The sequence below is a fragment of the Agrobacterium sp. 22117 genome (assembly GCF_052045735.1).
Classification (GTDB): Bacteria; Pseudomonadota; Alphaproteobacteria; order Rhizobiales; family Rhizobiaceae; genus Agrobacterium; species Agrobacterium cavarae.
This window is the reverse complement of record NZ_JBQEPP010000005.1, coordinates 461374-516879: the sequence shown is the minus strand read 5'-3', so window position 1 is coordinate 516879 and position 55506 is coordinate 461374. Positions and strand designations below refer to the sequence as shown.

At 57.2% G+C, this 55506-nt stretch carries 56 protein-coding genes (2 of these 56 cut by a window edge); 27 read left to right on the top strand and 29 right to left on the bottom strand.

Annotated elements, in window-relative coordinates; translation table 11 throughout:
* From ACTJKV_RS17145 to ACTJKV_RS17135, 3 genes are all read right to left on the bottom strand, one after another.
* Nucleotides 1–2079: the 5' portion of a TonB-dependent receptor domain-containing protein gene (locus ACTJKV_RS17145; protein ID WP_440599124.1), read on the bottom strand. The gene continues 417 nt to the left of window position 1, outside the view; 2079 of the gene's 2496 nt are visible here — the first part of the coding sequence; it begins with the start codon at nt 2077–2079; the stop codon falls past the left edge of the window.
* Nucleotides 2080–2169: 90 nt separating this feature from the next.
* The gene (locus tag ACTJKV_RS17140) at nt 2170–3120 is read right to left on the bottom strand and encodes a FecR family protein (protein WP_113260852.1); all 951 of its coding nucleotides are present in this window, start codon (nt 3118–3120) and stop codon (nt 2170–2172) included.
* On the bottom strand, nt 3117–3641 hold the full coding sequence (locus tag ACTJKV_RS17135) for an RNA polymerase sigma factor (RefSeq protein ID WP_312804598.1): 525 nt from the start codon (nt 3639–3641) through the stop codon (nt 3117–3119). The genes ACTJKV_RS17140 and ACTJKV_RS17135 overlap by 4 nt, the downstream gene beginning before the upstream one ends.
* Before the next feature lie 212 nt (nt 3642–3853).
* On the opposite strand from ACTJKV_RS17135, the gene queC reads away from it, so the two are divergent.
* The 5 genes from queC (at nt 3854) to ACTJKV_RS17110 (ending at nt 6443) form a co-directional block, all read left to right on the top strand.
* The gene (queC, locus tag ACTJKV_RS17130) at nt 3854–4564 is read left to right on the top strand and encodes a 7-cyano-7-deazaguanine synthase QueC (protein ID WP_312804597.1); all 711 of its coding nucleotides are present in this window, start codon (nt 3854–3856) and stop codon (nt 4562–4564) included.
* Nucleotides 4564–4932, top strand: a complete 369-nt coding sequence (gene queD / locus ACTJKV_RS17125; protein WP_312804596.1) for a 6-carboxytetrahydropterin synthase QueD — start codon at nt 4564–4566, stop codon at nt 4930–4932. Before queC ends, queD begins: the two co-directional genes overlap by 1 nt.
* The gene (gene queE, locus ACTJKV_RS17120; RefSeq protein ID WP_440599123.1) at nt 4929–5678 is read left to right on the top strand and encodes a 7-carboxy-7-deazaguanine synthase QueE; all 750 of its coding nucleotides are present in this window, start codon (nt 4929–4931) and stop codon (nt 5676–5678) included. The genes queD and queE overlap by 4 nt, the downstream gene beginning before the upstream one ends.
* 254 nt (nt 5679–5932) lie before the next feature.
* The gene (locus ACTJKV_RS17115; RefSeq protein ID WP_062424077.1) at nt 5933–6124 is read left to right on the top strand and encodes a hypothetical protein; all 192 of its coding nucleotides are present in this window, start codon (nt 5933–5935) and stop codon (nt 6122–6124) included.
* Nucleotides 6125–6287: 163 nt separating this feature from the next.
* Nucleotides 6288–6443 carry a hypothetical protein gene (locus ACTJKV_RS17110; RefSeq protein ID WP_165807401.1) on the top strand — a complete coding sequence of 52 codons (156 nt, stop codon included), beginning with the start codon at nt 6288–6290 and terminating at the stop codon, nt 6441–6443.
* On the opposite strand, the gene ACTJKV_RS17105 is transcribed toward ACTJKV_RS17110, so the two are convergent.
* Nucleotides 6440–6994, bottom strand: a complete 555-nt coding sequence (locus ACTJKV_RS17105) for a DNA-3-methyladenine glycosylase (RefSeq protein ID WP_312804594.1) — start codon at nt 6992–6994, stop codon at nt 6440–6442. The two genes, ACTJKV_RS17110 and ACTJKV_RS17105, sit on opposite strands and share 4 nt — an antisense overlap.
* Before the next feature lie 110 nt (nt 6995–7104).
* Here ACTJKV_RS17105 and ACTJKV_RS17100 point away from each other — a divergent pair, with 110 nt between their 5' ends.
* The 3 genes from ACTJKV_RS17100 to ACTJKV_RS17090 all read left to right on the top strand — a co-directional run bounded on the left by ACTJKV_RS17100 (nt 7105) and on the right by ACTJKV_RS17090 (nt 9959).
* Nucleotides 7105–7884, top strand: coding sequence for an SDR family oxidoreductase (locus tag ACTJKV_RS17100; protein WP_312804593.1), 780 nt, complete (start codon nt 7105–7107; stop codon nt 7882–7884).
* 204 nt (nt 7885–8088) lie between these two features.
* A complete protein-coding gene (locus ACTJKV_RS17095; protein ID WP_440599135.1) occupies nt 8089–9093 on the top strand; it encodes a L,D-transpeptidase family protein in 1005 nt (334 codons plus the stop codon).
* Between the two features lie 119 nt (nt 9094–9212).
* Nucleotides 9213–9959 carry a L,D-transpeptidase gene (locus ACTJKV_RS17090; protein WP_440599122.1) on the top strand — a complete coding sequence of 249 codons (747 nt, stop codon included), beginning with the start codon at nt 9213–9215 and terminating at the stop codon, nt 9957–9959.
* Between the two features lie 20 nt (nt 9960–9979).
* On the opposite strand, the gene ACTJKV_RS17085 is transcribed toward ACTJKV_RS17090, so the two are convergent.
* The 3 genes from ACTJKV_RS17085 to ACTJKV_RS17075 are packed head-to-tail and all read right to left on the bottom strand — an operon-like array spanning nt 9980 to nt 12910.
* Complete coding sequence (locus ACTJKV_RS17085) at nt 9980–11008, bottom strand: sensor histidine kinase (protein WP_062424081.1); 1029 nt, start codon at nt 11006–11008, stop codon at nt 9980–9982.
* A gap of 13 nt (nt 11009–11021) precedes the next feature.
* Nucleotides 11022–11459, bottom strand: a complete 438-nt coding sequence (locus tag ACTJKV_RS17080) for a response regulator (protein ID WP_062424082.1) — start codon at nt 11457–11459, stop codon at nt 11022–11024.
* The gene (locus ACTJKV_RS17075) at nt 11456–12910 is read right to left on the bottom strand and encodes a sensor histidine kinase (RefSeq protein ID WP_440599121.1); all 1455 of its coding nucleotides are present in this window, start codon (nt 12908–12910) and stop codon (nt 11456–11458) included. Before ACTJKV_RS17075 ends, ACTJKV_RS17080 begins: the two co-directional genes overlap by 4 nt.
* A 257-nt stretch (nt 12911–13167) precedes the next feature.
* Between ACTJKV_RS17075 and ACTJKV_RS17070 the strand changes: the two genes are divergently transcribed.
* The gene (locus tag ACTJKV_RS17070; RefSeq protein ID WP_440599120.1) at nt 13168–13548 is read left to right on the top strand and encodes a hypothetical protein; all 381 of its coding nucleotides are present in this window, start codon (nt 13168–13170) and stop codon (nt 13546–13548) included.
* Between the two features lie 151 nt (nt 13549–13699).
* On the top strand, nt 13700–14881 hold the full coding sequence (locus ACTJKV_RS17065; protein ID WP_440599119.1) for a low temperature requirement protein A: 1182 nt from the start codon (nt 13700–13702) through the stop codon (nt 14879–14881).
* Nucleotides 14882–15016: 135 nt separating this feature from the next.
* Here the strand turns inward: ACTJKV_RS17065 and ACTJKV_RS17060 are convergent, their stop codons facing one another.
* The 5 genes from ACTJKV_RS17060 to ACTJKV_RS17040 all read right to left on the bottom strand — a co-directional run bounded on the left by ACTJKV_RS17060 (nt 15017) and on the right by ACTJKV_RS17040 (nt 20583).
* The gene (locus tag ACTJKV_RS17060) at nt 15017–16147 is read right to left on the bottom strand and encodes a PLP-dependent cysteine synthase family protein (protein ID WP_440599118.1); all 1131 of its coding nucleotides are present in this window, start codon (nt 16145–16147) and stop codon (nt 15017–15019) included.
* A gap of 254 nt (nt 16148–16401) precedes the next feature.
* Complete coding sequence (locus ACTJKV_RS17055; RefSeq protein ID WP_062424086.1) at nt 16402–17154, bottom strand: ABC transporter ATP-binding protein; 753 nt, start codon at nt 17152–17154, stop codon at nt 16402–16404.
* A complete protein-coding gene (locus ACTJKV_RS17050) occupies nt 17148–18215 on the bottom strand; it encodes a FecCD family ABC transporter permease (RefSeq protein WP_062441798.1) in 1068 nt (355 codons plus the stop codon). Before ACTJKV_RS17050 ends, ACTJKV_RS17055 begins: the two co-directional genes overlap by 7 nt.
* A gap of 1 nt (nt 18216) precedes the next feature.
* Complete coding sequence (locus ACTJKV_RS17045) at nt 18217–19353, bottom strand: ABC transporter substrate-binding protein (protein ID WP_440599117.1); 1137 nt, start codon at nt 19351–19353, stop codon at nt 18217–18219.
* 96 nt (nt 19354–19449) lie between these two features.
* Nucleotides 19450–20583, bottom strand: a complete 1134-nt coding sequence (locus ACTJKV_RS17040; protein ID WP_062600074.1) for an ABC transporter substrate-binding protein — start codon at nt 20581–20583, stop codon at nt 19450–19452.
* A gap of 109 nt (nt 20584–20692) precedes the next feature.
* Between ACTJKV_RS17040 and ACTJKV_RS17035 the strand changes: the two genes are divergently transcribed.
* Nucleotides 20693–21502: a class I SAM-dependent methyltransferase gene (locus ACTJKV_RS17035; RefSeq protein WP_440599116.1), complete on the top strand. Its 810-nt coding sequence runs from the start codon at nt 20693–20695 to the stop codon at nt 21500–21502.
* 39 nt (nt 21503–21541) lie between these two features.
* Here the strand turns inward: ACTJKV_RS17035 and ACTJKV_RS17030 are convergent, their stop codons facing one another.
* The 6 genes from ACTJKV_RS17030 to ACTJKV_RS17005 all read right to left on the bottom strand — a co-directional run bounded on the left by ACTJKV_RS17030 (nt 21542) and on the right by ACTJKV_RS17005 (nt 27936).
* Nucleotides 21542–22387 carry a dipeptide ABC transporter ATP-binding protein gene (locus ACTJKV_RS17030; protein WP_162686348.1) on the bottom strand — a complete coding sequence of 282 codons (846 nt, stop codon included), beginning with the start codon at nt 22385–22387 and terminating at the stop codon, nt 21542–21544.
* Nucleotides 22384–23250 carry an ABC transporter ATP-binding protein gene (locus ACTJKV_RS17025; protein ID WP_082447357.1) on the bottom strand — a complete coding sequence of 289 codons (867 nt, stop codon included), beginning with the start codon at nt 23248–23250 and terminating at the stop codon, nt 22384–22386. The genes ACTJKV_RS17030 and ACTJKV_RS17025 overlap by 4 nt, the downstream gene beginning before the upstream one ends.
* Before the next feature lies 1 nt (nt 23251).
* Nucleotides 23252–24169 carry an ABC transporter permease subunit gene (locus ACTJKV_RS17020; RefSeq protein WP_062424092.1) on the bottom strand — a complete coding sequence of 306 codons (918 nt, stop codon included), beginning with the start codon at nt 24167–24169 and terminating at the stop codon, nt 23252–23254.
* A gap of 15 nt (nt 24170–24184) precedes the next feature.
* A complete protein-coding gene (locus tag ACTJKV_RS17015; RefSeq protein ID WP_062424093.1) occupies nt 24185–25189 on the bottom strand; it encodes an ABC transporter permease subunit in 1005 nt (334 codons plus the stop codon).
* A gap of 146 nt (nt 25190–25335) precedes the next feature.
* Entirely contained in the window at nt 25336–26934 is a 1599-nt protein-coding gene (locus ACTJKV_RS17010) for an ABC transporter substrate-binding protein (RefSeq protein WP_062424094.1), read from the bottom strand.
* A gap of 309 nt (nt 26935–27243) precedes the next feature.
* Nucleotides 27244–27936 carry a superoxide dismutase gene (locus tag ACTJKV_RS17005; RefSeq protein ID WP_440599115.1) on the bottom strand — a complete coding sequence of 231 codons (693 nt, stop codon included), beginning with the start codon at nt 27934–27936 and terminating at the stop codon, nt 27244–27246.
* Nucleotides 27937–28217: 281 nt separating this feature from the next.
* Here ACTJKV_RS17005 and ACTJKV_RS17000 point away from each other — a divergent pair, with 281 nt between their 5' ends.
* A complete protein-coding gene (locus ACTJKV_RS17000; RefSeq protein ID WP_062441781.1) occupies nt 28218–29270 on the top strand; it encodes a sugar phosphate isomerase/epimerase family protein in 1053 nt (350 codons plus the stop codon).
* A 26-nt stretch (nt 29271–29296) separates the two neighbouring features.
* Nucleotides 29297–30484: a Gfo/Idh/MocA family protein gene (locus tag ACTJKV_RS16995; RefSeq protein ID WP_440599114.1), complete on the top strand. Its 1188-nt coding sequence runs from the start codon at nt 29297–29299 to the stop codon at nt 30482–30484.
* Nucleotides 30485–30545: 61 nt separating this feature from the next.
* Here ACTJKV_RS16995 and ACTJKV_RS16990 read toward each other — a convergent pair whose 3' ends face one another.
* Nucleotides 30546–30743, bottom strand: a complete 198-nt coding sequence (locus tag ACTJKV_RS16990) for a hypothetical protein (RefSeq protein ID WP_440599113.1) — start codon at nt 30741–30743, stop codon at nt 30546–30548.
* Nucleotides 30744–31053: 310 nt separating this feature from the next.
* Between ACTJKV_RS16990 and ACTJKV_RS16985 the strand changes: the two genes are divergently transcribed.
* A complete protein-coding gene (locus ACTJKV_RS16985; RefSeq protein ID WP_440599112.1) occupies nt 31054–31683 on the top strand; it encodes an outer membrane protein in 630 nt (209 codons plus the stop codon).
* 63 nt (nt 31684–31746) lie between these two features.
* Here ACTJKV_RS16985 and ACTJKV_RS16980 read toward each other — a convergent pair whose 3' ends face one another.
* Nucleotides 31747–32061, bottom strand: coding sequence for a BA14K family protein (locus tag ACTJKV_RS16980; RefSeq protein WP_440599111.1), 315 nt, complete (start codon nt 32059–32061; stop codon nt 31747–31749).
* Between the two features lie 363 nt (nt 32062–32424).
* On the opposite strand from ACTJKV_RS16980, the gene ACTJKV_RS16975 reads away from it, so the two are divergent.
* The 5 genes from ACTJKV_RS16975 (at nt 32425) to ACTJKV_RS16955 (ending at nt 38449) form a co-directional block, all read left to right on the top strand.
* Complete coding sequence (locus tag ACTJKV_RS16975) at nt 32425–33975, top strand: cryptochrome/photolyase family protein (protein WP_440599110.1); 1551 nt, start codon at nt 32425–32427, stop codon at nt 33973–33975.
* 12 nt (nt 33976–33987) lie between these two features.
* Complete coding sequence (locus ACTJKV_RS16970; RefSeq protein ID WP_440599109.1) at nt 33988–34680, top strand: SDR family NAD(P)-dependent oxidoreductase; 693 nt, start codon at nt 33988–33990, stop codon at nt 34678–34680.
* Between the two features lie 163 nt (nt 34681–34843).
* On the top strand, nt 34844–35125 hold the full coding sequence (locus ACTJKV_RS16965) for a hypothetical protein (protein ID WP_133178013.1): 282 nt from the start codon (nt 34844–34846) through the stop codon (nt 35123–35125).
* Between the two features lie 157 nt (nt 35126–35282).
* Complete coding sequence (locus tag ACTJKV_RS16960; RefSeq protein ID WP_440599108.1) at nt 35283–36284, top strand: glycosyltransferase family 2 protein; 1002 nt, start codon at nt 35283–35285, stop codon at nt 36282–36284.
* Entirely contained in the window at nt 36284–38449 is a 2166-nt protein-coding gene (locus ACTJKV_RS16955; RefSeq protein ID WP_440599107.1) for a glycoside hydrolase, read from the top strand. The genes ACTJKV_RS16960 and ACTJKV_RS16955 overlap by 1 nt, the downstream gene beginning before the upstream one ends.
* 179 nt (nt 38450–38628) lie before the next feature.
* On the opposite strand, the gene ACTJKV_RS16950 is transcribed toward ACTJKV_RS16955, so the two are convergent.
* Entirely contained in the window at nt 38629–39717 is a 1089-nt protein-coding gene (locus ACTJKV_RS16950; RefSeq protein WP_113326312.1) for a hypothetical protein, read from the bottom strand.
* Nucleotides 39714–41003, bottom strand: a complete 1290-nt coding sequence (locus tag ACTJKV_RS16945) for a lipopolysaccharide biosynthesis protein (protein ID WP_335323687.1) — start codon at nt 41001–41003, stop codon at nt 39714–39716. Before ACTJKV_RS16945 ends, ACTJKV_RS16950 begins: the two co-directional genes overlap by 4 nt.
* Before the next feature lie 119 nt (nt 41004–41122).
* Here ACTJKV_RS16945 and ACTJKV_RS16940 point away from each other — a divergent pair, with 119 nt between their 5' ends.
* The 6 genes from ACTJKV_RS16940 to ACTJKV_RS16915 all read left to right on the top strand — a co-directional run bounded on the left by ACTJKV_RS16940 (nt 41123) and on the right by ACTJKV_RS16915 (nt 47738).
* The gene (locus ACTJKV_RS16940) at nt 41123–42592 is read left to right on the top strand and encodes a GumC family protein (protein ID WP_313591032.1); all 1470 of its coding nucleotides are present in this window, start codon (nt 41123–41125) and stop codon (nt 42590–42592) included.
* A 44-nt stretch (nt 42593–42636) separates the two neighbouring features.
* Complete coding sequence (locus tag ACTJKV_RS16935; protein ID WP_162692968.1) at nt 42637–43941, top strand: O-antigen ligase family protein; 1305 nt, start codon at nt 42637–42639, stop codon at nt 43939–43941.
* The gene (locus tag ACTJKV_RS16930; protein ID WP_113180196.1) at nt 43913–44683 is read left to right on the top strand and encodes a polysaccharide deacetylase family protein; all 771 of its coding nucleotides are present in this window, start codon (nt 43913–43915) and stop codon (nt 44681–44683) included. Before ACTJKV_RS16935 ends, ACTJKV_RS16930 begins: the two co-directional genes overlap by 29 nt.
* A gap of 9 nt (nt 44684–44692) precedes the next feature.
* Nucleotides 44693–45934 (top strand): glycosyltransferase family 4 protein, encoded by a 1242-nt coding sequence (locus ACTJKV_RS16925; protein WP_440599106.1) that lies wholly within the window; start codon nt 44693–44695, stop codon nt 45932–45934.
* 167 nt (nt 45935–46101) lie between these two features.
* On the top strand, nt 46102–47310 hold the full coding sequence (locus tag ACTJKV_RS16920; protein WP_274101439.1) for a glycosyltransferase family 4 protein: 1209 nt from the start codon (nt 46102–46104) through the stop codon (nt 47308–47310).
* A 176-nt stretch (nt 47311–47486) separates the two neighbouring features.
* The gene (locus ACTJKV_RS16915) at nt 47487–47738 is read left to right on the top strand and encodes a hypothetical protein (RefSeq protein ID WP_130978721.1); all 252 of its coding nucleotides are present in this window, start codon (nt 47487–47489) and stop codon (nt 47736–47738) included.
* Between the two features lie 190 nt (nt 47739–47928).
* Here ACTJKV_RS16915 and ACTJKV_RS16910 read toward each other — a convergent pair whose 3' ends face one another.
* The 6 genes from ACTJKV_RS16910 to ACTJKV_RS16885 all read right to left on the bottom strand — a co-directional run bounded on the left by ACTJKV_RS16910 (nt 47929) and on the right by ACTJKV_RS16885 (nt 52365).
* Nucleotides 47929–49068, bottom strand: a complete 1140-nt coding sequence (locus ACTJKV_RS16910) for a ceramide glucosyltransferase (RefSeq protein WP_274101438.1) — start codon at nt 49066–49068, stop codon at nt 47929–47931.
* Between the two features lie 271 nt (nt 49069–49339).
* On the bottom strand, nt 49340–49801 hold the full coding sequence (locus ACTJKV_RS16905) for a hypothetical protein (RefSeq protein ID WP_274101436.1): 462 nt from the start codon (nt 49799–49801) through the stop codon (nt 49340–49342).
* 73 nt (nt 49802–49874) lie between these two features.
* A complete protein-coding gene (locus tag ACTJKV_RS16900; protein WP_274101435.1) occupies nt 49875–50087 on the bottom strand; it encodes a hypothetical protein in 213 nt (70 codons plus the stop codon).
* Between the two features lie 91 nt (nt 50088–50178).
* Complete coding sequence (locus ACTJKV_RS16895) at nt 50179–51045, bottom strand: SDR family oxidoreductase (RefSeq protein WP_274101434.1); 867 nt, start codon at nt 51043–51045, stop codon at nt 50179–50181.
* Between the two features lie 136 nt (nt 51046–51181).
* A complete protein-coding gene (locus ACTJKV_RS16890; RefSeq protein ID WP_274101433.1) occupies nt 51182–51685 on the bottom strand; it encodes an RNase H family protein in 504 nt (167 codons plus the stop codon).
* Nucleotides 51686–52077: 392 nt separating this feature from the next.
* On the bottom strand, nt 52078–52365 hold the full coding sequence (locus tag ACTJKV_RS16885) for a hypothetical protein (RefSeq protein ID WP_062424116.1): 288 nt from the start codon (nt 52363–52365) through the stop codon (nt 52078–52080).
* 315 nt (nt 52366–52680) lie between these two features.
* Here ACTJKV_RS16885 and ACTJKV_RS16880 point away from each other — a divergent pair, with 315 nt between their 5' ends.
* Nucleotides 52681–54771, top strand: a complete 2091-nt coding sequence (locus ACTJKV_RS16880) for a carboxy terminal-processing peptidase (RefSeq protein WP_274101432.1) — start codon at nt 52681–52683, stop codon at nt 54769–54771.
* Nucleotides 54772–54870: 99 nt separating this feature from the next.
* Here ACTJKV_RS16880 and ACTJKV_RS16875 read toward each other — a convergent pair whose 3' ends face one another.
* Nucleotides 54871–55068 carry a hypothetical protein gene (locus ACTJKV_RS16875; protein ID WP_062424118.1) on the bottom strand — a complete coding sequence of 66 codons (198 nt, stop codon included), beginning with the start codon at nt 55066–55068 and terminating at the stop codon, nt 54871–54873.
* Here ACTJKV_RS16875 and ACTJKV_RS16870 point away from each other — a divergent pair.
* On the top strand, nt 55067–55506 hold the beginning of the coding sequence (locus tag ACTJKV_RS16870; RefSeq protein ID WP_274101431.1) for a sensor domain-containing diguanylate cyclase. The gene runs 970 nt beyond the window's last position; only the first 440 of its 1410 coding nucleotides appear in the window; its start codon is at nt 55067–55069; its stop codon lies beyond the right edge, outside the window. The two genes, ACTJKV_RS16875 and ACTJKV_RS16870, sit on opposite strands and share 2 nt — an antisense overlap.

Sequence of the window (55506 nt, the reverse complement as noted above, 5' to 3'; positions counted from 1 at the left end):
CACGGTGTCCGATTCATAATTCGCTTTCACTTCAACGCCGTAGATACGATAGGATGGCGTGTTCCAATAGAAGGGCACAGGACCTGTCACATTTGCCAGATTGGCACTACCAAATCGTCTGGTGACGGGATCGGTAACGTGATTGTAAAAACCCGATACCGAGGCGGTGAGAGTATCCCCTGAACTCCACACATCGTAAAACTCCTGCGACACACCCACATTGAAGGAGTTATTGCGTTCCGGAAGAAGATATCTTGATGTTGCAGATGCTTTCGTTGCGATGCTTTGCGACGAATAGAGTTCATCGATAATTGGGGTTCGAATCGCGTAGGCCCAGTCGAGAAAAAGTGTTGTGGAAGGCGTCGCTTCCCAACGGCCGCTCAGGGCTGGGGTGAAGCCATTGTAGGAAACCGCCGAGTAATCATGTCCCGCCAAGGGGTTGTTGTATCTCGGAGCGGCATTCGGTTTGCCTTCCATTCTCACGTGGTCGAAGCGAAGTCCCGGAGTGATGAAGAAGCCATCCGTGACTTCGACTTCATCACGAATGAAGGCTGAGATCGATCTCTGTTTGCCTTCAGGCACGATCCAGGACGCATAGTAGCCGTAGTTGTAACTTGGATTGCTGCTGTTCGCGACGTCGTACATCCATGCGTCACGATCATGCATGCCGATCTGGATGCCATAGTTCAAGACGTGCGGAGCATTCAGTATTTCTAGCCTGGACGTGTTCTCTGCCTCAAACTTGATGTCGGAGTATTGGGCGTCATTCTCTTGGCCGCCAAGCGAGGCGCTGGGTGTAAATCCCGGGATGATGGGCCGCGTGCGATGGAGGCTCGTGGAAGAAAAGCTTGCCATTGCTTTGAAATTCACGAGGTCGCTTTCGCCGTCATAGCGGTATTTGAGCGTGGCCGAAAAATCGTCTAAATCGCGAGCAGCCAACGCACGCAGTCGTGCCTGTTGCCTTCCGTACCGATCGATACTGGACTGACTCACGGCAAGATCGCCACGAACGGCTGCCACTGGCCCCCAATCATCGGAGCGTCCGTAGGTGAGGGAAGCGCGGATTTCGTGACCTTCGTAAGCAGCGCCGCCATTGGCAGTGAATGTTGTGAGCCGGTCATTTGATGCGTCGTAAACCTCTCCGCCGCCCACGCGCATATTGCCGCTCTTGCGCCAGGTTCCAGACATCAGCCCGTCATAGGTTACTGGCATGTCGAAATCTGATTGCCCATAGACCATGACACTCCCTGTTCGCTGAGTATTGGCGGTGTGGTAGCTTCCTTTCGTCCATCCTCCAAAGCTTTGGCCGGGCTTCAGCATGTCCTTTGCTGTCTTCGTTTCCATCAGAATGGTGCCGCCGAAGCCGCCATTTCCGTAGCGAACCGATGTTGCACCCTTCTGAAGTTCGACGCTCTTCAGGATTTCCGGCTCTATGAAAATGGAACCCTGATCGTAAAGTTCGAAATTTTTCGGAGCACCGTCCAGCAACACCCTGGTATCTGATGGTCTCGCAAACCCGCGTATCACCGTTGTCTGCCCTTGCAATCTTACGCCGCCTGCGGTCGCCACCCCAGGTGTCCTTTGCAACAATTGCGGAAGCGTACTAGCTTGGGAACGGTCGATATCGGCTGAGTCAAATGCGGCATTGCCCGGCGCACTTTCGTTGAACTCCCGACCCCTGATCACGATTGTTTTAAGTGTGGTAGCTCCGTCTGATGGTGGAGGCTGGACTGGCTCCGATGCCGGCTCGATCTTGATAGTATCCACAGAGATGTATCGATAGGCCAATCCCTTGCCCGACAATAGCGCTTCAAGCGCATGACGCACGTCCATCTGCCCTTTGATCTCCGGGCTCGTCTTGCGTGTCATAATCGAAGAATCGAAAAGAATTTGCAGCCCCGATTGAGAGCCTAGGCGGTTGATCGCCGAGCTAAGAGAACCTGCTGGAATGTCAAACGCATCCAGCTTCGCTTGCTCTGCAAAGGCATTGCACCCACTCCCAAGCGCAAAACCAATAAGCAACGTCGGCAAGATATAGCTTCGACGTCCCGGTCGAATATTCAGGTGTCCACGGTCCATGGGGAGTCTCCGGATATTGGATGTTTTCATCCCCGGTACGAATGAACATGAGTATTTGGGACATCTTTTTAAGATTTTTCGCTGGCGATATCAGCGCAGGATCGTGAGGTAGGGCGTGAGCTTCAAAAGCTTGATATCAAACGCTTTGGCGAAAGACTGAAGAGCCTTGTCAGGATCGCTCATATCGAGGGTCCCAGAGACTATTTTGCTACGCAGTTCGCGGTTTGCGACCAGGATCTTTCCCGGCAAGTACCTACCGACGGTCTCGATAACGTCCGGAAGAGGCTGCTCGTCGAATACCAACCTGCCGCTTTCCCATTCAGTGACGGACTTTAAGTCGACAGGAAAGGTCTCGCTAATTCCGGAGGCTGAAGCAAAATTAACGCCCTCGTTCTCCTTGACGACTTTCACCTGATGCTCATCGTTAAGGCGCACAGCGACGCTGTGTCTGATGACAGCAACCCTTGTTTCGCTCTCCAGCATGTTGACGTCGAAGGCTGTGCCCAAAGCTGTCACGGTCGCACCGTCGGCCTCGACGACGAAGGGCCTTGTCGGGTCTGGCGTAACGTCGACAAGCATCTCGCCGCGCATCAAAATGACACGCCGTTCGTGCTGCGAAAACTGAAACGCTATCGCTGAGTCAGCGTTCAGCACGAGATTGGAACCGTCAGGGGCTCTGAAGGATGCTCGCTGAGCAATGTCCGTGACGTGATCGGCCCGTAAGGTTATCAGCGCATCCGACATGTAAAGATACAAGCCCGCAGCTATCCCAGTCATGACTATGATGGAAGGGAGAACCGTCTTCGAAGGTGGCTTGGACGGAAGAGGAAATCCAAAGTCGCTTTGCGCCGCCGAGAGCCGCTTCGCATCGCCTACGAGACAACGCACACGCTCATAGGCTTTCGCATTGCTCTGGTCTTTGGCTAACCAGGCGTCGAAATCCTTTTTCAACTCTTCATCGTTGGGACGGTCTCGCAATTTCAGAAGCCAATCAATTGCCTCCTCTTCGGCGTTGCCCGTAAGATCTGCGAGATCCGTCAAAGTGTCGGCTCCAGTCGTTGGAGGCAGTGCAAATAAGCCTTTCGCAAATGGCGATCGACCATATTCTTCGTGAGTCCGCTCTTCCTCGAGATCTCAGTCGATGTCAGTCCTCCGACTGCACTTGCGAGAAACACCCGGCGACGCTGCAAAGACAACTCCATGATTGCCTGTTCCAGAATGACGAGCCTCAGGCCTATGTCCGCGGTGTCTTCAGCGCTCTGGCAAGCGTCCGCTACAGTTGCAGCCTCTTCGGAGTTACCAGCGAACAGCCGCTTTTCGAAGTTTGCTCTTCTGAAGTGGTCTATGCCCAGATTGATGCAGGCGCGAATGAGGAATGCTTTTACCGCCGACTGGTTTTCCGGCAGTCGCGGTTTCCCCATCAGCCGCACATAAATATCGTGAACTATATCCTGCGAACCGAGAGGCGTGTGTCCTCGCTTGCGCATAGCGCGGCAAAGGTCGTCGTAGTAGGCTTCCATTGCTGCGTTGATCTGAGACTGAGAAGCAGGTTTGCTCCACATGGGTGGTATCCGACTATTCGCTGAGTTGGGCTCTCATAGAACGGAAATGACGCATCGGCAATTAAATATGACTAAAAATATCATGTTATTTTGTGGTCCACCCTTGGCGCGAGCCCTAGGCTTTTACGTCTTCACAAGCCTCGCCCTTTGCTCTAGAAGCCCAGCGGTAATCCGGTCGCAGCCCACCCGGTCAAAACAAGGGATCTCAAATTATGAAAACGATCGTCATCTGCTCCGGCGGATTGGACTCCGTTTCGCTTGCGCATAGAATTGCAGCGGAACACGAACTGCTTGCTCTGCTGTCTTTCGATTATGGTCAGCGCCACAGAAAAGAGCTGGACTATGCGGGTGCTTGTGCCGCCCGCCTTGGTGTGCCGCATCACATCATCGACATTCGCACCATCGGCGCTCATCTCACAGGCTCGGCTTTGACCGACGATGTCGAGGTGCCGGATGGGCACTATGCGGAGGAGACCATGCGCTCCACCGTGGTGCCGAACCGCAATGCCATCATGCTCACCATTGCCTTTGGTCTGGCGGCTGCGCAGCAGGCGGATGCGGTGGCGATTGCTGTTCATGGCGGCGATCACTTCATCTATCCGGATTGCCGCCCAGGCTTTATCGATAGTTTCAACACCATGCAGGCCCATGCGCTGGAGGGCTATGCCAAGGTGGAGCTTTACGCACCTTACGTCATGGTCTCCAAGGCGGATATCGTGACCGATGGGGCTAAGCACGACACGCCCTTTGGCGAAACCTGGTCTTGCTACAAGGGTGGCGAGCGCCATTGTGGTCGCTGTGGCACCTGCGTCGAGCGGCGCGAGGCGTTTCATCTGGCTGGCGTGGCTGACCCCACTGATTACGAAGACCCGGATTTTTGGGCGGTGGCCACCAGTGCCTATGCGGCGCGGGAGGTGCGTTGATGTTTCGCATCACCAAGGAATTTCACTTCTCCGCCTCGCATCAACTCAAAGGCCTGCCCGCCGATCATCAATGTGCGCGGCTGCATGGCCACAACTACATCGTCGAGGTGGAGCTTTCCGGCGAGACGTTGAACGAGCACGGCTTCGTTCGCGACTACCACGAGCTGGCGCCGCTGAAGCGCTATATCGACGACTGCTTCGACCACCGGCATCTGAACGACGTTCTCGGCCATGACATGGTGACCGCGGAACGGCTGGCGCAGCATTTCTATGATTGGTGCAAGGATCGGCTTCCCGAGACGAGTGCAGTGCGCGTCAGCGAGACCGCCAAGACATGGGCAGAGTACCGGCCGGCGGCTGCGCGATGAGTGCGGCTGTTGATGCGCCGCGCGACCTGCCGATCCGGGTCAGCGAAATCTTCGGTCCGACCATTCAGGGCGAGGGGCTGCTGATCGGTCTACCGACTGTCTTTGTTCGGACCGGCGGCTGCGATTATCGCTGTTCCTGGTGCGATACGCTGCATGCGGTGGATAGCGATTACCGGGATGACTGGAAGCCGCTCTCCGTCAAGGCGATCTGGGCGGAGGTCGTCAGGCTGTCTGGCGGCAAGCCGATCACCGTTTCGTTGTCCGGCGGCAATCCTGCGATCCAACCACTTGGGCCCTTAATCCGGAAGGGGAAGGGCGAGGGATATCGCTTTGCGCTCGAGACGCAAGGAAGCATCTGCAAGGACTGGTTTGCCGATCTGGATTATCTCGTGCTCAGCCCCAAGCCACCCTCCAGCGGCATGGAGACGGACTGGCAGGCCTTCGAGGACTGTCTGGAGGCCGCCGGAACAGGACCTCAGCTTGCGCTGAAGGTCGTCGTTTTCGATGACACCGATTTTGCCTATGCGCGCGAAGCCGCTTCGCGCTTCCCCGCCCTCCCGGTCTATCTCCAGCCCGGCAATCACACCCCGCCACCACCCGATGACGATGATGCGCGCGTCGATGTCGACGGCATTATGGATCGCATGTTGTGGCTGGTGGAAAAGGTCGCATCGGAGCGCTGGTTCGAGGCGCGCGTGTTGCCTCAGCTTCACGTTTTGCTGTGGGGCAATCGCCGCGGCGTCTAACGCATGAGGCGCAAATCGGGGACTGGATCTTGCGGTCTCGTCATCCCGATAAGCCAGAACCGCGAGCGTGCTGATAGAAGGCATAAGATGGAGCCGGCTTCACGTCGCGATCGCTACAATGTGCGTCTGCGTCATAACGATTCGTCAAATTAAAGTGTAGTAAAGTTGGTATCTAACGGACATGGTTCGCCGCTATGAGGAGGAACGTAGCGTCGGCTGATGCGTTAGGTGGAAACTTCGAATGGGAGGAAGCCATGTTCGATTTTTTGAAGCCAATTCACACGATTGTTGAGAATGACGAGGAGACCGGCACCTATGCCGATGCCTTGCTTCAGGTTCCCGAGTTGCAGTTGACCAATGCAGCGCACGAATATGGCCACGACGCCCATACGCGCGATTATGGCGATCAGCGCGAGATCGCGCGCAGCTCACTTGGATTTGTTTGAGTTTGAAAAAAGCGGGCAACCCTTCTACAGACTAGGACGTTACAACGTCATGTCAGGAGAGCGGGCAGTTTGGTCTTAAGAATGGACCGATCCGGCGAACACAGTGAACCGGAAGGCGATTTCTGGAGACCGGCTGCCCGCACACATTTGGAGATAAGACGCGATGGGTATTGTCCCGACAGAGCCAGATCCCACGACGCCGCCAATCCCGCCGCAGCCTGAAGTCCCTCCAATCCAGGAGCCGGAGCCTGACCGCCTGCCGGACGAGGCGCCCAATCCCAACCCGGATGAGAACGATGAACCACCGATGGTGGTTTAGGCTGGACGACTGAACGGCTTGCTTAGATGGGGCGAGCCTTTGGCGCCGAAACGCCACGGCAAATCTACCGCCTTTGTAATGCCAATGCGCGGTCCTGTGACGATTTCTGGATCGGTCTCACTTGGGCGGAGCAGGACCGGCTGCTCAAACACAGACATTCCATCGGCGTCGCCGGCGATCGCAAGCGCTTGGCAGAGCTTGCCCGGACCGGAGCATAGGTTCCGCAAGACATCAGTTCCGCGTCTCATCTTCATCAGATCCACACCCGTCTGAGGTTCAAGCGCGCGGAGCAAGACCGCCGAGCCAGAGGTGCACACGATGTTGGCGCACCAATGAATTCCATAGGAGCGGTAGACGTAGAGGTGTCCGGGCGCACCAAACATGACGCGATTGCGCAGCGTCGGCCCGTTGAAGCTGTGCGAAGCGGGGTCGTCAGGTCGATAGGCCTCTGTCTCAACGATGATGCCACCCGTGTTGTGAAAGCGAAATTCCATCCCGATCATTGCCCTGGCAACGACCACCGCATCCCTATCGAAGAAATCCTTGTTCATCCCGGCATGGTGACGCGCGAAGGCGCCGGGAACAACCCGTATTTTATTCAGTTTAGTGGATAAGCCACTCGTTCTGGCCAAACGCTACTGGCATCAATAGGAGACCGCCTATGGCGCAGGAAAAAGTTGCACTCGTCACCGGCGCGGGATCCGGCATTGGTCGTGCGTCCGCCATCGCTCTTGCCAAGGACGGCTATGTCATCGGTGCGCTCGGGCACACTGCCGATGAACTGGAAAAGCTCGTTGCCGATATCGAGAAGGATGGCGGCGAGGCTCTGGTGCTGGTTGCCGACGTCGCGGACGAGGCTGCAATGGATGAGGCCGTCACCCGGCTTGCTGAAAAATATGGACGGTTGGATGTTGTGGTGGCGAATGCCGGCATCAACGGCGTCTGGGCGCCGATCGATGATCTGAAACCGGAAGAGTGGGACAAGACCATGACCGTCAATCTTCGGGGCACCTACATGACCCTCCATAAGACGGTGCCGCATCTGAAGGCCGCCGGTGGCGGATCGATCGTTATCATCTCATCCATCAACGGCACACGCACCTTCACGTCGCCGGGTGCCACTGCCTACTCTGCCACCAAGGCCGGGCAGCTTGCGATGGCGCAGCAATTGGCGCTTGAGCTTGGCCAGTACAAAATCCGTGTCAACGCGATCTGTCCAGGCGCAATCGAGACGAAGATCGACGACAACACCGATATCCGTAGCTCTCACGAAACGGAAATCCCGGTCGAATGGCCGGAGGGCGACATCCCCATCACAGGCGGGGAGGCGGGTCTGAGCGAAGACGTCGCCGATCTCGTGGTGTTTCTGGCCAGCGACAAGTCGCGTCACATCACCGGCACGCCGGTCTGGATCGACGGCGGTCAGGGACTTTTGCGATAGCGGGACTGCCAACCGTCGCGCTCACGTCGTTGTGTGTCTATGATTAACGGACTCGTAACGGAAATTCACGACTCTTTGTCCATTCGGGTGATTGCCGTCATGTGGTCACCTTCTTTAGTTAGTCACGCGACAAAGAGACGGGCAAGACGTTCCATGAGCACTTCGGCAAAATCGGGTTTCGTAGCGACGAAGCTTCGAGACATCATGATCGCATCGGTGCGCGCCGCAGCTGTCGTTGGGCTGTGTGCGTCGCTTGCTGCCTGTACGTCCATGGGGTTCGACAGCGCGTCGAAAGAGCCGCCTAAATTATCCTCCAAGGTTGCTGCCGCCATGTCTGCCAAGGGCATGAAGCCGGAAAGCCCCGTTCTTGTGCGGATTTTCAAGCAGGAAAGCGAGCTGGAAGTCTGGAAGGTCGACAAGACTGGTAACTACGCCTTGTTCAAGGCCTATCCGATGTGCCGGTGGTCGGGCAAGCTTGGTCCCAAAACCAAGAGCGGGGATCGACAGGCGCCCGAAGGCTTCTACCATGTCTCTTCCAGCATGCTGAACCCGAACTCGCAATATTATGTCTCTTTCAACCTCGGCTATCCGAACCGGCTTGAATCGGCGCTCGGTTATACGGGTGAAGCGCTGATGGTGCATGGTGCCTGTTCTTCGTCTGGCTGCTACGCTATGACGGATGCGCAGATTGGCGAGATCTATGCGATCGTCGAGCGTGCCTTGAAAGGCGGCCAGGATCGCTTCCAGGTTCAGGCCTATCCGTTCCGCATGACGGCGAAGAACATGGCGGCTTACAAGAATGATCCGAACTTCCCCTTCTGGCGGACGCTGAAGGACGGCTATGACTATTTCGAAGTCACTCGCCGTCAGCCAAAGGTCTCGGTCTGCGGTCGCCGCTATGTGTTCAACGCAGAATTTGCCGGCGGCGAGCCGGCCGATCCGCTGGCAGCCTGCCCACCCGCTGTCAATCAACTGGACCCGCAAGTGGCCTCGCGGCTCGACGTCGAGAAGCAGAAGCTCGATGTTGCCATGGCCGGTGGAACTTCAAGCGTCATGAACGCTTATGTCGATGGCGGGATGCATCCAAGCTTCCGCACTATTTTGAAGAACAGCGGTGCAAAGGACATGGCGGGTCGTGTTTCCGGGACGAAATATCCGATAAGCCGCCCGGAAGCAGCGCTCGCCGACCCATTTTCCGGAGCACGATGACGATGGCAGCGGCCTGAACATCGGAGCGGATCTCGGCAGGCGCGATGCGTGGATTTAGAGATGGAGTGTCCTTTGGGCGTCCGATGGGACCACGGCGCTCCAGTTGATGAGGATTTGGATTGAATAACAATGAAACGACACGCCGAAGCTTTCTGTTCGGCACCGGCGGACTGGCCCTGACGGCCCTGGCAGGATGTACCACCACGCCGCGCGAGACGGTGGAAACACGCCCCGGAGTCGATCCTTATTATGCTGAGGTCTACGGACCAAAGCCAGATGAGCAGTTCCCGCTGCCGGCGATCCCGTACCAGAAAATCGATCCGCAATTTTACCGCCAGATGGTCGAGAACCCGACCGGCGAACGGCCAGGAACCATCGTTGTCGACACGGCGAACCACTTCCTCTACCTCACCTATGAAAACAACCAGGCGATGCGTTATGGTGTGGGCCTGGGGCGTGCCGGCTTCGAATGGGCGGGCAGGGGTGTCATCCAGTATAAGCGCCAATGGCCGCGCTGGACGCCGCCCGATGAGATGATCGCGCGCCAGCCGGAACTTGCGCCTTACAGCTCCGCAAATGGCGGCATGGCTCCGGGTCTGATGAACCCATTGGGAGCACGTGCGCTTTATATCTTCAAGGACGGCCGCGATACGATCTACCGACTGCACGGTTCGCCGGAATGGTGGACGATCGGCAAATCCGTTTCGTCCGGCTGCGTCCGCCTGATGAACCAGGATATTGTCGACCTCTATAATCGTGTGCCTGACGGCACCCCGATTGTCGTAACGTCGCTTGCTCCGCCGTCACAAGTGATGGCTGGTGCGCCTGCGCCTCAGATCGTTGCTGGTTTGCCGGGTACTTACTAAGTGAAAAGAGCGTCGCCGTGTCAGGCAGGCGGCGCTTCCCATTCCACGCAGATGCGTGTTCCGGAATGCGCCTGAACGCTGCTTTGCTCGACCGTCGCCTTCAGGCTCTGGGCCATGGCAGAGATGAGCTTTGTGCCAAGCCCGGTGCCTTGCGGCTTCGGCTTGCTTCCCATCCCCACACCGTCATCTTCGACGGTCAACTGTAGTTTGCCCTCGCGGATCTTGAGCGAGATGCGAATATCGCCATCACTGGTGGGGTAGGCGTATTTCAACGAGTTCGTCGTAAGTTCGGTCACGATCACGCCGAGTGCCACCGCCTGGTCGGGTGCCGCGCTGATCGTCTCCATGTCCGTCTTGATGCGAATGCGCTCATTGTCCGGGCCGGATTTTGCCAGCTCGTTGATGATGGAAGAGAGATAAGCGTCAAGATCCACCACACCCATATTGTCCGCGGTATAAAGACTGCGATGGACGCCGGCGATGGCCGAAATTCGGTTCTGCGTTTCCGATAGAACGGTGCGCGCCTCTTCGCTGGAGGCCGCGATCATCTGCATGCGGATCATTGCCGAGACCAGCGAAAGGCTGTTGGCGATGCGATGGTTCATCTCTTTTGCCATCAGCTCGGCGCGTTCCTTGGCGCGCACGAGAAGACGCTCTGCCTCTTCCTTCTCCTTGCGAAGCTGGAAATTGGCGCAGACCTGCTCGATGGAGGTCAGAAGCAGTGGGAAGAAATCGTCGGCGACCGTCTTGATGACGTAGTCCGCAGCGCCCGCCTTCAATGCGTCGATGGCGATCTGTGCCTCGCTTGCGCCGGTGACATAAAGAACGGGCGTATCGCGGCTGCGGTCGCCGATGGCATTGAGGAATTGCAGGCCGGTGCCGGTGACAAAATAATGGTCCAGCACCACGGCGTCGAATGTCCCGGCATTGAATTTCTCAAGCCCAAGGACGACGGACGGTGCATGGTCGACCTGAACGCCGTGCCGACCCAGCACGCGTGTAGCGAGCCGCGCGACAGTGGGATCATCATCGACATAAAGTATATGCACCGCGTTTACGCCTTTATGGAACCTGTATCACCGAGAAGAAGAGGCCGAGGTTTCTGATCGCGGTGGCAAAGCCTTCGTAATCGACCGGCTTGGTGATATAGACGTTTGCACCGAGATCGTAGCACTTCTGGATTTCAGTCTCGTCGTCCGTCGTCGTCAACACGACCACAGGCAGACGCTTGGTATGCTCGTTGCTCTTGATCTGCTCCAATATCCTGATTCCGGACATGTCGGGAAGATTAAGGTCAAGAAGAACGAGAATGTAGCGGTCCTTGCTGACGAGGCCATCGCGGTTCGGTCCGAGAATGTAGTCCAGCGCCTTGTTGCCAAGCGTGAAGGGCACGATCTCGTTGTTGACGCCGGCGCGCCGAACGTTCTTCTCTATCAGGCGGGCATGCCCTTCATCGTCTTCGATCATGACGATCGTGACTTCCTGGCCGGTTATTTTCATGTGTCGTTACCTCGTGTGATTTTCCGCAGATCAGTCGGCAAGGTCAGATGGAATGTGCTTCCTTTGCCAAGTTCCGAGGCGACGGTAATGTCCCCGCCTAAATTTCTTATTAGCGAACGGACGTGTGCGAGTCCAATGCCCTCGCCCTGCTGGTCCTGATCGCCAGCGCGCCTGAAGAGTTCGAAGATCCGCTCCAGGTCTTCTTCCGCAATACCACGTCCGTTATCGGTAATGTCGAGCCGCACGATACCACGTCCCTGTGGCAGGATGCGCGCTGAAATGTGCAGCGGACGACCTTTCATCTGATACTTGACTGCGTTGTCGAAGAGATTGCCGAGAATCTGATCGAGCGAGATCCTGTCGCTGATGACGGTGAAGGGCTGCACATTGACGTCGATCTCGCCGTCCACTGCAGAGACCTGGTGCTGAACGCTTGCGCCCGCTACCGCCAAAAGCTCTTTCAGATCGACCTTCTCCGCCTGCAGCTTGCGGCGGCCATCGCGGGAAATCTTCAGGATGGCATTGATCAGCTGGTCCATCTTGCGGGTGGACGAGCGAATGAAACCGATTGCTTCCGGCAGGTCTTCCTTAACAGCCAGCCGCGCGTCTCTGATCTCGTTTTCCGAGAGTGTGGCACCATCGGCCAGCACATAGCTTTCGATAGGTTTCAGCGAGGCTTCAAACTCAGACAGAAAGCCCATAATGTTGACGAGCGGCGCACGCAGGTCGTGTGTCACGATATAGGCGAAGCGCTGTATTTCCTGATTGGCGCGTATCAAGTCACGGGTGCGCTCGTTAACGCGTTCTTCGAGGCCACGATTGAGCGAATCGACCTCCTCGCGAGAGCGCATCAGTTCGCCGACGTATTTCGCGATCAGAAAAAGAGCGCCACCCACAACCGCGATGATAGCGATAGCGCCGCCGATCGTCACCCAGCGAAGATTGTCCGCCGCTTGCAACTGATCGTTGACAATGACGCGCAGCCGATCATCCGTCACATCCTGAAACTCATCCAGCGTGTTGCGGATCTCTTGCATGTAGATGAGGCCTGTATCGGCGCGGACGATATCGATCGCCTCATCGATCCGTCCTGCATTCACAAGATCAATCGTGCGACCGATTTCGGCGATCTTGGCATCGATGGCAGTCTGAAGAACAGGGAGCTTTCCAGTATAGATCGGCTTGTTCTGAACGCTGGCCACAAGCCGCTCACGCTTTTCCGCCAGCGTCTGCAAGGCTTCCCTATATGGAGCGAGATAATCTTCCCTGCGGGTCAACAGATAACCGCGCTGACCGGTCTCCGCGTCCTGAACGGTGGTGAGTACGTCCAAAATTGCCGAGCGGATTCGGCGGAGATCTGCGGTCTCACGGGAATAGTTATCGTTCTTTTCAACGAGCCACAGTGATGCCCCGACCATTCCGATCAACAGGGCTATTCCGAGCCCCAGCATGACCAGGGTTCGCCTGACAAAAGGAGAGAGTTTGACCAATGACGTCCCCACATCTCAATCGGCACAGTTGCCCGGCATGTCGCAATGCGCAGTTGAAAACGACCTATGCCTATCCTGTTGTTTATGCAAGTTCATGCAGTCTTACCAGCGGGATAGTACGGTTTCGCACAAAAGACTTTGACTGACGTTAGAGTAGTGGAACCAAAATTCCGGGTCCGATGTTGTTGCTGCAAAGCTATACAGTTCTGGAGACCCCGATGAAACGGTTCGCAGCAGGCGCCGCAGCGCTCTTCCTATCGTCAACGACGACTGCCGTTCTGGCGCAAACCTACGAAGTCAGCAGCATCGCACCGGCCAAGAAAGTCTCATCGAACAGTGGTGTCGCGAAGAAGCCAAAACTGGCAAAGCGAGCGAAAACTGCCGTGGCTGCTAAAACGGACGTTGCTCCAAATGCTGAGGATCCTCAAGCTGAGAGCCCTGCTACTTACATCGTTGATGTGTCAGGAAAGCGCGTGCGCCTTATCGGGCCACGTTTTTATCCTGACAATTCCAACGAGGTGGAGTTGGCGGGGCGCAAAGACGCCTTGATCAGGGAAGCAGCCCTGATGAACACTTCCCTTTCGACGGCGTCGCGATAGGGTGCTCGCTGCCAACCATGTTACACATAAGTACAGCGGTTTTGTGATACTGGCATGCGATAAAACAAGGACCTGAAGCGTATAAGTGGATCTGAAAGATCGCGACACGCTTCATGCGAAGGGATGGCCTTGCATCCACTTGGGGAAATATATGACGGATAGCAGGGGAAGCGGGTGGATCAGGCCTGACGATGACGAGTCGCAAAAGGCCACGTTTCCAGAATTATTCTTCGATCTCGTTTTCGTTTTCGCGCTGATCCAGCTTTCCTATACCTTGACGGAAGACTTTGGCGCGACAGCAATCTACGAGGCCGCCATCCTCATTCTTGCGCTGTGGTGGCTGTGGGTGCACATCACCTGGCTCACCAATCTGCTGAACACCGATAAAGGGCCTGTCAGGATGTTCCTGTTCGGCCTCATGTTTGCCGGGGTCTTGCTCGCCATCGCCTTGCCCAAGGCGTTCGAGAGCCAGGGGATCATCTTTGCCTCGATCTATACGGTGATGCAGCTCTCCCGCTCGCTCTTCGGTCTTTATGTTTTCCACGGTGTCGACCACGGCAACTCCAAGACTTTCGGCAGGATCACCGTCTGGCTGGTGGTATCCAGCTTTTTCTGGATTGCCGGCGGGCTGACCGATAGCTTGACCTATCGCTTGATCCTGTGGACGGTCGCAATCGCCATCGAATATATCGGGCCGCTCGTGCGGTACCATGTTCCTGGCATACGCGCCCATGACGATGAGCAGATTCTTCTTTCGGGCGAGCACCTTGCGGAGAGATGTGCGCTGTTCGTCATCATCTGCCTTGGTGAAACGATCCTCACGACAGGCAAGACGGCGACGGAATATATGAATTCCGGCCTGACTTTCGTGGTGTTCTGTGCGGCCTTCCTCAGCACCGTCATCATGTGGTGGATATATTTTCACCATGGGCAGGAGCAAGCCTCGGAAAAAGCCGAGGAGACGGCCGAGCCGGAGAAAATTGTACAGAACCTCTTCAACTACGGCCATCTGCCCATCGTCGCAGGTATCATCCTAACGGCTGTCGGCGAGGACTTCAGTCTTTCAAACAGCCACGATCCCGCGACGCTCAGAGAGTCGCTTGCGATCATGGGCGGGCCGATCCTGTTTTTACTCGGCAATATCGGCGTTAAGGTTGCTGCATCCCATGTGAGGCCGGTGTCGCACTTCGTCGGCGTTGGGGTGTTGGTGGCACTCCTCCTCGTCCCAGACGTGCCGCTCTATGGCCTGCAGATTGCCAGTGCAACCGTCCTGCTGCTCGTTGCGATCTGGGAGTATGTGGCGCTTCGTAAAAATGCCGAGGCGATGGGGTAGGCCGGAGTACGATGCCAAACAACCGGTCGCGGCTCAAAGACTCTGGCGCCGTCTTCTCTCGACAAATTACGACTTGCCGAGAGCGTCGGCAGCGCCCATCGCGCTGCCATGAAGAACGGTTCTAAATAGCGCCTATCATAGCCTTACCGCATCGAAACTCCTGAAGTCGCCACTATCGATAAAGGCTTCTATCATGGCTCTGTAAGGATTTATATCGATCCTGTTTTGAGCGAGCCACTCCTGATTGTAGTACGTTGCGGCGTATCGGTCACCACTGTCGCATATCAGCGATACGAGCGAACCCTCCCGTCCTTCCTTCATCATCGCTGCCGCAATCCAGCACACACCGAAGAAATTGGTGCCGGTGGAGCCGCCGACGCGCCGAAAAAGGCGCTCTGAGAGGACATGCATGGCGGCGATCGATGCCGCGTCCGGGATTTTGATCATGTGATCGATGACGCCGGGAATGAAGGAGGGCTCGACGCGCGGGCGGCCCACGCCCTCGATGCGTGACGGTGTCGAGCAGGTGACGTTACGGTCTCCCGACATATAGGATTGGTAAAAGGCCGAGTGCTCCACGTCCACCACGCATAGTCGGGTCGGAAGATTGCGATAGCGGATGTAGCGTCCGATCGTGGCGGAGGTGCCCCCGGTGCCGGCATTCATCACCACCCATGAGGGCTCCGGATGCTCTTCGCTCTGCATCTGGTCGAAGATGGATTCGGCGATATTGTTGTTGCCGCGCCAATCCGTTGCACGTTCGGCATAGGTGAACTGGTCGAGATAATGGCCCTGCGCTTCCGCAGCCAGCTTCTCCGCAACGGTGTAGACTTCGGCAGGACTATCGACGAAATGGCAGCGACCGCCGAAGCGCTCGATGGCCTCCACCTTCTGGCGGCTGGTGGAGTGCGGCATGACGGCGATGAAGGGCAGGTCGAGCAGATGCGCGAAATAGGCCTCGCTGACAGCGGTGGAGCCGGACGAGGCTTCTACCAGCGTCGTTCCCTGGCGGATCTTTCCGTTGCAGATGCCATATAGGAACAATGAGCGGGCGAGGCGATGCTTGAGGCTGCCGGTCGGGTGCGTCGACTCGTCTTTCAGATAAATCGATATGCCGCGCAGACCGTTGAAAACGGGTTTGACGAGATGAGTATCTGCCGAACGACGACCGTCGCCTTGCAGAATGCCGATGGCGCGACGCGCCCATTCACGGTCTTCGCATGCCGGCAGCGGGGTGATGGGAGGTGTGGACAGACACTCATGCATGGCAGTTGAGCTCCATCTGGCCCGACCGGCTTGATGTGCGCGATGCCTCGTTCAAATATTTTATCGAAGCGACAGTTTCCATAAAAATTTGCTCCCATGAATAGATATGGAAGAAGAATGTTCCATGGAATCGTCCTATCTTAGAACGATGGTTTTGCAAAGTGGGTGGAGGCCAGCAGCGCGCACCGCAACGCCAAAATTTAGCGCCGCGTGATCGGATTGGCCTTCCAGAGCCGTCTCAGATGGCGATAGCGTTAGGCCGTGCCGTCCACCAGAACAAAGGGCTGTCCCCTCGAGCATGTTTCAATGCGCGCATCCACCCGATAAATATCGCGCAGCATGGCAGGCGTGATGACATCTTCGGTCGCGCCACTCACCACCATCTGGCCGCCGGCAATCACGAGGGTATTTTCGCAGTAGCGCAGCGCATGGTTCAGATCATGAAGCGCAATCAACACGATCATGCCCTCGCGACGGGCGAGGCTTGAGATGAAGTCCAGCACTTCCACTTGCCGATGAAGATCGAGCGCCGAGGTTGGTTCGTCCATCAAAAGCACTTCCGGCTTGCGGACCAGTGCCTGGGCAAGCGACACGAGCTGACGCTGGCCACCGGACAGTTCGCCAAGTCCGCGGAAGGACAGGTTGTCGATGTTGAGCGCCTTCAGGATCGCGTCGATCTCGGCAAGTTCGTCGTCGCGAACTTTCCAGCCGCTTCCCTGCTTGGCAGAAAGCAGGATGGATTCGTAAACCGTGAGCACCGCATTGGCGCCGGTGTCCTGCGGCATATAGCAGATGGTCTTCGGCCCTTGCTCCGTTTGAGATAGCGTCACCACGCCGGGGCCGGAAATCAGGCTGGCAATGCGCTTGAAGAGCGTGGATTTTCCGGCTGCGTTCGGGCCGATGACAGCCGTGACGCTCCCTGCGCGGAGCATATCCATAGTGACATTGGAAAGAACGGTCGTGCGTCCGTATTTCGCGCCGACATCCTGTAGAGCCAAGGCTACCATGCGCGTCTCCTGTTGGAAAAGATCAGGATGAAGAAGAAGGGCACACCAACAAGAGCCGTAATCACCCCGATTGGCAGAACGGCGCCGGGGATCAGCATCTTGCTGACGACGGAGGTGACAGAGAGAAGAAGCGCGCCGCAGATGACCGAGCCGGGCAGGAAGAAACGCTGGTCCTCACCCACCACCATGCGGGCAATATGCGGGCCGACGAGACCAACGAAGCCGATCGTGCCGACAAAGGACACCGGAATGGCGGCCAGCAGGCTGACGGTCAGCATGGTCTGGAGGCGCAGGCGACGGACGTTGACGCCCATGCTCGCAGCCTTGTCATCGCCAAGGCGGAGCGCCGTCAAAGCCCACGCGTTCTTCATGAAGAGCGGTACGGTCAGCACGAGAATGGCGGCGGTGACATAGACCTTCGCCCATGTCGCCTTGGTGAGGCTGCCCATGGTCCAGAAGACGACCGCTGCTAGCGCCTGTTCGGAGGCGAGATATTCCAGAAGCGAAAGGGCCGCATTGAAGGTGAAGACCAGTGCGATGCCGAGAAGCACGATGGTCTCGACGCTGACGCCGCGCATGGTGGACGCAAAGTGAATGAAGAGGGCGGCCAGCATCGCCATCAGGAAGGCGTTGATCGGTACCATATACTCCACCGCGCCTGGGAAGATTGCAATGCCGCCGACGAGCGCCAAAGCAGCGCCAAAACTTGCCGCTGCCGAGATGCCAAGCGTGAAGGGGCTGGCCAAAGGGTTCGAGAGGATGGTCTGCATCTGCGCGCCCGCGACAGAAAGCGAGGCGCCGACGGTGACTGCCATCAGGGCAATCGGCATGCGAATGTCCCAGATCACCACGCGGAGCTGGTTGGCAACCGCCGCCGGATCGAAGATGGCGCTTACCACGTCTGAAAGCGTGTAACGCGCAGGCCCCAGCGCCATGTCGGTCGCAATGCTGAGGCACAAAGCCAGAAGAAGACCGACAAGGATCAGTATGCGGCGGCCGGCAAGGGCGCGGTATTGATGCCCTCCGGTCGTCTCCACGGGCGTTTGGGTGACGGAAGCCATTTTAGTTCACGCCTTTTTCGAGGGAAACGAAGTAGCCGGGCTTGTAGCTGACGGGTAAGAATTGCTTGTGGAAGTCCGCGAAATTCTTCTCCGGATCGAGATCGGCAAAGAGATCGGGATGAAACCACTTGGCAAATTGCTGGATGGGGAAGAACTCGTAAGGGGCGCCGTAGAACTGGTGCCAGACGGCGTGGACATTGCCTTGCTTGACTGCCGTCAGTTCAGGAAACGGCGTGCGGGTCATCAGCTTAGCGAGACGCTCCCGCGCCAGTTTCATATCGGCGCCGCGGCCAACAGGCACGAACTGGTTGATATCGGATTCCGCTGCCCAGTTGGAACCCGTAACGATGATGTGGGCTGGATCGGAGACGACGAGTTGCTCTGGGTTGAGATCGCCGAAGGTGGTCTTGATCACGTCAGACGCAATATTGTGGCCACCGGCCTCCTCAACCATCGCGCCGAAATTGACCGGGCCGAAGGTGCGGCAGCAGGTGTTTTCGCCGGAGATACCCGGGGCGCGCTCTATGAAGACACCAGGACGTTTCAGATCCTTCACGGTCGCCAGCTTATCGGTCACCAGAGCGATCTGCTGGCGGCGATAGGCCATGAATTCGTCTGCGCGCTGCTCGGCACCGAAAATTTGTCCAAGGGCGCGGATCGAACGTTCGGTGTTCTTGTCCGGGTCGAGCCGGAAATCGAGATAGACAACCTTGATGCCGGCAGCGGCGGCCTTCTCTTCGAAGCCGCTTTCCTTTGCGCTTTGCTCGGCCTCCAGGTTCAGCGTGATCACATCCGGGGACAGTGCAATAGCGGCTTCCAGGCTGAACCCGCCTTGCGGCAGATAGCCGAAGCGGGGCAGATCCTTGATCTGCGGAAAGCGCTCGACATAGGCCGTGTAGCTATCCGGGTCCTTCTTGATGAGATCGTCCCGCCAGCCGACAACCGTGTCAAACGTTTTGTCGCCCTTAAGCGCCGCGACGACGTGAACCTGCCGGGCTTCGCCGAGGATCACCCGCTTTGCAGGCAGATCCATCTCGACGGTACGACCGGCCGCGTCGACGATCTGCGCCGACAAGGCCGGTGAGGAGAGCGTCGCAAAGAGTATGGTTGCAATGGTGCCAAGCGTTTTGAAAATCATGGGATGACCCTCTTTTAAAAACAGCATGGCGAGGCGGAGAGAGGCCGCCTCGCTTCGTTCGTTTCTGGCCTGGTTCGGGCCATTGTCTTCTCTGTTTTACGTGTCGTTTTTCAGAGAGACGAAGTAGCCGGGCTTGTATTCGAGCGGCAGGAAACGCTCGTGCAGTTCCTTGAAGGTCGCCTCAGGATCGAGGTCCTTGAAGAGATCGGGATGCAGCCACTTGGCAATCTCCTGGATCGCGACAAACTGATAGGGGTTGTTGTAGAACTGGTGCCAAATGGCGTGAACATTGCCGTTCTCGACCGCCTTGACGCCGGTAAAGCCAGGGCGCTTCGTCAGAGCTTCCAGCTTGCGGCGCGCTTCCTTTAAGTCCGCACCGTAACCGACGCCGACCCAATTGCCGCCGGGCACATAAGCGTCCCACTTGCCACCGGTGATGATGATCTGGTCTGGATTGGAGGCAATGATCTGCTCGGGATTGACCGTGCCGAAGGTGCCGGGAATGATGCCCTTGGCCATGTTGATGCCACCGGCGATCTCGACCATCTTGCCGAAATTCTCATTGCCGAAAGACATGCAGCAATCGTCCGAATATCCGCCGGCGCGCTCGACGAAGACGACGGGCTTCTTCGGGTTTTCCTTCTCGAGAACGTCGGTGACGCGCTTGATGCTGTCGGAGCGGAACTTGATGAAGTCTTCCGCGACCGCTTCCTTGCCCATCAGCTTGCCCATAAGACGCATGCTCGGCTCGGTGTTCTCCATCGGCTTTTCGCGGAAGTCGACATAGACCAGCGGAATGCCGACCTTGCCGAGCTTCTCGATATAGCCGGCTTCCTCCGTTGCCGTCTTGGCATCGATATTCATCAGGATGACGTCGGGCTTCAACGCAACCGCCTGTTCGATATCGAAGGTGCCGTCCTTCATGCCACCGAACTTCGGCAGCTTGGCGATATCCGGATACTTCGCCAGATAGGCCTCATAGGTTTCCGGATCAGCTTTCGGCAGATCATCGCGCCAACCGACGACGTGTTCGAAGGGGTTGTTCTTGTCCAGAGCGGCGAGAAAATAGATTTGGCGGCCTTCGCCGAGAATGACGTGCTTGACCGGCACATTGACCTCGACATCGCGTCCCGTGACGTCTTTGACCGTCACTTTTTCAGCAAAAGCCGGCCATACGGTCGAAACCAGAAGGCCCATTGCAAGAACTGCGGATCTGCCTGTAATGCGCATTGAAATAGCTCTCCAATAAAACTTTTGGCGCTTTAAGATTTTATGATTGCGTTCGTCAAGTTTTATCTTTTAGAGCAATTCTCAACTGCAATTGTGAAGGTCGGCCAGCATGGACAGCGCAAATGATTATGGAAGCAACTTTGGTCTGAAGGACGAGATCAAGGCTTATTGGTCCGCTCGCGCTGCGACCTTCGATCTTTCACCCGGACATGAAATCTTTTCCGAGGATGAACGCGCCGCCTGGCATCGCCTTGTGCTGAAGCATCTGGGGCCGGGTGAGGGGAGGCTGGCGCTCGATCTCGCAAGCGGCACGGGGGTCGTCTCCCACCTGATGGACGATCTCGGCTTCCGCGTGACTGGCCTCGACTGGGCAGAGCCCATGCTGGAGCGGGCAAAGGCCAAGGCGAAAAGCCGAAACCGAAAGATTGCCTTTCGTATGGGCGATGCCGAAAACACCATGGAGCCGGACGCAAGCTATGATGTGGTGATCAACCGCCATCTGGTCTGGACCCTGGTCGATCCAAAGGCCGCCTTCTGTGAATGGATGCGGGTTTTGAAACCCAGCGGGCAGGTGCTGATCGTCGATGGCGATTTCGTCAATGTCAGCCGCATGGAGAAGGTCCTGAAAGACCTGGCGAACTGGCTGCAAAGGCGCGGGCTTCTCAAGGCCGAAGCGGTGCACATGCCGCCGGATATGGCCGGCACGCATAACAGCATTCTATCCCGCGTCTATTTTTCCAAAGGTGCCCGTGCCGAGGCGGTGGCAGCATTGCTGCGCGATGCCGGCTTCGAGGACGTGACGATCGACACCGATCTTCGCGACGTTCACAAGAGCCAGGCAAGGAACTGGAATGTCCTGAAGGCTGCGGCCCGTGGCATTCAGCACCGCTACGCGATCTGTGCGCGCAAGCCGGGATAAAAAAGCCCCGGATTTCTCCGAGGCGTGAGGGTCGTGTAATCAGCCGGCCTTGGCCATAGCCTTGGCAGCCATGCGGGCGCGGATCGATTCCACATCTGCCTTGGGCGTGGCCGCAAACAATGTGCGGGTGTAGCTGTGTTTGGGGTCGGAGAAGACCTCGTCGCGGGTGCCATATTCGACCGCTTCACCGAAATACATCACCATGACTTCGTCGGCGATGTACTTCACCACCGACAGGTCGTGGCTGATGAAGACATAGGTCAGACCGAACTCGTCCTGAAGGTCGGCAAGCAGGTTCAGCACCTGTGCCTGGACCGAGAGATCGAGCGCGGAAACCGGCTCGTCCAGTACGAGAAGCTTCGGATTGAGCATCAGTGCACGCGCAATGGCGATACGCTGGCGCTGTCCGCCGGAGAACATGTGCGGATAGCGGTTGTAGTGCTCGGGGCCGAGGCCAACGCGCACCAGCATGTCGGTCGCCTTTTCGCGGCGCTCGGCGGCGGACATTTTGGTGTTGATCAGCAGCGATTCACCCAGCACGTCGCCAATCTTCTGGCGCGGGTTGAGTGAGCCATAGGGATTCTGGAACACGATCTGCACCTTCTGGCGCATGTCCGCCGTCAGGTGGCCGGGACGTGTGTCCATCTTCTCGCCATCGATGAAAAGTTCACCGGATGTGGGCTCGTCGATGAAGGTCAGCATGCGGGCAAGGGTAGACTTGCCGCAGCCGCTTTCGCCGACGATTGCAAGCGTCTTGCCTGTCTCCAGCTTGAAGGACACGCCCTTGACGGCATGCACCGTCTTGCTCTGCTTCAGAAAGCCGCCAGGGATATGATAATCCCGCTTCATGTCGCGGACTTCGAGCATGATCTTGTTGTCGCTCATGCCGTTTCTCCCCCAATGCTTGCGGCTGGCGTCGGTGTGCCATCGAAGAACTGCGATACGGTCGTCAGACGATCGCCCGTCGCGTTCTCCGGCAGCGCTGCCAGAAGTGCCTTGGTATAGTTGCTCTTCGGGTTTTCAAACAGAGTGAGCACGTCGGCCTCCTCCATCTTGCGACCCTTATACTGAACCACGACGCGGTCGGCCGTTTCCGCCACCACGCCCATGTCATGGGTGATCATGATCAGGCCCATGCCGGTTTCGGCCTGCAGGCGCATGATGAGATCGAGGATCTGCTTCTGGATCGTTACGTCGAGCGCGGTGGTCGGCTCGTCGGCGATCAGGAGCTTCGGATTGCAGGCAATCGCGATCGCGATCATCACACGCTGGCACTGACCGCCAGACATCTGGTGCGGATAATGCTTCAACCGCTCTTCCGGATCCGGCAGACCGACGAGCTTGAAGAGTTCGATCGCGCGTGCGCGACGTGCCTTCTTGTCGAGGCCCATATGGATTCGCAGAACTTCCTCGATCTGGAAACCAACCGTGAAGCACGGATTGAGGCTTGCAACCGGTTCCTGGAAGATCATGGCGACATCCTTGCCGATCAGCTTGCGGCGTTCGGATGCGCTGAGATTCTGGATATCCTTGCCCTGGAAGAGCATGCGGTCGGCGGTAATGCGTGCCGTCCAAGGTAAGAGGCCCATAACGGCCAGCATGGAGACGGACTTGCCGGAGCCGGACTCGCCGACGATGGCAAGCACTTCACCCGGATCGACCGAGATCGACACGCCATCCACGGCGCGGAACCATCCATTGGCGGTTTCGAACTCGACGGTGAGATTATCGATTTGCAGAAGTGCCATATCAGGACCTCTTCAGTTTCGGGTCGAGCGCATCTCGCAGACCGTCGCCCATCAGGTTGATGGCAAGAACGGTGATGAGGATGGCAAGACCTGGGAAAGTGACGACCCACCATGCGCGCAGAATGAATTCACGCGCTTCGGCAAGCATGGTGCCCCATTCGGGTGCGGGCGGCTGCGCGCCCATGCCGAGGAAGCCAAGAGCGGCTGCATCGAGAATGGCGTTCGAGAAGGAGAGCGTTGCCTGGACGATCAGTGGGGCTGTGCAGTTCGGCAGGATGGTGCGGAACATCAGACGCAGAGGACCGGCACCCGCAAGGCGCGAGGCGGTCACATAGTCCTTGCTCTTTTCCGCCATCACCGCAGCACGGGTCAGGCGCACGAAGTGCGGCTGAAGAACGAGCGCAATCGCGATCATGCCGTTGGTCAAGCCCGGTCCCAGAATGGCGACGAGAACGAGCGCCAGAAGCAGCGACGGGAATGCCAGAATGATGTCCATCAAACGCATGATGGCGGTGTCGAGCCAGCCGCGATAATAGCCCGCGAGAACGCCGATGACGACGCCGGTGGTCAAGGACAGCGTGGTGACGAAGACACCGATGAACAGCGAATACTGCGCGCCGTAGATGAGGCGGGACAGAATATCGCGGCCGACCGGGTCGGTGCCGAGCAGATAGGTCAGGCGTCCCCCTTCGACCCAGGCGGGCGGCAGAAGGACAGCGTCACGATACTGTTCAAATGGCGAGTGCGGCGCGATGAAGTGTGCGAAGACGGCAATGATCACGAGCGCGAGGAAAACATAAAGGCCGATGACGGCACCCTTGTTTTCCGAGAAATAGAACCAGAATTCCTTGAGCATCTGCTTGCGCATGGCGGCAGAGGAAACCGGTGCAGCGGTTTTGGTAATGGCGGTATCGGCCATGAAACGGTCCTCCCTTTAGTGCCGGATGCGCGGGTTGATCAGGCCATAGAGGAGGTCAACGATGAGGTTGACGACCATGATGATGCCTGCAATCAACAGCAGACCACCCTGAATGACCGGGTAATCGCGGCGGAAGACGGAATCGACCATCCACTTGCCGATGCCCGGCCAGGAGAAGATCGTTTCGGTGAGGATGGCACCTGCCAGCATGACGCCGACTTGGAGACCGATGGTGGTGATGACTGGGATCATGGCGTTGCGCAGCGCATGGATGCCGATCACCCGGAAGGGAGACAGGCCCTTGGCGCGTGCGGTGCGCACATAGTCTTCCGACAGTACTTCCAGCATGGCCGAGCGCGTCTGGCGCGCAATGACGGCGAGCGGAATGGTGGCAAGCACGATCGACGGCAGCGCCAGATGGCTAAGCGCCGAGGCGAAGGCCCCCTTCTGCCCGGAGAGCAGCGAGTCGATCAGCATGAAGCCGGTGACCGGCGGGAAGTAGAACATCAGTGAGATGCGCCCCGAAACCGGCGTCCATTGCAGAATTCCGGAAAACAGGATGATCAGCAGCAGGCCCCACCAGAAGATCGGCATGGAATAGCCGACGAGCGCGATACCCATCAGGCCCTGATCGAAGACCGAGCCACGCTTGATGGCCGCAATCACACCTGCCGGAATGCCGATGCAGATAGCCAGGATGATGGCGCAGAAGGAGAGTTCGACCGTTGCCGGGAAGAGTGCGAAGAACTGATCGATGATCGGCGACTTGGACACGATGGAAGTGCCGAAATCCCCTGTCAGGATGCCCTTCAGATAGTCGAAATACTGGATTACCAGCGGACGATCGAGACCGAGCGCTGCGCTGATCTGCGCATGACGCTCTGGCGACATGACGCGTTCGCCGGACAGCAGTGCGACCGGATCGCCCGGCAGAAGCCGGATGAACAGGAACGCGATAATAGAAACCCCGATGAATGTCGGGATGAGCACGGCAATACGCCGCACGAGAAAGCCAATCATGAGAAACCTTCGATCTGTTCCTTGAGGAACCTATGCTTTGGCACGAGGCAGTTTCGCCTGCTTATTGGTATGTTATGAGTGCCGCATAAAGGAACTGCCGCGCACCTTCGAAAAGATGCGCGGCATGTCTTGTTTGGGTGCAGCGATTACTCGGTGATGTCGACGTTTTCGAACGTGAAGTCACCCAGCGGGCTCTGGACAAAGCCCGTAACTTCCTTGCGCATCGGAACGATGGACAGGGAGTGGTCGAGCGTGGCCCAAGGTGCTTCCTTCTTGAAGACAACCTGAGCTTCTTCGTAGAGCTTGGTGCGCTCGGCCTGATCGGTCGTAACCTTGGCCTTCTTCACCAGATCGTTGAATTCCTTGTTGCACCACTGCGCACGGTTGTTACCGCCAACAGCTTCGCAGCCGAGCAGCGTGTCAAGGAAGTTGTCCGGATCGCCATTGTCGCCGGTCCAGCCGAGCATGACGGCGCCGTCACGGTCCTTGGCCTTGGAGCGGTCGAGATATTCGGCCCACTCGTAGGAGACGATTTCAACCTTGACGCCGATCTTGGCGAAATCATCCTGGATGATTTCAGCCGCGCGACGGGCGTTCAGCATGTAAGGACGCGAAACAGGCATTGCCCAGACCTTCATGGAAAGGTCCTTCACGCCGGCATCTGCGAGCATCTTCTTGGCAGCGTCGAGATCGTAGGTATCGTCTTCGATCTTGTCGTTATAGGACCACATGGTCGGCGGCAGCGGGTTCTTGGCAGGTGTTGCCATGCCCTGGAAGACAGCGTCGACAATGGCCTTCTTGTTGATGGCCTTGTTCAGCGCCTTGCGCACTTCGACCTTGTCGAACGGAGCCTGGGTGGTGTTGTAGGCGAGGTAGGCAACGTTAAGGCCTTCCTGCTCCATGACCTTGAGGTTCGAGTCCGACTTCATGGACTGAACGTCAGCAGCGTTCGGGTAAGGCATCAGGTGGCATTCACCAGCCTTGAGCTTCTGGTAGCGAACGGCAGCGTCCGTGGTGATGGCGAAAACCAGATCGTCGATCTTCGGCGCGCCGCCCCAATAATCCTTGTTGGCCTTGTAGCGGATGACGGCATCCTGCTGGTAGCCGACGAATGTGAACGGACCAGTGCCGACCGGCTTCTGGTTCAGTTCGGCCTGCTTGCCTTCGGCAGCGAGCTTGTCGGTGTATTCCTTCGAAACGATCGAAGCGAAAGGCATTGCGAGGTTTGCGAGGAAAGGAGCTTCCGGGCGGTTCAGCGTGAACTTGACCGTCATGTCGTCGACTTTTTCGACCGACTTGATCAGTTCGGGGAAACCCATGCCGGCTGCATATTCCCAGGACGTGCCCGGAACATACTGGTGCCATGGATTGTCGGTCTTGATCTGGCGCTCGATGGAGAAAACAACGTCATCGGCATTCAGGTCGCGGGTGGGCGTGAAGAAGTCTGTGGTCTGGAACTTGACTCCAGGACGCAGCTTGAAGGTGTACTCCTTGCCGTCCTTGGAAACTTCCCAGCTCTCGGCGAGACCTGGAATCGGCTTCGTGGTGCCCTTTTCGAATTCCAGCAGGCGGCTGTAAACGGTGTGTGCAGCGGCGTCGAAGGTGGTGCCGGCGGTGTAGAGGCCCGGATCGAAGCCTTCAGGAGAACCTTCGGAGCAGTAGACGAAGGTTTTCGCGCTTGCGACATTCGCGAAGCACGTCGCCGAAAGCAGAGCGGCGGCGATGATGCCAAATTTGTATCTCATATGTGAGCTCCCAATTTTTTGTAACCGGCTCGCTTGTCCCGCGAATGCCGACTGATCGTCGTTATAAGAAAGTCTTTACATACTCAAGCGAACACTGAAACGATTCATATGATTTTTGATCAAATATTCAACTTACCGCGATCTGATACTATTTTAGGCGAAATCATTAGAATGTTATGATCGTCGAATTGCTCAAATGCGATATATCCTTCTATCGCCGTGAGGAGCGGGCATACGAAAGCGCCCCGCGAGATGCAGGGCGCATGGGGTGGATTACGATGGTTCAGTCGTTGATTGCGCCGACGAACCTCAAGCCGCAGAGATCTTATCGCCGACGAAGCGCCAGTTCACGAGGTTTTCCAGCACGGCCTTGATATGGGCGGGCTTACGGTTCTCGTAATCGACGTAATAGGCGTGTTCCCAGATATCGATGCCGAGATAGGCCGGGCGACCGACGGCCACAGGATTGTTGGCATCTTCATATCCGACCAGCGCAAGCTTGTTGGAGTCATCTCTGGTGAGCCAAACCCAGCCGGTGCCGAAGACCTCATCGGAAGCCGCGACGGCCTTTTCGATGAACTTGTCATAACCGCCGAATGCGGCGTTGATTTCATCGGCCGTTTTTCCCTCTGGCCTGTTTGGGCCGCCTGGTACGAACTGGTCCCAGTAGAAAATGTGGTTCCACGCCTGCGCGGCGTTGTTGAAAATCTTCTTGTCTGCCGCCTTGCCGTAGGACGCCGTTACGATCTCTTCCAGCTTCATGTCCGCATAGGGCGTGCCCTTCGAAAGCGTGTTGAGCTTGTCGAAATAGGCCTTGTGGTGCTTGCCGTAATGAAGGCCCACCGTCCTTGCCGAGATATGCGGCGCCAGCGCGTCCTCCTTGAAGGGAAGTGCGGGCTGCTCGAAAGGAGCTGCGGCACGGCCGATGGACGGCGTTGAAAGAACCGTTGCGGCAGCCGAGGCGGCGCCGGCTGCGAGGACTGCGCGTCTGGTCAATATCATGGCGGTTCGAAGCTCCTGGTGATTAAAGGTTGAGAACGGATAACCACAGCAACTGCAAAAGGTTTCCCGCACTGGCTTCGTTTAAGACGTTCTCCCGAAGTTGTTATCGCGATCGAGACTCGCTGCGAAGGATCTCCAGCGGTCGGCGTCGCCCCTGCGCAATTTTTAGCGGCGCAGGCGACATTCAGGGTTGCACGAAATTCTGGAGCGGTTAGCTTGTCCGCGGTTGTGCGGCGGAGGCTTGGTCCGTTCAACTGTATCGATACAGGAGGAAGTCAGAGATGAAGACGATCAAGGGTCCCGGTTTGTTTCTGGGTCAGTTCGCGGGAGATGCCGCACCCTTCAACAGCTGGGACGCGATCACCAAATGGGCCGCTGAAAAAGGGTATGTCGGCGTTCAGGTGCCGACATGGGCGAGCCAGTTGATCGACCTCAAGAAGGCAGCGGAATCCAAGGATTATTGCGACGAATTTGCTGGCGTTGCGCGCCAGAACGGTGTCGAAGTGACCGAGCTTTCAACCCATCTTCAGGGTCAGCTCGTCGCGGTTCACCCCGCCTATGACGAAGCCTTCGACGGTTTTGCAGCACCGGAAGTGCGCGGCAATCCCAAGGCACGGCAGGAATGGGCGGTCGATCAGGTCAAGCTCGCCTTGAAAGCATCGCGCAATCTCGGCATCGATGCACACGCGACATTCTCGGGCGCTCTTGCCTGGCCCTTCATCTACCCGTGGCCGCAACGTCCTGCAGGCCTGGTGGAAACGGCATTCGACGAACTTGCTAAACGCTGGACGCCGATCCTGAACTTTGCCGATGAGCAGGGTGTCGATGTCTGCTACGAAATTCATCCAGGCGAAGACCTGCATGATGGCGTGACCTTCGAAATGTTCCTGGAGCGTGTGAAGAACCACAGCCGCGCCAACATGCTCTACGATCCCTCGCACTACGTGCTTCAGTGCCTGGATTATCTCGACAATATCGACATCTACAAAGACCGCATCAAGATGTTCCACGTCAAGGATGCCGAGTTCAACCCGACGGGACGCCAGGGCGTCTATGGCGGCTATCAGGGTTGGGTCAACCGCGCGGGCCGCTTCCGCTCGCTTGGCGACGGCCAGGTCGATTTTGGCGCCGTCTTCTCCAAGATGGCGGCCAATGATTTCGATGGCTGGGCCGTCGTCGAATGGGAATGCGCCTTGAAGCATCCTGAAGACGGCGCGCGCGAAGGCGCTGAATTCGTCAAGGCACACATCATCCGCGTGACGGAGAAGGCCTTCGACGATTTCGCCTCCAGCGGCACGGATGATGCGGCCAACCGGCGCATGCTCGGCCTGTAATAGAACGATTGCGAGGACTGAAAACTATGGCAATTGAAGGAAAGACGACCGACAAGGCGTCCAAGCGTATTCGCCTCGGTATGGTCGGCGGTGGCAGCGGCGCGTTCATCGGCGGCGTTCACCGCATGGCGGCGCGTCTCGACAACCGGTTCGAATTGGTGGCAGGCGCATTGTCGTCCACGCCGGAGAAGTCGAAGGCGTCCGGTCTAGAACTGGGGCTCGATGAGGACCGCTGCTACGGCTCCTATGAGGAAATGGCGGAAAAGGAATCGGCACGCGAAGATGGCATCGACGCCGTCGCAATCGTCACGCCGAACCATGTTCACTATCCGGCCGCAAAGGCCTTTCTGGAGCGCGGTATCCACGTCATTTGCGACAAGCCGCTGACTTCCAACCTCGAAGATGCCAAGAAGCTGAAAGAGGTTGCCGACAAGGCGGATGCGCTGTTCGTGCTCACCCACAATTATACCGGCTACCCCATGGTCCGCCATGCACGGGAGCTGGTGGAAAGTGGTGTGCTCGGCGATATTCGTCTGGTTCAGATGGAATATCCGCAGGATTGGCTGGCCGAGCCGATCGAACAGACCGGCGCCAAGCAGGCGGTCTGGAGAACGGACCCGGCGCAGTCGGGTGCAGGCGGTTCGACGGGTGACATCGGCACCCATGCCTACAATCTCGGCTGCTTCATTTCGGGTTTGGAGTTGGATGAGCTTGCGGCCGACGTGCACACCTTTGTCGAAGGGCGGCGCTTGGATGACAACGCTCACGTCATGCTGCGCTTCAAGGCGAAAGACGGAACGCAGGCGGCCAAGGGTCTTTTGTGGTGCAGCCAGGTCGCCGTTGGCCATGAGAACGGCTTGAAGGTGCGCGTCTATGGCACCAAGGCTGGGCTGGAATGGACGCAGGCGGACCCGAACTATCTGTGGTTCACCAAGCTTGGGGAGCCAAAGCAACTGATTACCCGCGGTGGCGCCGGTGCCGGTGATGCGGCGTCCCGTGTCACACGCATTCCGTCGGGTCACCCGGAAGGTTACCTAGAAGCCTTCGCGACGATCTATTCGGAAGCGGCCAATGCCATCGATGCGCGCCGCAATGGTTCTGACCTCGACACGGCCGTCATCTATCCAACCGTGGATGATGGTGTGAAAGGCGTTGCCTTTGTCGAGGCGTGTATTCGCTCGTCCAAGGACAACGGCAACTGGGTCAAGCTTTAACACAAACAAACCGCCGTGCGATTGTCTCGCACGGCGGTTTAGTGAATTCCTATCGCAGCTTTCAGGCTGCGCCCGCTGGATCGCCGATCGACAGAAGTGCGGGATTGAGTGTCGGATCGTTCGGGTTTTTCGTATCGCCCGGATCCTTGACGGGTGGCATGGGCGGCTTCTCCTGAACTCGGTCCGGAATGCCTGGTGTCGATGTTGGACCACGCGGGCTGTCGATCGTGGACTCGTCCAATGGATCACGGTTTGGCATGGTGAGCCTCCTTTGTTGTTGTTCGCTAGGTAAACAGCAGGCCGCCCTGTTGGTTCCGATCTTGCTCCCGACGCCTGGCTCTCCGCACCCGGCACTGAAGCATCAGATCGCGAATAGCGATCGCAATTCGTCGTTAACCTCCTGTTATCCATGCCGTTAAAGTTTTAGCTAAATTCTAACCAAGTTTCTTTTTCCGCCATACCTTCGCGCTTATGTTGACCATAACAGCAATCAGACAGGCACTGTCTTTGGTGGCTTTCGGAATGACGTCTCCCGCGGGGAGACTTAAGGACTTGGTATGGAGTTGATGATGTCCAATAAATTCAGATCTTACGCTGTTGCCATTGCGGCAATGGTGGCTGCCAGCCCGGTTGTTGCTGCAGACCTCACCTCGTCCTACGAGGCGCCTCCGACCTATAACGAGCCTGCGAGCTCTTCCTGGACGGGTGCTTATGCCGGTGGCCATATTGGCGCTGCCATGCCAAGCGCAAACCCTTTCCGTGACGGCAAGGGCTTGGCGCTGGGCGTTCAGGGTGGCTACAATTATGACCTTGGCGGTGCTGTCGTCGGTGGCGAACTCGAAGCAACCCATCTCGGCGATACCCGCGTCTCCGTTCCGAACGGAAATCTGCGCGAGCGCTGGCGCGTTGCGGCAAAGGCCAAGGCTGGCGTCAAGATGGACGAAACTCTCATCTACGGCACGGCTGGTCTGACGGTTACGAGCCTTCGCGACGGCGACAATGTTGTCGGCCCTGATGGCATGAAGGAAGGCTATTTGCTTGGTGCTGGTATCGAGCACAAATTCAATCAGCAGATTTCAGGCAAGGTCGAGTACAACTATGTTGCGACCAACGACGTGCGGACATTCTCTGGCGCCACCACATCGCGGACTGATATCAGCGACAACGTCGTCAAGGGTGGTTTGAACTATCACTTTTGACATGTTTGGCAGGATTTGAAACTGCCAACGCGGTTCTTGGAAGGCGGGCAAAACGAGCCCGCCTTACTTGGAGCGGCACTCTGTACGTACACCAGAAGCGGTGGCGAAGGTGTTGTCCGAAGCGTGATAGGATGGATAGCGGGTCGCGCACCAACGAATGTGTTGAACTTCTTCCGCTGAAAGAAGAAGGTCGCCACTGCCCTTCGTTGCGCCGCCATTGCTAAACGCCGAGACGGAAGCGTTCGTGGCCTCTTCGGCAGAAGCTTCGTTTACATAGGCGGGGTTAATGACGCTCAGGGCGAACGATGGGCCGCTTGCAGCGCACAGGAAGGCTGCTGCTAAAAAAATTACGGATTTTGCTTTTCCTGATCTTGACATTTTGGAAGTTCCTTTTCCGTATCTCGAAAAAGCAACGTAGCAAGACGGCCTTTGGTTCCGCTTATTAACGAAGTCTTAGATTTATCGTGCCGATGATGGCCGATTGCCGATGCGCGCAACCCTGATGATTCGCGCTGCGGACGTCCTCTTCCGTCTCGCTAATTCTCTGTCCCTTCCCGAACAACATCGGCTCAGCATCTCCCCTCACGCGTGTGCCTTGTTACACCCACACAGGCTTTGGGATCTTCTGGGGCGGGCAGGATGCAATACTGGCAGAGATCGCTACATCCTCGTCGCCCATAAAAAGACGTCGATCGCGGTTCCCGTCTGGAACGGCAGGCGGCACCTTGGCGTTTTGCGGCGATGAAACAAAGCTGCCGCAATCTCATCTTCATCCTTGGCGATCAATTGTCCCACTCCGTCTCCAGCCTGGAGGGTGCCGATCCGGATCAGGACATGATCCTGATGTGCGAGGTGCAGGAAGAGACCACCTATGTGCGCCATCACTGCAAGAAGATCATCCTGATCCTTTCGGCCATGCGCCACTTCGCCGAAGATTTGCGCGGCAAGGGATTCGATGTTCGCTACACCAAACTCGATGATAAGGCGAACACGGGGAGCTTCACCGAAGAGCTGAAGCGCGCCGTCAAAGAGATCAAGCCAGAGAAGGTCATCGTCACCGAGCCGGGCGAATTTCGGGTGTTGCAGGCGATGTCGAGCTGGGAAAAGTCCCTGAGCATTCCCGTAGACATACGCGCCGACAGCCGTTTTCTCTGTTCGAAGGAGGAGTTCGGGGCGTGGGTTGAGGGGCGGCGCGAGTTGAGGATGGAGTTCTTCTATCGTGACATGCGACGAAAGACCTCTCTTCTCATGGAAGGCGACAAGCCCGTGGGCGGTCGCTGGAACTTCGATGCCGAAAACCGCAAGCCGGCAAAGCCCGATCTCTTTCGCGCTTCTCATCCGCAGTTTACGCCCGACAAGACAACGCGCGACGTGATGAAATTGATCGATGAACGTTTTGCCGAGCATATGGGGGAGTCGAAGGGCTTCGCATTTGCGGTCACGCAGAAGGATGCGGAGCGCGCCGCAGATTCGTTCATCGAGCATTTCCTGCCGAGCTTCGGTGAAACGCAGGACGCCATGCTCTCCAGCGATCCGTTCCTCAATCATTCGCTCCTGTCCTTTTACATCAATCTGGGCCTTCTTGATCCGCTCGACATCTGCCGAAGGGCAGAACGCGCCTATCTGGAAGGCGATGCGCCGATCAACGCGGTCGAGGGCTTCATTCGCCAGATCATTGGCTGGCGGGAATATATGCGTGGCATCTACTGGCACTTCATGCCGGACTATGCGGATCGCAACTTTTTTGACGCGTCGCGACCGCTTCCATCCTTCTTTTGGGACGGCAAGACCGAGATGAACTGCCTTTCGACCGTCATTGGTGAAACCATTGATCACGCCTATGCCCATCACATTCAGCGGCTGATGGTCACCGGCAATTTTGCGCTTCTTGCGGGCCTTGATCCCCATGCGGTGCATGAATGGTATCTCGAAGTCTACGCCGATGCCTTCGAATGGGTAGAGATGCCGAATGTCATCGGTATGAGCCAGTTCGCCGATGGCGGATTGCTTGGATCCAAACCTTATGCGGCAAGTGGTGCTTACATTTCGCGCATGTCCGACTATTGCGAAAACTGCCGCTACGATGTGCGCAAGAAGACCGAAGAGGGGGCCTGCCCCTTCAATTCGCTATATTGGGATTTCCTTAATCGGAACAAAAAGAAGCTCGACGGCAACCGCCGTCTGGCCCAGGCTTACGCGACCTGGGGCCGGATGAAGGACGAACAGCGCAAGGATTATAAAAATGCCGCGCGCCAGTTTCTGAAAAAGCTCGATGATGCAGAGCCTGTTTAGGAGTTTCTCGCAATGATGATATCACTCGCCAAGGGATATCGCGCGCTCGTGATCGGCTCCAGCGGTGGGATCGGCTCGGCAGTTGCGAAATTGCTCCAGGCTGACGAGAGATGCGCAGAGGTCGTCGGTCTTTCGCGCTCCGGCGACGGCCTGGATATTACCGACGAGACGAGCGTTCACGACGCCCTCGGCAGACTTGACGGAGAGTTTCAGCTCATCTTCTGCGCCACCGGCGCGCTAACGATCGACGGCGTTGGCCCGGAAAAGGCACTGAAGCAGCTTTCTGCCGACGCTATGATGAAACAGTTTGCGCTGAATGCGCTCGGTCCCGCGCTGGTGTTGAAACACGTCGCGTCGAAACTGCCGAGACGAGACCGCGGGCTGATGGCGTTTCTGTCGGCAAGGGTCGGTTCGATCGGTGACAATCATCTTGGCGGGTGGGTATCCTATCGCGCCTCGAAGGCAGCGTTGAACCAGATTATCCGAACCGCCTCCGTCGAACTTGGTCGCACTCACCCGCAGTCGGTCTTGGCAGCACTGCATCCTGGCACCGTGGCAACCTCGCTCAGTGATGACTATGCCGGTGGCCGCGATCGATTTCGACCGGAGGAGAGCGCGACCAGGATGCTTTCCGTTCTGGATGGACTTCAGCCGGCGCAAAGCGGAAGCTTCCATGCCTATGACGGTTCGAGCATCGAATGGTAGGCCGTGGGAAGGTTGAGGCCATGCGCGGACGACATCGCTGTCATGACTTGCTTCGCCGGTCCCGCAACCCTACCTCTGTTTCACTAATCCGATCAAACAATGCGTGTTGCTAAAGCATCTGCAAAGGCAGGTGCGGAGCAAAGACGCGCGCGGAGGTAAATCGATGCAATCAGCACCCAAAAGCTTACCGGAGATGAATGTCGGCGAGCGGCACGCCATGATGAATACTGTGAGCGAAGCGCTTTTCGATGCGGCCGAACATGCTTCAGAGGAGGGCGATGTGCGGCTGGCAGAAAATTTCCGCGCCATGGCTGCGATGATCGAAGGTGAAAGCGGGGAAAGGTCATCGGATAACCTCAGGCCGCTTGAGCTTATTCTGACGCAAGCACTGACACTCCTGCAACTCTACATGGACAAGGCAACCGGAAACCGGGTACTTCACTGAACGGATTTCACCGCGCCCGCAAATCCGATAGTTGCCAGACTCTCAACAACCGCATAGACCTCTGCTGTGGCGTTAAGCATATAAGAAATTCTGCATACAGCTTCGTGCCGAAACCTGTATTCTTCCCTCAGTAGACTGACATGTAACGGATGCGGCTGTGAAACTATCGGTCATTCTGAAGACGCTGAACGAAGAAAACCGGATCGGCGCGGCCATCGAAAGCGTGATCGCTGCTTTGAAGGCCGTGCCTCATATCGAAAGCGAAATCATCGTCGCCGATAGCGGTTCGAAGGATCGAACAATCGAGATCGCTTCTCGGTATCCTGTCATCATCGCCCAGATTCAAGCGCCCGCCAAAGCCAGTTGCGGCGTTGGTCCCCAGCTCGGATTTCAATACAGCAAGGGGGAATTCATCGCCTTGATGGACGGCGACATGCTGCTTGATCCGACGTTTCTGCCCGAAGCCTTCGACTATCTCGACAAGCATCCCCGCGTCGCCGGTGTCAGCGGCGATATCAATGAGGTTAATCTCGATAATCTGGAATTTACCCGCCGGGTGCAGCGAATTGCCTCGCAGGTCAAGCATGGCGTTCGCGATCGTCTGAACGGTGGCGGCCTTTATCGTCGCGCCGCAATCGAAGAAGCCGGATATTTCTCCGACCGCAATCTCCATGCGTTTGAGGAATTCGATCTGGCCCAACGTCTTCGGCTGCGCGGCTGGACGCTTTACCGGCTGGACCGGCGCTATGTCGATCACTTCGGCCATAACATCAATTCCTATGTGCTGCTGACACGGCGCTGGTCGTCGAAATATCTGCTCGGTACAGGGGAGCTTTTACGCGCAGGCTGGCAGCAGGGGCGGTTGAAGCAGGTCGTTCAAGAGAACCCGGAGATCAAGCTTTGGCTTGGCGTTTATGCCTGGTGGGCAATTCTGCTTTTCTGTCTGATCGGCAGCCTCTTTCATCCCATCGGACTGATTGCCTTTGTCGCCTTGCTGGTGCTGCCGATCGTGGCGATTTCGATCAAGAAAAAAAGTCTGGAGCTTGGCCTTTACGCCATCGTGGCCTGGTGCTTTCATGCGGCAGCACTTCCGTTCGGTATCCTATCGCGACGGAAAAATCCCGGAAGTTGGATTGAAAGTAAGTTGTTGAAGCCCTGATGAAAAAAGCCCTTCTTTGGATACTGGTCGTTTCGTTCGCATTGATCCGGCCAGTCTATGCCGAAGAGTGGCTCCCCGTCAGGGAAAAGTCGCTTGAAGTTCAGGCGGGAAGCCCGCTCGATTTTTCTGACATTCTTCCAGAGACGAAAATCGACGAGAATACGCGGGTCATCGTCACACCCGCTGGCAAGCTCGCTATAGCCAATGACGCCGCCAAGCCGCAGCGCTTCCTGTGTGCGTCTCTTGCGCTAAGCCCGGCGTCTGGTGGGTTTCCGGATCACGATGCTGCCGACCGCTATGCCCTGCAGCTCAAAAGGCACGGCTACAATATCGCCCGTTTCCATTATGTCGACGCCGCGTTGATGGCTGACCGCGCCAAGGATTTCGATTTCGACCCGCAGGTGCTGGATCGCGTCCATTATTTCATGGCTGCGCTGAAGCGAAACGGCATCTACTGGATCATGGATGGACTGAGTTCCGCCCGCGGAGCCTATGGCGGCTATGAGGACCGATGGGATCTCAAGGGCGACCTCAAGGTCGATGCGCAGATTACGGATGCAGGCTTCGATCACTGGCTGAAGTTTCAGCAGGCCTTCCTCGGCAAGGTCAATCCCTATACCGGCATTGCGCCCATTCGCGATCCGGCACTCGTTGCCATTGTTCCCTTCAACGAAAACGGCCTGGAATTCGATTCCATGGTGCAAGAGGGGGTGCGAGGCAGCGTTTTTCAAAAGCAGCTTCAACCGCTCTTCAATGACTGGCTTTGGAAGAACTACGGCAGTGACGACGCCTTGAAGCAGAAATGGGGTTGGTGGACGAAGGACGGCAGTCTTGAGGACCGCTCCGTTGCTCTGCCGACCAACCGCAACGAGCGCAGCGAGCGGATGCGCGACCTGCAATCCTTCTTCATCGATGTCGAGCAGAACGCCACCCGGCGCATGACCAAGGCGCTTCGCGATCTTGGCTTTCGCGGTATCGTCTTGCCCTACAACAACTGGCCGACGATCCAGACCGGCATTAGCCGCAGCATCCAGGATGCCGTGGCCATGAACACCTATCATGACTGGGTTGGTTCCTATGAGCCGGGCACCAGCATCGAGGGAAAGAGCTCGCTGGAAGACGGGCTGCGCTACCTGAGAACGGTGGGCGCTGCACGCTGGCTGGGTCGCCCCTTCGTCATCACGGAATATGATCATCTCTTCTGGAACCCCTATCGCTACGAGGCAGGTCTTGCGGCACCCGCTTTTGCGGCCCTGCAGGGTTGGGACGTCTTGTGCCGCCATGCGCACGGTCCGATCGTTTTGGCCTATGGCGAAGATTTCCGGTTCAAGAAGCAGATTCTGCCCTACGCGATCGCACTCGACCCAGTGGCGCGAGCGGGCGAAACGCTGGCTGCGCTCGTCTTTCGCCGCGGCGATGCCAAGAGCACGTCGCTCGATATCCCTTTCCTTGTCGATGGGCAAAAGGGTCTGCCGCAAGGCGTCAACGACATGGAGCCTGAGCTTCTCACACGCCTCGGTCTTGTCGGGGCCATCGGCCTTCAATCTGTAACCGATGCCAAGCCTGGTGTGGTTGCGGTCGCGCCGCAGCGCGAGGGGGAGACCCCGACGGCGATCATGGCGAAGCTGAAAGATGCTGGTCGCGTCGATCCGTCTGCGCCGGCCGATCTCGATCGTGGTAAAGTCGTGAGCCAGACAGGCGAACTGCAACTGGACGCCGGAGCCAAGGCCCTGGCCCTGAGAACGCCGATGACGCAGGCGCTCGCGTTCGACAAGGTCGGAGACGGCGTCGAGCTTGGTGCTTTCAGCGTGAAGCAGGCGGATGGACGAGGATTGCTATCGCTGTCGTCGCTGGACGGAGCGCCGTTGAAAGACAGCAAGCGGCAGCTCTTGATCCTGGCGTCGGATGCCCGCAATTCCGGAATGCGCTTTCGCGACGCGGATCAGCATGTCATCGAAGATTTCGGCCGTCTGCCGGTTCTCATCAGGCGCATGGAGGTGGGTCTCCGCTTTGAGACCGCCGGGACCTTCAAGATTTCTCCTGTCGGGCTGGACGGCCGTGTCCGTGCACCTGTCGCAACCGTCAAGAGCGGTAACATCGTGCGTCTGTCGAACGACACGCCCGGCGGTCCGACCACCTACTTCCTGGTGGAACGGACCGAATAAAGGCGCGACGATCTTTGAGATCTGCTCCGTGCGCATCAGGCAACTATTGCCGCGCCGGTTATCGCCGCAAAACCGCGCCGTATGCTAAAGCACCGACGTGAAAATCAGGGTCGATTTTCGGAAAGCACGATGCGTCAATTTAAAGCACTATCGCGCCCATTGTGCGTCTCAAAGACGCTCTAGTAAAAGTCGCGCGTTAGACGTGTCCAGCCTTCGCCACCGAGACCGCCAAAATAGGCCCGGCCATTTTCCATCGCTTCCTTGAACAAGGCAGAGCGGGAGGTTGCGGAGATGCCGGTGAAGTAGCGATACCAGATGCGGCTGTAGCGGGAGAGGGACCGGATCATCTCGGGTCTGGCCTGGGAGCAGGCATAGGTGAAGCCGGACCGTTGGAGTGCGAGCAAGGTGGCATCGACAACGGCATCCTGAGCCTTGTCTTCGTAAAGAAGATCAAGGATATGCGCGGAGCCACCCATTTCACCTACACATGAGAAGACTCCAACGACAGTGCCGTTCTTGTCCTTGACCTGAGCCAGCATCAGCTTGCCGCGTCCGTCCTCTCCCTCTGAGGCGTTGACGGCCCATGTGACGTAGCGCTCGTCATAGACCGGTGCGACCACATACCGTGCCAGATAACGGTTCGCATATTCGGCGAAGACAGCAGGTGTTGCCTCCACCACACTATATCCGTCCGCCGTCGTCACGTTGTTAGCAAGACGATTGTCAGGAAGCTGACCGCGGCTGATGAGGCGTGGCAAGCGGTCGAACAGTTTCATTCTCAGGAAATTGATAAGCGCTGGGACTGGTTTGAACATCTTGTACCACCGCAGAGCCTGAACCTGGAGTTCTATTCCGCCAATCGCCTTGAAATGGGCAATGCCGATGGGGGCGCCGCTGTCTGTAAAGAGGATGCTGTCGGATTTCGGTCGGGTGCTTAAAAACACCGCTGCAGCGGCGCGCGGATTGGCATCCGGCGTCGTCGCGAAGCCGCAGGTCAGCCTTGCAATCACAGTCTCCTCACCGATACGATAGGTGAGCGGTATGATGTTCAGGAGCGTTTTCAACGCGCCAGTGTCATCGACTGACACGAGACTCCCATTTTCAGGCGTGTAATTGGGATGCGTAAATAGGATCTCGGATAGGTGCGCTCCCAGCGCTTTTGTCTTCGGCTTCGAACGCGATCGAAACACCGACGTAAAGAGTTCGCTCATCTGGGGAACATCGGCCAGTTCTGCGGGGCGAAGCTTTGAAGTGTTTTTTGTCGTCATAATTGAACGTCCTTGCTTGCTGCGATGGAGCGGGAGACATACGTCCGAACCACGAGCCATGAAGCGATCACGATGCTAAATTCGATAATATATGCTGAGATGAAAATTCCGTAGGGTGGCCAGAGCCATGCAGCCACGCCGATAACGAGCGCGCCGATGCCGTTTGCGAGGTTGAGTACCCAGGCCCGCGCTCCATGTTCACCAGCCGCTCCCAGCAGATCGACCGCAACCGACCAGATCGCAATAAAGAGGATCAGCGGGGCCAGGATCCTGACGAATGTCGGCAGGGACATATATTCCGTTCCGAAGATCAGCGGCATGAGGGAGGCCGCGAAGAAGATAAAGAGGGCCGCCGCCAATCCAAGGCCGATCGCGATTGCGAGAATACGCATTGTCAGCTTGAAGGCGTGGTGGATGCCGTTAACGCTGGCCACGGCGAGGTGAGGGTAAATGAGCCGGTTCAGCGCATCGACCGCCATGTAGCTGCTATCGGTGATGCGCCGGGCGACGCCGTAACTGCCGACCATTTCGGGGTTCGCCACCAAGCCAAGGATCAGGAGATCGACGTTTTGACGAAAGGCGCGAAAGATGAATGGGGTGGCGAAGAGAACTCCGAGGCGGATTTCGGGGCGATCCAGCCTGTAGTCCGGCCGCGCGATGCGAAAGGCGAGAAACCCGTAAAGCGCAAGCGTCAGTATGAATGACACCATTTGCCATGTTGCCCAGCTTTCGACCGTATTGACCTCGAAGGCGATGCAGGCAAGAGCCGCAGTCAACGTTCGGATCAGCGCAAATCCCATGATCGAGGCATTGGCGGCAGCGTTTCGGCGGTGTGCCAGAAAGATGGTTTCGCCCAGCATGATCAGGCGGACCAGGACGATGTTGGTCAAAAGCAGCTGAAAGGTTATCCAGAGGTTCTCAGCTGGCGCTTCTGCAAAGCGCATGAAGTGCGGCAGTACGATCATTCCGAGCAAAATCAGCACCGCTCCGCTGATGCCGCTCAGGATAATGCTGTGGCCGAAGATGCGTGGAAAGCAGGATGGATCTTGCGGAACGCGGCGAACAAGAGATTCCGATGCGCCCATGCCGCAAAGATGGACGGCAATGTTGGTGACGGCGATCAAGGAAACGTAGCGACCGAATTCGTCAGCACCGAAAGTTCGCGCTAGTATCGCAAATGTGATGAGTTGCGCGGCATTGGCAATCAGAAGACTTGCCGAGGATGCGCTATAGGACAAGAGCATTCCCAGCAATCTGGATGTATTTCCTGGTGCAATTCTTGCCATGTTTCATTCCATGCCGAGAATGAGGAGGGGCGTAAACCATTTCTCAGCGGTCTGTGTGGTTTATGGGAGCTATAAGCTGAAAATGTTTCGTTTCGATTGACACAAAGGTCCGGTCGCGCATGTACGAGTATCCAAAGCAGAAGCGCGTCGAGCGCCCAACGCCGGAGCCTTTGCCGCGTCCAACCCTCGATGCAAAACCGGTCACACCTTCGGGGCCTATCATCACCCCCGGCAATATTTTTCTTTGGTTGCGCCGCGGGCTCTTCGTCATTTTGCTGTTTGCCATTGTCGGCGCTGCGGCCGGCGTCGCCTTCGGCGTTCTCGTCAAGCCGCGCTACACGGCCTCGATGGATATCCTACTGCCACCGCCGTCCGGTCAAGTCCTTCCAAATGAATTGACGGTGCCCGCCCTTCAGAGCGAAGCCCAAATCCTGGACATGTCGAGCAAGATTCTGCTGCTGAATTCCGGCAACGTTTTGCGGAGGACGGTCGAGCGCGAGCAGTTGCAGCAGCTTCCGGAGTTCAACCCTTCGCTCGAACCTGGCTTCAATCTGATGGAAGCGCTGGGTCTCTCGAGCCCTAAGCCGCCGGGCGATCAAACCTTGACCTCGATGCGAATTCTCGACAAGCGCATCAAGGTTAGCCGTCAAGGCGGGACCTACTTGGTCAACATCACGCTCTGGACACGCGATCCCGAGCGGTCGGTCAAGATACTGGCGACACTTGCCGAGTCCTTCAGGCAAGAGCTTGAGGCAGGGCGCAGCGATCTTGCAAAGAATGCGAGCGCAGCGCTAGCAACCCGCCTTGAAGAGTTGAGGGGTGCCGCGACAGAAGCAGCCAATGCGGTTGTGGAATTCCGGCAGAAAAACAATCTCCAGGATCTCGGTAGTGTGGGCTCCGTCAATATTCAAAGCCTTTCGCAGCTGAACACGCGGTTGAACGATGCCAACTCCAGACTCCAGGACGTCAGAGAGCGCTACAAAAAGCTGAGCCAAACGTCAGCAAACGGTGTTGCCGGGACCAGTTCGCTGTCGTCACCGCTGCTCGATACGCTGCGCTCGCAATATTCGGTTCTCAAACAGCAATATGACGAGCTGGCACTGACCTACGGAGAACGCTATCCGAAGCTTGCTGCGTCCAGGGCGCAGCTGGCGACGCTTAGAAGCGAAATCGCCCGCGAGACGGACCGCGTCTTGCAAAGTGTCAAGATCGAGATGGATCAGGCGCAAAGTGCGGTCGATAGTCTTCGCAGTCAGATCAACACAGCGCAAGGCCGTGTGTCGAATGACGATGCGGCGCAAGTCGAGCTACAGGATTTGCAGAGAAATGCCGAGGCTAAAGCAGCGCTCTACGACACGTTCCTGAAGCGCGCTGGTGAAACCGGAGAGCAGGAACAGCTCAACGTTTCCAATCTCCGGATCGTCACCGAGCCGGTGCCGCCTGAAAGGCGCAACTTCCCCCCGCCGACATCATTGCTTGCGATCGGCGGCTTGATTGCAGGGCTCTTGCTTGGTGTATTTTTTGTCATCGCAGGTCGGACACTGATTGAACTCAGGCGCAACGACTGGCGGTTCGAGCGGCTCGTGTGATGCAGGCAACCACAATCTCGCCAGCGCAGCCAAACGGACAGCACATGAAGGTTAGAGTAGCGACCTTCATGGCGGTCTTCCTGTTCTACTTCATCACCACGAATCCATTTATCGACCTTGTGAAACTGCAATCCGCCGGAACGGAAATCGTATCAGGGTCAAATTTTCTCAATCAGATGACGTTCTTGCTGATCACGTCTCTGACCATCTATGCGGCCGTGAACCATCCCATGCGCTCGCAGATCGCCCAGCCGAGAGTTTTGATCATCGCCCTTCTAGGGTGGTTTTTCATCTCGTCAGCGCTTTCGAACTATCCCATCGACGCAATCAAGCGGACGATCCTGGCTACTCTGACCTTCTTCAACGCAGGCATGTTCCTGCTTCTTCCCCGCTCAGAAGCGCAGTTCGCTCGACTGATGCTCTATGGCACGGCCATCACTCTCAGCGTGGCTTACTTCGGGGTAATTTTTCTGCCGCGGCTTTCCATCCATCAGGCGGCGGAAATCGTCGAGCCGATGAATGCGGGTTACTGGAGGGGCCATTACGCACACAAGAACCTCACGGCTGCGGTGATGCTGCAGATCACATTTTTCGGGCTCTACTTCCGCAGTGCGGGATGGAAGAAAAGCGGTATCGCCATTGCTGTTCTGGCCGTCTTCTTTCTCATGCATACCGGCGGTAAATCGTCGACCGCGATGTTGCCGATGATCCTTATTCTACAATGGATGTTCGAGAGATTTCGCTGGACGCGGTGGTTTATCGCCGTGGGCGGTATCGTTGCCTTCAACACACTCATCCTTGGCGCCACCCTATCGTCTGATTTTCGAAGCCTGGTCGTCTCCTTCGGCATTGACCCGACCTTCACCAACCGCTCGGACATCTGGAAGATCGCCTTCGATGCGATCGCCCAATCGCCAATCCTCGGCTATGGCTTTCAAGGCTTCTGGCAAACGCCTGACCTGATGCAAAGCCCGGCAGGTCTGGAGACTTGGGCGGTGCGGGCTTTCAACGGACATAACGCCTATGTGGATACGCTGCTGACGACAGGTATTCCGGGGTTGCTGCTAGCGCTGACGCTGGTTATTCTGGTGCCAATGCGGGCGATTGCGCGATTAGACCGAGCACCACCAAATGATCCGGCATTGACGCGCCTTTTCCAGCGCACATGGCTTTGCGTGCTCTACTCTGCCTGTCTCGAGGCTATTTTCTTCCAGAACGGCAGCCCGGTGTTTTTCATCTTCCTCATCTCCATTTTCGGCCTGGTCCTGCAGTCCAGGATGAGCCTCGTCAAAGAACCGGTTATGACCAGGGAGGAAAGCCATGGGGCTCTTATCCAAAGTCAGCGGTAAGCTTGACTATCTGCGAGAACGTGTGGCCGAACGGGCTGTGCGCGCTCTGCCGGCGTCGACGCTCAACGTCGCCTGTCGTCGTCCCGTCGTGTCCTTCACTTTCGACGATGTGCCCTGCACGGCGCTAAGCGCCGGTGCGAAGATTCTCGAGGAGAACGGGGTCCGTGGCACGTTTTACATTGCCGGAGGGCTCCTCAATCGGGTGGAGCCGGACCGCAACATCATCTCGGAGGAGGGCTGCCGCGAGCTTGCCGCAGCGGGTCATGAGCTCGGCTGCCATACGTTCGGGCATGAGATCGTCCACACGCTGTCGGGCCCGGCCTTGCGTGAAAATCTCACCCGTAACGGCGTCTTGCTCGATGGCTTTGAGCCGCCGGTGACGAAACGAAACTTTGCCTATCCCTATAATCAGGGGTCGCTACGGCATCGGCAACTCTTTGCCGACCGTTACCAGACGGCGCGCGGAGGTGGGGATCGCATCAACCGGGGGAAGGTCAACCGCGGCTTTCTCTGGGGAATGGAGATCCGCCAGCCGGAACAGGACGCCCTCGCTTTGGTTCGGCAGATCGACGACGTGGTAAGGGAGCCAGGCTGGCTGGTGTTCTTCACCCACGATGTCAGCGACACGCCGACACCCTATGGATGCACACCTTCGACATTCTCCACATTGGTGCGCTATGCTATTTCGAGCGGTTGCCTCGTTCTGCCGGTTCGGGATGCTCTTCAACATGTGGAGAGTTGAGATGACGCAATGAGCGGGACGCTTCTGGCAATCAACAATTACCATTACCGCCGCGGTGGCGCGGACGCGATCTTTCTCGATCAGATGGAGATGTTTGCCCGCTCCGGGTGGAACGCCGTGCCCTTTTCCATGCAGCATCCAGACAATCTGCCATCGCAGTGGTCGCCCTATTTCGTTCCTGAAATCGAGTTCGGTCGTCAAGGCGGTCTGATGACGAAGATCGGTCACGGGCTGGAGATCATCTATTCCCGCAAGGCGCGACAGAGCCTGGCTGCGTTGATCGACCAAGTGCGGCCTGATGTGGCGCACGCCCACAATGTTTATCACCACATTTCTCCGGCGATCTTCCCGCTCTTGAAGAAAAAGGGAATACCCACCGTCATGACGGTGCATGACCTGAAGCTCGCCTGTCCCTCCTACAAGATGCTGGCGCCGGATGGCGTTTGCGAAAGATGCAAGGGCGGTCGCATCTATAATGTGCTGCTTCACCGCTGCATGAAGGGATCGATTGCTCTGAGCGGCCTGGTCATGGTGGAGACCGCCGTGCATCGCGCGCTCCGGCTCTATCGCGATCATATCGACAAGCTCGTGGTTCCAAGCCGGTTCTACAGGCAAAAGCTGATCGAATGGGGATGGCCGGACGACAAGCTGGTCTATATCCCGAACTTCGTCGACCATGCGATCAGCGAACAACGCTTTGCCGTTGAGGAGGGCGATTACTTTCTGTTCGCGGGGCGTCTCGCGCCGGAAAAAGGCGTCGATACCTTGATCCGGGCGGCTGCCCGGTCGGGACAACGTCTGCGTGTTGCGGGCACGGGACCGGAAGAAGCAGAGCTTCGGGCGCTGGCGCAGATAGAAAATGCCGATGTCGAGTTCCTCGGCTATCTCAGCGGCCAAGCGCTCCATGAAACGGTGGCCGGTGCCAAGGCGCTCGTTCTTCCCTCCGAGTGGTATGAAAATGCGCCGGTCAGTATTCTGGAGGCCTATGCCTTGGGTCGTCCGGTGATCGGAACGGACATCGGGGGTATTCCGGAACTGATAAAACCAGGAGAGACAGGGCTTATCGCTGCACCCGGCGATCCGGATGATCTCGCAGGAGCACTCAACGCGATGAACCAATTCTCTGCAAGCGAGCGCAAGGAGATGGGCGAGCGTGGTCGCGCCTGGGTTAACCAAGAATTCTCTCGCGGCGCTTTTTTCAAAAGAACGCTGGACCTTTATCGACGTTTAGGGATTTCGTCTCTCGGGTAGGTCTTTAGTATTTTAGATAATTATAATTTACCTGTTATGTGAAGGGTTTCGTCAATAAAATGGCGCTACGGTGCAGAGTAGGCGAGGCAGCGTGAAAGCTGTCCGCCGGTTGCTGGTATCATGACTGTACCGTAGGAGTGGGTAGGATGCCCGGGAGGAAGCGAGTAGTGGACTATACGGCGTCGAAACAGACGACGGCACTTCGGGCGCGCAGGAATGCCGACGAGGTCCACTTTCCCGATCTTGATGCGGTTCGCATTTGTGTGATCGGGTTGCGCGGTGTGCCGGGTGTACCGGGCGGTATCGAAACCCATGTTGAGCAACTTGTTCCAGGGCTGGCCGAAAGAGGCGCCGACGTTCACGTCTATGCGCGTCAAAATTACGTCGCCGGCGAAGTGCCTTATGTCTGGCGCGGTGTCACCGTTCATCCGACTTGGGCGCCGAGCAACACGCGACTGGAAGCCATCGTCCACACGCTTCTCGCGCTCTTCAAAGCCCGAAGGCTGAAACCTGACATCGTCCACATTCACGCGGTCGGTCCTTCGCTGGTGGCACCCTTGGCGCGCCTGATGGGAATGAAGGTCGTCTTCACCCATCACGGCTATGATTACGACCGCGAAAAGTGGAACACGCTGGAGAAGAAGGTTCTGCGTCTTGGCGAATGGGCTGGCATGCGCTTCGCCCACGGCCGCATCGTCGTCGCCAAACATATTGCCGATGCCATGCAGGCAAAGTTCAATCGCAACGTCCATTTCATTCCAAATGGCGTGCAGATCGATATCGAAGCCGCAGATGATACCGTCCTCGATGAATTCGGGCTGATCAAAGGCCGCTATGTCCTGCTGGTGGCCCGCCTCGTCGTCGAGAAGCGCCAGATGGATTTGATCGAGGCCTTTCTGCATGCGGATATGCCGGACACCAAACTGGTTCTGGTCGGCGGCGGGGACGCCCGAAGCGACTACGCAGAAAAATTGAGAGCACGGGCGAAATCACATTCGAACATCGTGCTGACAGGATCGCAATCGGGCGCAAGGCTTGGTGGGCTGTTTGCCAATGCCGGACTATTCGTTCTGCCTTCCAGTCATGAGGGGATGCCTATAGCGCTTCTCGAGGCGCTGGCTTACGGCCTTCCCATATTGGCAAGCAACATCGAGGCGAATCTGGCGCTCGAACTGGATGCCGAATCCTATTTCCCCTTGGGCGATGTCCCGGCACTTTCCCAGGCGATGCAGAAAAAGCTCTCGGATCGCAAGATGCCTGCACAAGCCTCCGTCGATGTGGGCGAGATGGGCAGCAAGATCATGGCGCGCTATAACTGGACGACCATCTGCGAGCAGACAGCCTCACTCTACCTCTCCGTTTTAAAGCGTAACTGACATCAGACCTACGGGGATTTGCGTAGCGTTACGGAGCTGGCCTGAAACAGGAACCGATCGACGCCAGCGCGATGCCAAGCCCCAAATGACATATGCGCGTCATAATAAGGCATTCCCGTTGAACGATCAGCGTCTTTAAACGTTGCTTTTCAAATGCAATGGTGAGGAGCGCTGAGTTGGTTTTCGATGCGAGCGAGGCAATGAGCCGGTTTGGAGAGAGCCATACAACTGTTGTTTTGTGGCAGCGTTTCGAAGTTTCTCACAGGGAGATGTTCGACTCCCTCTGGAGTGCGATCGAGTTTGTTCGGAACACCGCGTTTCGACCGAGCCGTGTTGAACTGCATGTTCACCGCGGAGGGCACGATGTTCTGATCGCCGGCGACGAACTTGCACTGCTTCTCGCGGAACACGAAGAGCAGAAGGCCTGATGAAACAGGAGTCAGTGCCAAGCGGGTGAGCACTACCCAGAAGCTTAGTTCTCTGGTTTCATGGCCGCGTATCGCCTGCCTCCCCTAAAGCGTGTCGCGATCTTCCAGACTCGCTTCCTACCCTTTAAGTCTTTGTTCTGCCGCATATCTTTATCGCAAAGCCGATGCATATCTTTGATCGGACCGGGCTTTAGCCTCTGAGCGTGCTTTCCTGGGTTCCGACGGTCATCATGTTGCCGCGCCACGAAACAGAGGAACCCATCCAGCTTCTTGCCCAGATAAGCGGGAGCAGCGCATCGCGCATGATCATGGCTGGAAAGCTGGTCCATGAGACATGCCAGCCTTTGAGTTTTGCGAGTGCCAGTTCTGGAAGGTAGTAGAGCCCGAGGACGGCGACCGTAACCGCTACCAGCGTCTTGCCGTCTGCGCCGGCGAGCAGGGCTGCGGCGAGGGCCAGAAACAGAGGTGGAATTCCGCCAACAAGGATTTCGGGCGCGAAGAATTGCGGGAAGGTCACGCGCCGCAACCGAGCCCAGCGGGCCTGCCGCGACCAGACCTCGGCAAAGCTGCGCGTGCCGAGCGGCTGCTCGAAAGGGGCTGGCGCAAGGTGAACGCTGCGTCCACTTGCACGAACGAGCTTCGTCGCGGCAGCATCCTCCGCAATTTCCGCTCCAAGAGCCTCTATACCGCCGAGGGAGTCGAGAAGCGGCTTGTTCCACAGCATTGTCTTGCCCTGCGCAAAGCCCTGGCCCAACGTTTCTGCGGCATATTGGTAGCGGCACTGAAATGTGTTGAGGAAGGTGCATTCAAGCTCCGATCCAAGATCGGCCGGGCGTGAACCAAGCGGCGGCGAGCAGACGAGGCCGCTATCCTTACGCCATGCGCTCATCAGCGTCGCAATGTAATGATCGGGCATCAGCACGTTGGAATCGGCGAGGATCACCCATTCGCTGGTCGCCGCACGCCAACCCTTGACGCAATTGTTCAGTTTGGGATTGGCGCTGATCCGATCATCACCCACCAGCAAGCTTGCCCGAATGTGAGGGAAGGCGGCGATGTTGGATTTGACGTGCGGGATGACAGGATCTGCGCTATCCGCAACACAAAAGATGATCTCGTAGTTTGGCCAGTCCAGCTGAAAGGCCCGAGGAATTGTCAGTGTAGTGAAATTCTCCACACCTCGAAGCGGAATGACGAGGGAGACGGGCGGTTGGGTTTGTGGCTCTAAGCCGCGCTTCGTCGTCGGTTTCACACGGATCGCGGTAAGAGCTATGCTCAACAGGTGAACAAAAATCAGCGCGAGGGCGAGAACGGCGAGAGCGATGTCCATGTGCAACTCCACACATCCGGATCTGCCCGGCGTTTAGGTTTCTATCGCAACTATAACGCTTTCATGACAGACGGATGTCATATGGCTCCCCCTGTCACATAGTTTTCATTCTACTGTGGATGAGCAATATTGCACGCATCCATCCGCAAATGCTGTGACGTTTGAGACTATCGCACCGGTCCGAAAATCGGAACCGATTTTCGGACCGGTGCGATAGGTCGGTTCAATGGGCGAAACGCGTCTCTTATGCGTCCGAAACAACCTGCGCCATCTAGCGCGTCATGCCCCAGACGTAGCCGAGCAATGCGGCCAAGCCTAAAGCCTGAAGAGGGTGCTTTCGGACTTGGCGGATCACCGTGTTCTGAACGGAATCGATTTCACTCTTCGCGACGCGCGCCGATCCGGAAATCATTTCCTGAGCAGATCCCGTGATACGCCCTAGTTCAGAGCGCAGTGCTCTGATCTCTTCCATCGCGCGACCAGTTTCCGGATCGTCGTGGCGCGCTCTGACAGCGGCAAGAGCCTCGTCCACCTTTGGGGTGTCGTCCGTTTCCTGTTCTTCCGCGGGTTCGGTTGTCGCGGTTGCTGTCGTCGGACTCGTTTGAGAAACAGGGTCGGAGGCAGGGAACGTGTCTTCGAGCCCCGTCTGAAGATCTTCTTTTCCGGTGCGCTGTCTTGCCTGCTCGTCATGCAGTGAGGCAACGGCAGGTGACATAGAATTTTTGTCGGACATGGTTTTGTCTCCGTAAGGGTTCGTCGTCTCAACTTCTCAGACGCGGGAGGGTTCCGGTTCGTTCGATGATGGATTACGGCGGGCTCGAGATGACGCTGCGTTGCGGGTGCGAGCGGTCATGGTCCACCGCGATAATGGTGGAGAGCCGAAGCGGGTGGAGACGTTCTCGGCCGGCAGCGCATCTGCCACAGGAAACCAGCTTAAAGATGTTCAGGCTTTCGGATGGCTGGGGTCGGATGACGAAAGTGGTCTCGTTGAAGCCATATGTGCGTTGCGGGCCGGCCATGGGAATCTCCTCCCTATTCTCCTGACCGAACCGCAGATGGACAAGGCGGTTCCGTACGGCCCCGCCCACATTTCCTCTTTGACCGTCGGTCTCAGATCATGATTTCACCGCCGGTGACGGGAATGACGGCAGCGGTCATGTAGCTGCCGCGGTCCGACGCCAACAGAACATAGGCGCCAGCTAGCTCCGCTGGCTGTCCAGCGCGACCGATCAATGTCTGCTCACCGAACTTTTTGGTTTTCTCTACGCCCATGGTAGACGGAATGAGCGGTGTCCAGATCGGGCCAGGCGCGACCGCGTTTACGCGGATACCTTTTTCGGCGACCATCCCGGCGAGTCCGGCGGTGAAGTTCAGGATCGCACCTTTGGTGGAGGCATAGGCAAGCAGGTGTGGCGAGGGCTGTTTCGACTGGATCGAGGCGGTGTTGATGATCGAGCTTCCAGATTGCATGTGCGGCACGGCAGCTTTTGACAGGAAAAATGGCGCATAGATGTTGGTCTTGAATGTCTGATCCCACTCAGCTGACTCAATGTCGCCAATGTCCGCATAGGTGCGCTGGAATGCGGCGTTGTTGACGAGGATATCGATCTTGCCGAATTCCTCGACGGTGCGCTGCACCAGCGTTTTGCAATGCTCTTCAGAGGTGATGTCGCCAGGAACGGCGACCACCTTGCGGCCGGCGTCTTCCACCCATTTGACAGTATCGCGCGCGTCCTCTTCCTCATCGAGATAGGAGATGACGAGGTCGGCGCCTTCACGTGCAAACGCGATTGCGACGGCCTTGCCGATACCGGAATCCGCGCCGGTGATCAGAGCGACCTTATCGCTTAGAAGGCCGCTGCCCTTATAGGACTTTTCGCCGTGATCGGGCTTTGGCTCCATCTGACCGGTGGTGCCTGGTGGCGCCTGCTGCTGCTCAGGATAGGGCGGGGAAGGGCGGCGAATATCGGAATCCATGTCTGTGCTCCACAATTGTTACGAAGCCCAAACACGGTTCAGCAGTTGCAGTTCCCTGTAAGTTTTAGCGGGCGCTTAAGGATTTTGTGCCTCGTAGGTGTCTGAGGTTCCCGTTCCGCGGCGTAGGAGACCAACCTTAGCAAACTGCTGTGGCAACTGTTGCGTGCTGGATTGCCTGCCTCGCAAGGGCGTCCGCTCGTTCATTCCATGGCAGGCCGACATGGCCCTTGCACCAGGCAATCTCGATCCTATCGCAGCGTGTCAGGCACGTGTCGAGCGCCTTCCAATGATCGACATTGGGAACGTCTCGGCTGCGACCCTTGCCGTTCGGGGCGCGCTTCCGCCAATGATTTGTTCTCCAGATGTGGCGCCACCTATTGCATCCCGTCACTGTGTAGGTGGAATCGGACCAGATGGTCGCAGCTTCGCCACGCGCATTCTCGTCCAGCCAATGGAGGGCTTCAAGAAGGGCAAGGAGTTCCGGCGCGCTGCTATCAGTGCAGCCTATACTGCCGGACCGCGACGCCACTTCGACATTGTGCCGAAGCACGACCACGCCCCACCCGCCGATGCGCTTGATTGGGTCATATGAACCATCGACGAAGAGCTGGAGGTCGTGGGGAGTAGAGGATTCCAACATGGGCGAGGTTCTTTCGGCGATCGATCGGCAGCTGAGTTGATGACGCGGTTGAGTTAGACAGGGTTCACCGCTGAAGATGAGCTTCTAGAAGACAAAACACACCCGCGTGCCTATTTCCACAGCACCGTTTCTGGCTCTCCCTACTTCAAGACGCGGAGCTATGCGTCTATGCATATCTCACCTGCGATAAAGGTCATTTATTGTGCCGAGAATTAGGGGTAGTTTCTAATCATCGAAGCGATGCACCTCCTCCCGCAAAGCTTCGAGTTGCAAATGTCCTTATCCTCCTCCCAAAGGGCATTTGTTAGAACAGCAGCACTCCTCCTCCCAGTTGCTGTTCGGTTCTTTTCGAAAGCCTGCCGCACCTCCTCCCGCGGCAGGCTTTTTCGTTTTCAGCGTTTTTGTTTGCGGCGCAGGGTGACGAAGGTCACGACAGCAGCCACCAGGCCATACATCGTCCATTTGAAGGGAAGAGCATCCGCGGTTTCACTGCGGATCGGCAGAACGGTCACGGTGCCGGGAGAGGATTCGTATCCGGCTTTGCCTTCCGCTTTCGCCTGTTCGATCTGCTGAGGCGAGACGGCCCATTCCGCGCCTCGCGACTTGTCCAACATCATGAAAGCCGCTCCGACAGCGATGCCGACGATGATGGCCACGACCAAGCTTCTGATATTTTGCATGTTTTACTCCTGATTTGCAGGAGCGTCTCTACAGCATCGAGGGGAAAATCGGAATCGATTTTCGGAAAGCACGATGCGTCGATTCAGAAAAGGCAAAGCATGCTTTGTGCGTCCAACAGGACGCACAACGCTTTAGCTGGTGTGTGGCGGTTGGCTTCGCTTGCTGCTGCAAGACGTCCAGCAAGTCTGAGGTGAGGCGTGGGCCGTCCGTCTCAAATTCAAAGGATCAATATATCTTGATCGCTTTTAAACTATCGCAATTTCGCCCAAGAATAAGATAAGACGGAGATATTGAGTAATAAGGAACATGTCGGGATGCGCTTGAAGCCCCTTTTCTTCAGCCTTGTCATCGGAATTGCCACCGTCGCGCAAGCGCGCGAGCCCGCGCAGATGCCGGTGCTGGAAGCCACTGCACCCGAGGCAGAAGCGGCCGCTCTCAGCGCACAGTTCCTGGAGCGTTATGCATACCGTCCTGTTCCGTTGGACGATGCTCTCTCCGTCAAGGTCATGAACAAGTATATAAAGTCGCTCGATCCCGACCGGATGCTGTTTACGCAGAGCGATATTGACGGCTTTGCCAAGGACAGCAAAAAGATCGACGACGCGATCCAGAACAAGAACCTCGACATCCCCTTCTCGATGTTCAAGATCTACAACCAGCGTGTGGTCGAGCGGATGACCTATGCGCGCAGCCTGTTGAAGAACGGCTTCGATTTTACGGTGCAGGAAGACTATCCGCTGTCGCGCGAGGACGCGCCTTGGCCCAAGACGGAAGAGCAGGCCAACGAACTCTGGCGCAAGCGCGTGAAGAGCGACTGGCTCAGACTGAAGCTTGCCGATCAGGACGAAGCAAAGATCCGCGATACGCTCGACAAGCGTTATAAGAACATTCTGGACCGTGTCGAAACCTATAAGGCCGACGACGTTTTCCAGTCCTTCATGGCGGCTTTCACCACGGCGGTCGATCCCCACACCGACTATTTCAGCGCCAAGGCTTCAGCTGAATTCGATATCTCGATGAAGCTTTCTCTGGTCGGCATTGGTGCCGTGCTGCAGGAGCGCGACGGGTACACGACGATCCGCGAGCTTGTAGCCGGTGGACCGGCGCAACTCTCGAACAAACTCGCCGTTGGCGACCGCATCATTGGTGTCGGTCAGGGCGAAGAAGGCCCGATCAAGGAAGTTGTCGGGACGCGTCTCGACGAGGTTGTGCAGATGATCCGCGGCGAAGCGGGATCTGTGGTGCGCCTGGACATTCTGCCGGCCGATGCCGGAAATGCCAGCGGTCACCGGGTGATCAACCTGGTGCGCGATAAGGTCAGCCTCGAGAAGCAGGCGGCCAAGAAGTCCGTCGTACCTGTCAAGCTTGGCGACCAGACATTGAAGATTGGCGTCATTGCGCTGCCGACGTTCTACGAGGATTTTGAGGCGCGCCGCGCTGGCGACAAGAACTACAGAAGCGCCAGCCGCGACGTCGAAAAGCTTCTTGGCGAATTGAAGCAGGAGAAGGTCGACGGGGTCGTCATCGATCTGCGTGACAATGGTGGCGGTTCGCTGGCCGAGGCCATCGATCTCACCGGTCTCTTCACCGGCAAGGGACCTGTGGTTCAACAGCGCAATGCGGCTGGCAAGGTTGAAGTCGAGAATGATGATCGCTCCACGCCGGCCTGGGATGGTCCGCTCGGCGTTCTCATCAATCGCGGCTCCGCTTCGGCGTCGGAGATTTTTGCGGCCGCCATTCAGGATTATGGCCGCGGCGTCATCGTCGGTGACCCAAGCTTCGGCAAGGGCACCGTGCAGACAGTCGTCGATCTGGACAGGGTGGCCGGCAAGCAGGAGCCGGAACTCGGTCAGCTTAAGTTGACGATTGCCCAGTTCTTCAGGATCGACGGCGGCACGACGCAGTTGCGCGGTGTTACGCCCGACATCAACACGCCAAGCGTTCAGGACCCCAAAACGCTCGGCGAGTCCAGCTATGACAATGCATTGCCGTGGACGACGATCAAGCCCGCCAAATACAAGAAACAGGGCGATATGACGGCACTTGTGCCTGAATTGGAAAGCCGTCATGAAGCGCGCATCAAAGACGACAAGGACTATCAGCGCTTCGTTGAAGATGCCGCAGAGCTGAAGGCCCAGCGCGAAAAGAAGACGATCTCCCTCAACGAGGCAGAGCGTCGCAAGGAAATGGCCGCGGTGGCTGCGAAACTCAAGGCGCGCCAGGAAGCCGGCGTCGTCGTTCCGGAACTCGATGACGGGCTGCAGGCCAATGAGCGAAGCCTCAGTGCCAACCTTGCTCTGGAGAATGCCCGGAAGAACGCGAAAGATGTGCTTCAGACCGAAGCGGCTGCCATCGTAGCAGACATGGCGGATATCTTGCCGGGCAAGGACAAGGCTTCCCGTTAAAATAGGAAGTAGTGCGAATAGATCTGTAGCTTCGGCCTGAAAAGCGATTTGGATTTCGGGCCGAAGCATCAATTCAAGGTCTCGCTCTTTTGTGACGATTTAGTTTTGATCGTATGGGTCGTGCTGGCGGTTAGGAGCTTTGATGTTGCTGTCTGCCGCTTGAGATAAGGCGGCCGATGCGGCGTCTTCACTCGTGAGAAAACCATTAACCTTGCCAAGGTAATTGTTTGCCCTGATAACTGTGAGTGCATTATTGCTGATGTAGAGTATCTGCGTATTGCCAACGGAACTCACCATGACGGCGCGCCTTAATCACTTCAAGCTTGTCGGCCCTGTTGCCGTCATTGTCGGGCTTTTGTTGCTCGGCCTGGCCGCCGTACTGTTTTTTGGTGCTGCCCGCTTGGACGAAGAGGCGAAAGTGCGCCAGGAGACGTTGGTCAAGCGCAATGTCGCGATCTGGATTTCGGACATGGAAGTCGTTTTGACATCCTGGACGATCTGGGACGAGGCGATCGATAAGCTCAACAACAATTTCGATCTCAGCTGGGCCGAGCGAAATCTCGGCCAGTCTATCATCGGCACGTCGAACGTGCGCTCGCTCGCCGTAATCGACAGCAACGACAAGATTATCTACGCCAAGACGGCGGATGATTTCGCCAACCATTCGTTCCTGAAACAGGAACCGAGCGCGCTTGTCGCGGCCGCCCAACCATTGATCGACTCGGTGCGAGCGCG

Coding starts and splice junctions, on each gene's coding strand:
- ACTJKV_RS16965 (WP_133178013.1), top strand. CDS start 34,844: ATGCAATCAGCACCCAAAAGCTTACCGGAGATGAATGTCGGCGAGCGG.
- ACTJKV_RS16945 (WP_335323687.1), bottom strand. CDS start 41,003: ATGGCAAGAATTGCACCAGGAAATACATCCAGATTGCTGGGAATGCTC.
- ACTJKV_RS16905 (WP_274101436.1), bottom strand. CDS start 49,801: ATGTCCGACAAAAATTCTATGTCACCTGCCGTTGCCTCACTGCATGAC.
- ACTJKV_RS16990 (WP_440599113.1), bottom strand. CDS start 30,743: ATGCCAAACCGTGATCCATTGGACGAGTCCACGATCGACAGCCCGCGT.
- ACTJKV_RS16900 (WP_274101435.1), bottom strand. CDS start 50,087: ATGGCCGGCCCGCAACGCACATATGGCTTCAACGAGACCACTTTCGTC.
- ACTJKV_RS17135 (WP_312804598.1), bottom strand. CDS start 3,641: ATGTGGAGCAAACCTGCTTCTCAGTCTCAGATCAACGCAGCAATGGAA.
- ACTJKV_RS16995 (WP_440599114.1), top strand. CDS start 29,297: ATGGCAATTGAAGGAAAGACGACCGACAAGGCGTCCAAGCGTATTCGC.
- ACTJKV_RS17070 (WP_440599120.1), top strand. CDS start 13,168: ATGAAACGGTTCGCAGCAGGCGCCGCAGCGCTCTTCCTATCGTCAACG.
- ACTJKV_RS16955 (WP_440599107.1), top strand. CDS start 36,284: ATGAAAAAAGCCCTTCTTTGGATACTGGTCGTTTCGTTCGCATTGATC.
- ACTJKV_RS17075 (WP_440599121.1), bottom strand. CDS start 12,910: ATGCTGGGGCTCGGAATAGCCCTGTTGATCGGAATGGTCGGGGCATCA.
- ACTJKV_RS16885 (WP_062424116.1), bottom strand. CDS start 52,365: ATGCAAAATATCAGAAGCTTGGTCGTGGCCATCATCGTCGGCATCGCT.
- ACTJKV_RS17015 (WP_062424093.1), bottom strand. CDS start 25,189: ATGATTGGCTTTCTCGTGCGGCGTATTGCCGTGCTCATCCCGACATTC.
- ACTJKV_RS16930 (WP_113180196.1), top strand. CDS start 43,913: ATGGGGCTCTTATCCAAAGTCAGCGGTAAGCTTGACTATCTGCGAGAA.
- ACTJKV_RS17115 (WP_062424077.1), top strand. CDS start 5,933: ATGTTCGATTTTTTGAAGCCAATTCACACGATTGTTGAGAATGACGAG.
- ACTJKV_RS16925 (WP_440599106.1), top strand. CDS start 44,693: ATGAGCGGGACGCTTCTGGCAATCAACAATTACCATTACCGCCGCGGT.
- ACTJKV_RS16875 (WP_062424118.1), bottom strand. CDS start 55,068: ATGGTGAGTTCCGTTGGCAATACGCAGATACTCTACATCAGCAATAAT.
- ACTJKV_RS17020 (WP_062424092.1), bottom strand. CDS start 24,169: ATGGCCGATACCGCCATTACCAAAACCGCTGCACCGGTTTCCTCTGCC.
- ACTJKV_RS17060 (WP_440599118.1), bottom strand. CDS start 16,147: ATGCATGAGTGTCTGTCCACACCTCCCATCACCCCGCTGCCGGCATGC.
- ACTJKV_RS16975 (WP_440599110.1), top strand. CDS start 32,425: ATGAAACAAAGCTGCCGCAATCTCATCTTCATCCTTGGCGATCAATTG.
- ACTJKV_RS17040 (WP_062600074.1), bottom strand. CDS start 20,583: ATGCGCATTACAGGCAGATCCGCAGTTCTTGCAATGGGCCTTCTGGTT.
- ACTJKV_RS17025 (WP_082447357.1), bottom strand. CDS start 23,250: ATGGCACTTCTGCAAATCGATAATCTCACCGTCGAGTTCGAAACCGCC.
- ACTJKV_RS16970 (WP_440599109.1), top strand. CDS start 33,988: ATGATGATATCACTCGCCAAGGGATATCGCGCGCTCGTGATCGGCTCC.
- ACTJKV_RS17035 (WP_440599116.1), top strand. CDS start 20,693: ATGGACAGCGCAAATGATTATGGAAGCAACTTTGGTCTGAAGGACGAG.
- ACTJKV_RS17005 (WP_440599115.1), bottom strand. CDS start 27,936: ATGATATTGACCAGACGCGCAGTCCTCGCAGCCGGCGCCGCCTCGGCT.
- ACTJKV_RS16985 (WP_440599112.1), top strand. CDS start 31,054: ATGTCCAATAAATTCAGATCTTACGCTGTTGCCATTGCGGCAATGGTG.
- ACTJKV_RS16940 (WP_313591032.1), top strand. CDS start 41,123: ATGTACGAGTATCCAAAGCAGAAGCGCGTCGAGCGCCCAACGCCGGAG.
- ACTJKV_RS16935 (WP_162692968.1), top strand. CDS start 42,637: ATGAAGGTTAGAGTAGCGACCTTCATGGCGGTCTTCCTGTTCTACTTC.
- queD (WP_312804596.1), top strand. CDS start 4,564: ATGTTTCGCATCACCAAGGAATTTCACTTCTCCGCCTCGCATCAACTC.
- queC (WP_312804597.1), top strand. CDS start 3,854: ATGAAAACGATCGTCATCTGCTCCGGCGGATTGGACTCCGTTTCGCTT.
- ACTJKV_RS17080 (WP_062424082.1), bottom strand. CDS start 11,459: ATGAAAATAACCGGCCAGGAAGTCACGATCGTCATGATCGAAGACGAT.
- ACTJKV_RS16880 (WP_274101432.1), top strand. CDS start 52,681: ATGCGCTTGAAGCCCCTTTTCTTCAGCCTTGTCATCGGAATTGCCACC.
- ACTJKV_RS17030 (WP_162686348.1), bottom strand. CDS start 22,387: ATGAGCGACAACAAGATCATGCTCGAAGTCCGCGACATGAAGCGGGAT.
- ACTJKV_RS17055 (WP_062424086.1), bottom strand. CDS start 17,154: ATGGTAGCCTTGGCTCTACAGGATGTCGGCGCGAAATACGGACGCACG.
- ACTJKV_RS17010 (WP_062424094.1), bottom strand. CDS start 26,934: ATGAGATACAAATTTGGCATCATCGCCGCCGCTCTGCTTTCGGCGACG.
- queE (WP_440599123.1), top strand. CDS start 4,929: ATGAGTGCGGCTGTTGATGCGCCGCGCGACCTGCCGATCCGGGTCAGC.
- ACTJKV_RS16980 (WP_440599111.1), bottom strand. CDS start 32,061: ATGTCAAGATCAGGAAAAGCAAAATCCGTAATTTTTTTAGCAGCAGCC.
- ACTJKV_RS17065 (WP_440599119.1), top strand. CDS start 13,700: ATGACGGATAGCAGGGGAAGCGGGTGGATCAGGCCTGACGATGACGAG.
- ACTJKV_RS17050 (WP_062441798.1), bottom strand. CDS start 18,215: ATGGCTTCCGTCACCCAAACGCCCGTGGAGACGACCGGAGGGCATCAA.
- ACTJKV_RS17000 (WP_062441781.1), top strand. CDS start 28,218: ATGAAGACGATCAAGGGTCCCGGTTTGTTTCTGGGTCAGTTCGCGGGA.
- ACTJKV_RS17095 (WP_440599135.1), top strand. CDS start 8,089: ATGATCGCATCGGTGCGCGCCGCAGCTGTCGTTGGGCTGTGTGCGTCG.
- ACTJKV_RS17110 (WP_165807401.1), top strand. CDS start 6,288: ATGGGTATTGTCCCGACAGAGCCAGATCCCACGACGCCGCCAATCCCG.
- ACTJKV_RS16895 (WP_274101434.1), bottom strand. CDS start 51,045: ATGGATTCCGATATTCGCCGCCCTTCCCCGCCCTATCCTGAGCAGCAG.
- ACTJKV_RS16890 (WP_274101433.1), bottom strand. CDS start 51,685: ATGTTGGAATCCTCTACTCCCCACGACCTCCAGCTCTTCGTCGATGGT.
- ACTJKV_RS16910 (WP_274101438.1), bottom strand. CDS start 49,068: ATGGACATCGCTCTCGCCGTTCTCGCCCTCGCGCTGATTTTTGTTCAC.
- ACTJKV_RS17105 (WP_312804594.1), bottom strand. CDS start 6,994: ATGAACAAGGATTTCTTCGATAGGGATGCGGTGGTCGTTGCCAGGGCA.
- ACTJKV_RS17100 (WP_312804593.1), top strand. CDS start 7,105: ATGGCGCAGGAAAAAGTTGCACTCGTCACCGGCGCGGGATCCGGCATT.
- ACTJKV_RS16950 (WP_113326312.1), bottom strand. CDS start 39,717: ATGACGACAAAAAACACTTCAAAGCTTCGCCCCGCAGAACTGGCCGAT.
- ACTJKV_RS17045 (WP_440599117.1), bottom strand. CDS start 19,353: ATGATTTTCAAAACGCTTGGCACCATTGCAACCATACTCTTTGCGACG.